Raw genomic sequence first — 57,067 nt, forward strand, 5'->3', positions numbered from 1 at the left:
CGGGGATGAGCGGGAGCGCGTACGTCCTCGAGGTGCCGATCGGAGGCGGGGCCGGAGCTGTTGCCGCCCAGCCGGTGGACGAGTCCGCCGCGCTCGCCCTCGTCGACCCCGCTGCCCTCGACCCCGCTGCCCTCGACCCCGCTGCCCTCGACGCCGCTGAGCAGAACTCCGGCGGGGGGCGGCGCCGGGCGCGGCGGGCCACCACCGATGCCTTCCTGGACGGAGACGTTCCGGGTGGTGAGGGCGACGGAGCCGGTACTCCCGGAGTCGAGGGGGCCGGGACTCCCGGAGCCGACGGGGCCGTACCCACCGGGCGGCGCAGGCGGCGGGCCGCCGGGGAGCCGGCCGCTCTTCCGGCGCAGGCGTCCGGTGAGGACGCCGTGGCGGGCGGCGCGTCCGGCGGCACCGGGCGTCGGCGGCGCGCGGCCGAGGAAGCCGGTGCGGTCGGCGTCGGCAGTGCCGTCCAGGGCATCGCCGAGGGGGCCGTGGTGACGGCCGCCGAGCACGCGGCGGGGACCGCCGCCTCGAACACGGGTCTGGGCGGAACCGTGCCCCCGCAGGGCGTGCCCGCACCGTCCGGGCGACGGGCCCGGCGGGAGCCCGGTGAGCAGGCGGCGCTGCCGCCCGCCCTGCCCGCGCCGTCGTCCGGCGGTGACGCCGCCGATTCCGCCGATTCCGCCGATGCGGCTCAGGGGCAGGGCCGGCAGCCGACCGGGCGCCGACGTCGTGCGCTGGCCGCGGCCAACGAGCGGGCGGCCGCCGCGCAGGAGGCGGCCGGGCCGCGTCCGGTGTTCGCGCTGCCGCCGGCCGGGTCCGATCAGACTCCGCCCCCCGCCCAGCAGGAAGCCCCGGCCCAGGCCGACCAGGGGCAACAGGCCACCGGCGGTCCCGCCGGAACGCCGGGTACCGCACCGGATGTGGGGCCGGGTGTGGTGCCCGCCCAGGGGCAGGTGCCAGTACAGGGGCAGGTGCCGGCTCAGGGGCAGGTGCCGGCCCAGGGACAGGTGCCGGCTCAGGGGCAGGTGCCGGCCCAGGGACAGGTGCCAGTACAGGGACAGATGCCGGCCCAAGCACAGGTGCCGACCCAGGGGCAGCCCTCGGTCCAGGGCCAGCCGCAGCAGGCCGTAACGGGTCCCGGGGCGGCCGGCGTCGGTGACGGGGTGGCCGATGAGGGGCGGCACGACGCCGTTCCGCACGACCAGTCCGCCGATCACACTCCGCCGCAGCCGCATCCGACCAGTGCCCCGACCGGCCGTCGGCGCCGGGCCGTCGTGGCGCCGCGACCGGCCGAGGAGGCCGGAGCGCCGGTGCCGGGGGCTGCCGACCACGTGGGTCCTGTTCCGGCTGGTTCCGCACCCGGGGGTCCTGTACCGGCTGGTTCCGCACCCGGGGGTCCTGTACCCGCAGGTGCCGCGCCCGTGGGCCTCCCGGCGACAGGGCCCGTGCCTCCGGGTTTCATGCCTGCGGCTTCCGTGCCGACAGGGCCCGTGCCCGCCGGAGCCGCGCAGGGCGTTCCCGCCCAGCCGGACGCCACCGGCCAGGTCCCGCTGGGGCAGGCCGCGCCCGGCCACGGCGCGCCGGCGCAGGGCGGTGTCGCCGCCGCCCCCGTTGCGCCGGGTACGGCCGTCCCGCCGCAGGACGTGTCGCTGCCCGCACAGGGCAACACCGTTCATCCGCAGGCAAACGCCGCACCTCGACAGGTACCCGCCGTGCCGCCTCAAGGTGTGTCCGTACCCGCTCAGGGCGAGCTCGGGCAGAGTGTGCAGGCGGCCCTCCCGGGGCAGGTCCTGCAGCCTCAGGCCCCGGCCCAGCCCCTGCCGCAGCAGGGCGTCGCCGCACCGGGTCAGCAGCCCGCCGCCGGGCGGCCGCTCCCCGCGGAGGCCACTCCCGGGCAGGGTGTCCTGCCCCCGGGCGCGCCCGCTCAGGCGACTCCGCCTCAGGGCGCTCCGGCCCAGGGGGATCCGGCCCAGGGAGCTGCGGCCCAGGGAGCTGCGGCCCAGGGGACTCCGGCAAAGGGAGTTCCGGGCCCGGACGCCCACGGCACCCCGCCGCACGGCCGCACTCCGGCCGCCCAGCCCTGGCCCGCCGGCGACGACACCTCGAGGGCCGGTGCCGCGCACCCGGCGCCCGCGAACGGCACACCGGCCCGGGCCGCGCAGCAGCACACCCCCGCGCCGGGCACGCCGCTGCCGCCGGAGGGCGCGCCGCGGGCGGCTCAGCCGTTGCCCGCGGAGGCCGCGGCACCCGTCGATCCGAACTCGACGCAGGGACGGGCGATCAGCGTGCGGACGCTCGGCCAGGGTGTGCCGTTCACCCGGCAGGCGGCCCAGGTCCAGCAGCCGTCGGCCGCACCCGTCCCGCAGTCCGCCGCGCTGCAGTCGGCGACGCCTCCCCCGCACCAGCCGGGCGGATCGGGCCGCCGCCGCAAGCTCGGCACGCCGCCCGACCCGGCGGCGCGTACGGACCAGACGGCCCGCCCGGAGCAGGGGCAGCCGCATCCGGCGGGCCGGGGGTCCCGTCCGGAGCAGGCCGCGCGGCCGCATCCGGCGTCCGAGCACACGCCGCCGCCGGTCGCCGCACAGGCCCCCGCCCCGGCCGCAGCGCCCGTCCCGGCACAGCCGTCCCTCGCCGGTCAGTCACGCCTCGCGCAGATGACCGAGGGCGGCGGACGGTCGTACGCCATAGGCGCACCGGACGAGAACGCCGCCGAGGGGCCCGAGCCGCTGGACGGGCCCGGTGGAGCCGTCGAGGTGGCCGATCCGCCGCGGCCGCAGCCGATGGACGACGAGTTGCCGCCCGAGCCGCTGGACAACCCGCGGCGGCTGCTCGTGTGGCCGGCGCCGGACGTCAGCACCCAGCAGGCGCTGAGCGACCGCGGCTACCGGCCGGTGATCGTGAACTCGCGCGAGGAGGTCGACGCGCAGATCGCGGCGTTCCCGGCCGCGCTGTTCGTCGACCCGCTGACCGGGCCGATCACGCGCACGGCACTGCAGTCGTTGCGCCAGGCCGCCGTGGCCGCCGAGGTGCCCGTGCTGGTCACGGCCGGGCTCGGGCAGGCCTCGCGGGACGCGGCGTACGGTGCCGATCCGGCCGTGCTGCTGAAGGCACTGGCGCCGCGCGACACCGAGCAGCACCCGCCGCGGGTTCTGCTGATCGAGGAGCACGCGGAGATCGCGCTGGCGCTCACGGCGACCCTGGAGCGGCGCGGGATGCAGGTCGCGCGGGCCGCCAGTGACGCGGACGCGGTGACGCTGGCGGGACAGTTCCGGCCGAACCTGGTCGTGATGGACCTGCTGCAGGTGCAGCGGCGGCAGGAGGGGTACGCCGGGATCGTCGACTGGCTGCGGGCGAACGGGCAGCTCAACCGCACCCCGCTCGTCGTCTACACGGCCGCCGTCGACCAGGCCGACCTGCCGCGGCTGGCGTCCGGGGAGACGGTGCTCTTCCTCGCGGAGCGGTCCACCAGCAACGAGGTGCAGTCCCGGATCGTCGACCTGCTCAGCCGGATCGGGACCAACTAGGGCCTGACACTCGGGATCAGGTCGCAGACCCGGCGTCGACCGGCACCGCCGATTCCCTGCGACCTGATCCGAACGACAGTCCCGGCGGACCTCAGCGTGCCGTCAGCCGGCGCGCCGCCTCCTTCACCGACGCGCGCAGGCGGTCCCGGTCCGGCTCCCCCTCGCCGACCAGGATGCGCCGCATCTGCGGGACGACGGCGGTCCAGTTGGCCAGGGCGGTGAGCAGGAACAGCAGGTCGGCCGCCGGGATGGCGTCGGTGACGACGCCGCGGTCCTGGGCGTCCCGGAGGGCGGCGACCTTGCGGGTGTAGTGCTCCTGGCGGTCGGACTCGTGGGGCAGTTCGGAGCTGCCGTACTCCAGGCCCTCCCAGAAGAGCAGGCGCAGCAGCTCCGGGTGGGCGGCGTGGTAGTCCATCAGGCGGTCGATCCAGCTCTCGATGTCGTCCGGGTCGACGGGGACGTCCTCGGCGAGGTGCAGCATCTTCTTCTCGAGGACGATCGCGAACAGCTCCGCCTTGTTGCCGAAGTAGGCATAGATGAGCTGTTTGTTGGCCTTCGCCTCGGCGGCGATGCGGTCGATGCGGGCGCCGGCGATGCCGTGCCGGGCGAACTCGGCGACCGCCGCCTCGAAGATCCGAGCCTTGGTGGCCTCGGGGTCCCTTGCTGCCATGGGGGAGAGGGTAGCGCGCCGAGGTAACCAACTGTTTGGTTGACAGGGAAGGGCAGGGCGGCCCAGACTGTTGCCCCATCAGCCAACCAACCAGTTAGTTGTTAGAGTCGACTCCAAGGAGTCCACCTCCCATGCCGTCAGCGACCACCACCGCCGCCGCCCGGGCCACCGCCCGTGCGCGGCGGACCCGTGAGCCCGCCCCAGGGCTCTTCCTCGCCCTGCTCGCCGTGTGCAGCGCCGTCACCGCCGCCAACATCTATCTCGCCGCGCCACTGCTCCCGCTCATGGCCCGCGACTTCGGCTCGGCGCCCTCGGCCATCGCCTGGATCGCCTCGGTCGCCCAGCTCGGCTACGCGGTCGGCCTGCTGTTCTTCGCCCCACTCGGCGACAGTGCGAACCGGCGCCGGCTGGTCGCCGGACTCACGCTCGTCACGGCGCTCGCGCTGGGAGCCAGCGCGGTCGCTCCGGGGGCCGGGGCCCTCGCGGTCGCGATGTTCGTCGCCTCGGCGGCCACCGTCATCCCCCAACTGCTCGTGCCACTGGTCGCCGAGCGGGCCCCCGCCGAGCGGCGTGCCCTGCATGTCGCGACGGTCATCGCGGGGCTGTTCGTCGGCATCGTCGGGGCCCGTGTGCTGGGCGGGCTGGCCGGGCAGGCCTTCGGCTGGCGGTGGGTGTTCGCCGGTGCGGCCGTGCTCACCCTCGCCCTGGGGCTCGCGACGGCGGCCATCCTGCCGTCGCGGCGACGCCGGGAAGGCCCGCTGTTCGCCGGACTGGTCGCGCTGCCGTCGGTGCTGCGCGGCTCGCCGGAGCTGTGGCGGGCGTGTGTGCGGCAGGCCGGGATGTTCGGTGCGTGGAGCGCGCTGTGGACCTCGCTGACGCTGCTGCTGACCGGGCCGGCGTTCGGGCTGTCCACCGCGACCGCCGGGCTGTTCGGACTGTTCGGCCTGACGGCGAGTGCGGTGGCGCCGCTGGCCGGCGGGCTCGTGGACCGGTTCGGGGCGGCGCGGGTCGTGCGCTCGGCGTACCTGCTGGCCGCCGTGTCGGTACCGCTGTTCTGGCTGGGCGGGCAGGTGCTGGTCGCGCTGTCCGCCGCGGCGATCGTGATACACGCGGCGCTCGTCGCCTCCCACGTTGCCAACCAGACCCTCGCCCTGACGGCGACCTCCACGCCCGCCACGGCCAACACCGCGTACGTGGTCGCCGGTTTCGCGGGGGGCGCCGGCGCCTCGGCCCTGGCCGGGTACGCCTTCAGCCACTTCGGCTGGGGCGGGGTGTGCGCGGTGGCCGGAGTGTGGCTGGTGCTGGGGTGGGGGCTGACCTCGGTACGGCGGTGAGTTGACGTGCTCCCGGGTCCGAAGGCCAGGGATTCCGGCCTGGGTCGCCTGACCCGGTGCGGGCGCGCAGAGCCGCCTGGTGCTCCGGCATCCCGACGAACGCGGACCGTCCCGCGCCGGGCACGGACTTGGCCGGCCGGGGTCCGGCCGAGAGCGCACACCGAGTCAGGACCGGCCGTGTCGGCGCAGCAGCCCACGCAGACGGGCCAGCGGCGAGGGCCCGTCCCTGGCCGGGTGACGCGGGCCGCCCTGCACCCGCGGGTCATCCGCCACCTCGTACCGCTTGCCGTACTCATCGAGGAACGCCTGCAACGTGGCCACCGCCGGGATGGCGATGAGGGTGCCGGCCGCACCGAGCAGCGCGGCACCCGCGACCACGGACCCGAAGGCCACCGCCGGATGGATGTCCACGGTCTTGGACGTGAGCTTCGGCTGGATCAGGTAGTTCTCGACCTGCTGGTAGGCCACGACGAACGCCAGCACCCACACCGAGTACCAGGGATCTACGGTGAACGCGACCAACATGGGCACGGCTCCGGCCAGATAGGTGCCGATGACCGGGATGAACTGCGACACCACGCCCACCCACAAGGCGAGCGCCGGAGCGAACGGCACGCCCAGCACCGCCAGCATGATGTAGTGGGCGACCGCGGAGATCAGGGCCATCAGCCCCCGGGAGTACAGGTATCCGGCCGTCTTGTCGACGGCGATCTCGAAGGCCCTGAGTACCTTCGTCTGTTTGGCCGGTGGCAGCAGCGAGCACAGCCAGCGGCGCAGCCGGGGGCCGTCCGCGGCGAAGTAGAACGTGAACAGGAAGATCATCAGCAGCCGGAACAGACCGCCCAGCACGGAAGCCGAGAAGTCGAACACCCCGCCCGCGTGCTTCTGTACGTATGTCCGGAGCCAGTCGGAGCGCAGCAGTCGGCCCGGGTCGACCGACAGGTCCGTGTGGAACGTCCTGTTGATCCAGCCGATGAACGAGCCGAAGTACTCCGGGAACTGATCGACGACGTCGCTGATCTGACCGGCCAGCGCCGAACCGAACAGCACGAGGAACCCCGCCGCCACCAGGGCCACCGCGAGACACACCAGGAACGCGGCCAGGCCCCGGCGGACACCCCGGGCCGTCAACCGGTCGACGCCCGGCTCGATCCCCAGCGCCAGGAAGAACGCCATCAGAATGCTGAGCAGCAGCGTGGTGAGCCTGTGGAACGCCCAGGTGCCGAGCTGATAGACGGCCACCAGGGCGAGCGCGAGCGCCATGGCACGCGGCAGCCACCTCGGCATCCGGTCGGCACCCCCCGCTCCGCTGGGCGGGGTCTCGGACGGCCGTGGCTCCCGGCCAGGGTCCGGCTCAGTCATCGCCCGTCGTCACAGACCGGCGCGACGACCACTCGCCCGCCACAGGACCTCGGCTCATGGTTCAGGAGGAACCCTGACACCATCAGGTCTGTCGCTCTCCTGGTCGGCACGTGGATGGCCAACGTCTGAGGAATCGGGGGAAGACGCCATGTCGATTCCTCCTCCTGGGATGCCATCGCCGAAGAGTGAACCTCCATCATCGCCCGCCCGGCCGCGTTCCGCCCGGCGGGGACGGGGGCTCTTGCGATCACCCGAATGGCGAGCCCCTGCCCTGTGTGTTCCCCTGAATGAGGGGCCTCCAGTTCTTGTGAACCATCAGAAGGGCAGACCCATGACGGACACGCAGGACCGCATGACCCGACTGACGGATTGGGCGAAGCACGCCCAGGAGCAGGTGGAGAGCGCCGTCGCCAAGAATCGTGAGGAGCTGTCGGCAGCGGTCGAACAGGCTCAACGGCAGGCGGAAGAGCAGGCGGAGCAGCTCCACCGTGAGGCAGCCGAACAGAAGGCCGCAGCCGCTGCGTCACTTGACGAGGCGAGGAACAAGTGGCAGGAGCATGTGGCGACGGTCAAGAGCCACATTCAGGAGCGGAAAGCCGAGCAGGACGTGAAGCGTGCCGAGCACAACGCGGACGACGCGGAGCGCTACGCGGAATACGCGATCGACTACGCCGCTGCCACGATCCTGGAGGCGGAATACGCCTCACTGGACGCGTTGCTGGCGCGTACGGAGGCCGAAGCTCTGGCCAACAGGTGACCGAGCTCGGTACGACGTCGGGGTCACTCCTCACTGGAGGACCAATGGCATGCGCGAGCCCCTGGCGGTACCGCCAGGGGCTCTCTGCCGCTCGGGTCAGCCGAGCCGGGTGATGTCCAGCTCCCCCTGCGCGTACTGCCTGCGCAGCACCTTCTTGTCGAACTTGCCGACGCTCGTCTTCGGGACCGCCTCGATGACCGTCCAGCGTTCCGGGAGCTGCCACTTGGCGATGTGGCCCTCGTCGGCGAGGAAGACGCGCAGAGTCTCGAAGGTGGCGGTGGAGCCCTCCCTGAGGACGACCGTGGCCAGGGGGCGCTCGCCCCACTTCTCGTCGGGGACGGCGACGACCGCCGCCTCGGCGACGTCGGGGTGGGACATCAGCGCGTTCTCCAGCTCCACCGACGAGATCCACTCGCCGCCGGACTTGATGACGTCCTTGGCCCGGTCGGTGAGGGTGAGATAGCCGTCGGGGGAGATGGTGCCGACGTCGCCCGTCTTGAGCCAGCCGTCCTCGCTGAACTTGTCGGCCGGGCGCAGCGGTTCGCCGTCGTGGCCGTTGTAGTAGGCGCCCGCGATCCAGGGGCCGCGCACCTCCAGCTCACCGGCCGACTCCCCGTCCCAGGGGAGGCGTTCGCCGCCGGGGCCGGACAGGCGGGCCTCGACGCCGGCCGGGAAGCGGCCCTGGGTGAGGCGGTAGGCGAACTCCTCCTCCGCGCCGGCCACACCGGCCGGCGGACGGGCGATCGTGCCGAGCGGGGACGTCTCCGTCATGCCCCAGGCGTGGCAGACCCGCATGCCCAGCTTGTCGAAGGCCTCCATCAGCGAGGGCGGACAGGCCGAGCCGCCGATGGTGACCTGGCCGAGTGAGGAGACGTCCCGGGGGTTCGCCGTCAGCTCGGCGAGCAGGCCCTGCCAGATGGTGGGGACGGCGGCCGCGTGCGTGGGCTTCTCGCTCTCGATCATCGCGGCGAGGGGGGCCGGCTGGAGGAAGCGGTCCGGCATCAGCATGTTGACGCCGGTCATGAACGTGGCGTGCGGCAGGCCCCAGGCGTTCACGTGGAACTGGGGCACCACGACCAGCGAGGTGTCCTGGTCGGTCAGGCCCATCGACTGGGCCATGTTGACCTGCATGGAGTGCAGGTAGATGGAGCGGTGGCTGTAGACCACGCCCTTGGGGTCGCCGGTGGTGCCGGAGGTGTAGCACATGGCGGCGGCCTGGCGTTCGTCCAGCTCGGGCCAGTCGTAGGAGGTCGGCTTGCCGGCGATCAGGTCCTCGTACTCGTGGACGCGGACGCTCGCGTCGGCGAGGAGGGAGCGGTCTCCCGGCCCGGTCACGACCACGTGCTCGACCGGCTTCAGGTGCGGCAGCAGCGGGGCGAGCAGGGGGAGCAGCGAACCGTTGGCGATGATCACGCGGTCGGCGGCGTGGTTGACGATCCAGGCCAGCTGCTCGGGCGGGAGGCGGAGGTTCAGGGTGTGGAGGACCGCGCCCATGGACGGGATCGCGAAGTACGCCTCGACATGTTCCGCGTTGTTCCAGGCGAGCGTCGCCACGCGCTCGTCGCCGGTGACGCCGAGGTCGTCCCGCAGCGCGTGGGCCAGCTGGGCCGCGCGGGCGCCGATCTCGGCGAAGGAGCGGCGGTGCGGCTCGTCCTCACCGGTCCAGGTGGTCACCTGCGATGTCCCGTGGATCGTCGACCCGTGGGTCAGGATCCTCGAGATCAGCAGCGGTACGTCCTGCATGGTGCTCAGCACGGCGTCCTCCCGTGGCGACATTGCCTACGCGGTGGTAAAGGTTGCGCTGATTCTGCGCACATACCGCGTGGTATGTCACTAGGAGCGGGTGATCGATCAGATCACGCCATGTCGGAGGGACAGCTCACAAGAGGCCGGAACAGCGCCTCACTGGTGGACAAGTCCCAGCTCAGCGTCCTCGCGGAGCTTGCCGAGCGCCCGGGAGACGGCCGACTTCACCGTGCCCACCGAGACGCCGAGCACCTCGGCCGTCTGGACCTCGCTGAGGTCCTCGTAGTACCTGAGGACCACCATCGCCCGCTGCCGGTCGGGCAGCCGCATGATCGCCCGCCACATCGCGTCGTGCAGCGCCTGCTGCTCGGCCGGGTCGTCACGGCCGGGCACCGGGTCCGGCTCGGGCAGCTCGTCGCAGGCGAACTCGTCGACCTTGCGCTTGCGCCACTGCGAGGTCCGGGTGTTCAGCAGCGCCCGGCGCACATAGCCGTCGAGGGCCCGGTGGTCCTCGATGCGCTCCCAGGCGACGTACGTCTTGGTGAGCGCGGTCTGCAGCAGGTCCTCCGCGTCGCTCGGGTTGCCGGTGAGCGAGCGGGCGGTACGCAGCAGCACCGGCTGGCGGGCCCTGACGTACGACGAGAACGACGGGTACGGAAGGGTCTGCGCCGCTGGTCCGGCCGCCTTCGAAGCGCTCGTGCAGACGAGTGTGGTCATGGCTCAACGCTATGAGCGGGGGCACGGCGAGCGGATCGGCCGCAGGTCCCGAAGCGGGGTCCCCCTCAGGTTGTACGGGTAGGGCCTGCTGCACCTCCTGTAGGTGGAGCGGAGGGCCCGCGGTACTGCGGGTTCACCCCTGGGGGTCCGCGGTCAGGACGAGTCCCGACGTCGGCACACCCGTCCCGGCCGTCACCAGGACCCGCTCCGCTCCCGGCACCGGGTTCGCCGCCGTGCCCCTGATCTGCCGGACGGCCTCCGCGATGCCGTTCATGCCGTGCAGGTACGCCTCTCCGAGCTGCCCGCCGTGCGTGTTGAGGGGCAGGCGCTCCTCGGCCACGAAGTCCGCCGCCTCACCGGGGCCGCAGAAGCCGAACTCCTCCAGCTGCGTCAGCACGAACGGCGTGAAGTGGTCGTAGAGGATCCCCACGTCGATGTCGGCGGGGGCCAGCCCCGAGGTGCGCCACAGCTGCCGGGCGACGACCGCCGCCTCGGGCAGGCCGGTCAGGTCGTCGCGGTAGTAGCTGGTCATCTGCTCCTGGGCGCGTCCGGCGCCCTGGGCGGCCGCGGCGATCACGGCGGGCGGGTGGGGCAGGTCGCGGGCGCGTGCGGCGGAGGTGACGACGAGGGCCTGCCCGCCGTCCGTCTCCTGGCAGCAGTCCAGCAACCGCAGCGGTTCGACGATCCAGCGCGAGGCGGCGTGGTCGGCCAGGGTGATGGGCCGGCCGTGGAAGTGGGCCGCCGGGTTGGTCGCCGCGTACTTCCGTCCGACGACCGCCACGTGCCCGAAGGCCTCCGGGGTCAGCCCGTAGGTGTGGAGGTAGCGCCGGGCCGCCATCGCCACCCACGAGGCCGGGGTGAGCAGGCCGAACGGCAGCGACCAGCCGAGGGCCGCGCCCTCCGCCGAGGGTTCCCGGTGCCGCACCCCGGAGCCGAAGCGGCGGCCCGAGCGCTCGTTGAACGCCCGGTAGCAGACGACCACGTCGGCCACGCCCGCGGCGATCGCCAGGGCGGCCTGCTGGACGGTGGCGCAGGCCGCGCCGCCGCCGTAGTGGACCCGGGAGAAGAAGGAGAGCTCCCCGATGCCCGCCGCCTGGGCGACGGTGATCTCGGGGCTGGTGTCCATGGTGAAGGTGACCATCCCGTCGACGTCGGCCGGAGTCAGCCCGGCGTCCGCCAGGGCCGCCCGCACCGCCTCGACGGCGAGGCGCAGTTCGCTGCGGCCCGAGTCCTTGGAGAACTCGGTGGCCCCCACACCGACGACGGCCGCGCACCCACCGAGACCGCCCCGCCCTCGCCCACTCATGCCTGGACCGCCCGCCCTCTCCGGCTCATACCGGGACTGCCCGTCCGGTTCCCGCTCATACCGGCACCGTCCGTCCCGCTCCGGCTCACACCTGAACCGTCCATCCCGCTCCGGCTCACACCGGAACCGTCCGTCCGGCTCCCCCTCATACCGGCACCGTCCGTCCCGCTCCCGCTCACACCGAGACCGCCCCGCCCTCTCCCACTCACGACGAGACGCCCTCTCCCGCTCCTGCCGGGACCCTGACCGTCACCGTGCCCGTGACGTGCTTGCCGAGGCCGTTCGCGCCGACGATCCGGACCGTCGCGGTGTCGCCGTCGACCTCCTCGACCGTGCCGGTCAACACCATCGTGTCGCCGGGACGGTTGGGCGCGCCGAGCCGGATGGCGACCCGGCGCAGCCGCGCACGCGGGCCGAAGTGGTCCGTGATGTAGCGGCCGACCAGGCCGTTGGTCGTCAGGATGTTCATGAAGATGTCGGGGGAGCCCTTCTGCCGGGCGAGCTCCGGGTCGTGGTGGACGTCCTGGTAGTCGCGGGAGGCGATCGCCCCGGCGACGATCAGGGTGCGGGTGATCGGGATCTCCAGCGGCGGGAGCCGGTCCCCGGCCCTCACGACGTCACCCCCTGGAAGACGGGCAGCACCAGCTCGTCGTCGTACCGCCGGAACTCCAGCCGCACCGGCATGCCGATCCGCACCTTGTCGTACGGCACCCCGACCACGTTGCTGACGATCCGCACGCCCTCGGCGAGCTCGATCAGGCCGACCGCGTAGGGAGGCTCGAAGGCCGGGAAGGGCGGGTGGTGCATGACGACGTACGAGTAGACCGTGCCCTCACCGCTCGCCCCGACGGTGTCCCAGTCAGGGGAGCCGCACGTGTTGCAGCCCGGCAGCCAGGGGAAACGCAGGGTGTCACAGGCCGTACAGCGCTGGATGAGGAGCTCGTTGCGGACCACGCCTTCCCAGAAGCCGGCGTTGTCGCGGTTGACGACGGGGCGGGGGCGGCGTTCCGCCGGTGTCGAAGACCGGTGTGCCGGGGCGTATTTGAGGATGCGGAAGCGGTGGATTCCGGCCATTTCACCGCCCACGCGGACGTCCGTGCGGGTCGTGACGAAGTAACCCGCCCCCAGCTTCGTGGTCTTGCGGCCGGACACCGACTCGATCACCGAGTCGAAGGTGATCTCGTCGCCCGGGCGCAACGGGCGCAGATACTCCTGTTCGCAGTCGGTGGCGACGACCGCGTCGTGGCCCGACGCGTCGAGCAGGGCGAGGAGTTCGTCGTAGGCGGCCGTGCGTTCCGGGCGGCGGGTGAGGCCGGCCATGGTCCAGGCCTGGAGCATGGTGGGCGGAGCGATGGCCTCCGGGCCCGTGTACGCGGGGTTGGTGTCCCCCATGGCCTCGCACCAGTGCCTGATCATCGGCTCGTTGACGGGGTCGCGGCCGACTCCGGTGGCGGCGGCCGGCAGGCCCTCGTAGGCCTTCAGGCACGCCTCGAACTCCTCGCGGACCTCCGGCTCACCATTCACGATTTCTGACTGTCCGTCAGATCTCCCGCTCCGTCAAGGCCCCGTCACGGCCCCGCCAGGACCGACGCCGGCTCGATGACGCCGAGCACCTGGCCCTCCACCACGATGGGCAGCAGCAACAGCGCGGACGGCACCACCTGGCCGCCCAGGTGCCTCCACCACGATGGGCAGCAGCACCAGCGCGGGCGGCACCACCTGGCCGCCCAGGCCAGGAACAGACCGCGGGGCCGCCGGTAGATCTCGCGGAAGCGCCGACAGGCCCCGTGGACCCGAAAACGCCTGCGCGGCAGTACCGGAGCACCGCCGCTCAGACGTTTGCGACCCCACGAAGCACACCCCCACAGCACCCGGGCCGGTGCCGGCGCACCGGCCCGCTCAGCTCACCACCACAGCGGGGAGAAGCTGACGGCGGTGTTGGCGTTGCCCTGGTTGACGGTTGTGGGCTCGGTGCCGTTGACCTGGGCGGTGTTGCTCTGGTTGGACGTGCCGTCGCCGAGGGCCTGCTGCTGGGTGGTGGCCACGTTGCCGAAGTTGTCGCCGCCGACGCCGCTGCCGAGGATGTCCTGCTCGGTCTCGGTGACGGATGCGATGGATCCGTTGTCCGCGAAGGCGCCGTTGTCCGCCGTCGCGACACCGGTGAAGAGGGCGGCTGCGAGCGGAAGGGCGGAGACGGCCGCGATGACGCGGGCGGTACGGATGCTTGCCATGTTTCTTGTCCCTCCAGGACTGATCGAACCGAGGACGCACCGGCTCGTGACCGTCCGGTGCGTGAACCACTGCTGTCACCAGGGAAGTTGGCCGACCGCCCCGGTGCGGTGCTCGACGTCGCGAGTCCAGAGTTGCCCACCGAATCCCCGGCGAACCACCCCGGAAGCCGCCTTTCGCACGCAAGCGTGAGAACAAGTCGATAAACCCCCATGTGTCACTTCCGTACCGGAGGGGAGCGGAAGAGGGCGTTCGAACCCGGGCGCCGCAAGGGACGAAGCGTTCCGGCACTTTTTCCGGCCGCCACCCGGCCCGGCGCGTCACACCCGTTCCCCCTTTCCTTTTTCGAACGTACGTACGAAACTAGAGGCATGGCCACCACCGACCGGCAGGCCACGACGCTGGCCCTCGCACACGCCCTGTCAGCCGCCGAACGCGGACTGGCCGTCATCCCCCTGTCCCGCTCCAAGCTCCCGGCACTGCGCTCCCCGCACCGCGACGACCCCGCGGCCTCCCCCTGTCACGGCGGGTGCGGCAGGCCCGGGCACGGGGTCTACGACGCATCCAGCGACCCGGACCGCATCCGCGAGCTGTTCGCCGCCGCGCCCTGGGCGACCGGCTACGGCATCGCGTGCGGGCTGCCTCCGCATCATCTGATCGGCCTCGACCTGGACGTGAAGACCGGCACGGACTCCTCGGCCGCCCTGCGCGAGCTGGCGCTGCGGCACCTGTTCACGATCCCGCCGACCGTGGTCGTCGTGACCCCGTCCGGCGGGCGGCATCTGTGGCTGACCGGCCCGCCCGAGGCGGTCGTCCCCAACTCGGCGGGCCGGCTCGCCCCCGGCATCGACATCCGGGGCGCGGGCGGCTACCTGGTCGGCCCCGGCTCCCGGACGGCCCAGGGTGTGTACGCCGCCGCCCCGGGCACCGCGCACCTGGCCCCCGCCCCCTGCCCGCGCTCCCTGCTGCGGCTGCTGATCCCGCCGCCCCGCCCCCACCACCCCGCCCTCGCTGCGACCGGCGGGCACGGTCAGGGCCTGGTCCAGTTCGTCCTGGCCGCGCATGAGGGCCAGCGCAACACCCGCCTGTTCTGGGCGGCCTGCCGGGCCTACGAGGACGGCATCGGTCCGGCGCTGGTGGGACCCCTGGTCGACGCGGCCCTGAACACCGGCCTGGCCGAGCGGGAGGCCAGGGCGACGATCGCCTCGGCGGCACGGATGACGGGGCACCGGCCGTGAGCACGGCCCCGCCCATGACCACCACCGGAAGACCTGGATGCAACACCACGCAAAGACGCCGGCCCTGGCGCTCGCCCGCCTCGTCCTGGCCTCCGGCCGCTCGGTGGACCTCGCCGAGCTGCGGTTCTCGTCGACGTACGGCGACCTGCAGGACGGCTACCCCTGCAAGCCGCTGAACGACCTGCGGATCCGCAGCCTCCTGCACACCGCCGAGCGGTCCCGCCCGGGCACGCCGGTGCACCTCGTCCCGCCGCGGCGCGAGTACCCCGACCAGTACGCGGGCGGTTTCGGGCCGGTCGAGGTGCTGCCCGCGGTGGCCTGCCTCGGCACGTTCCACTCCACGGCCCTGGACCCGGCCCACGACCCGGTCGCCTACCGCTCGCGCCTGACCGTCGTCTGGTTCCAGCCCACGCCGCGCCTGCCCTCCGACCACGACGCCGAACCGGCGCTGCGGGACCTCGACTGGGCGGTACTGGCCCGGGACGCCCCCGCTCCCCCCTAGAGTCGTCCGATGAGCGCTTCCCGCATCGAACTGCCGCGCTGGCAGTTCGAGTTCACCTGGTCACTGTTCGAGTACCACCTGGAGCGGCTGGAGCCGGAGGACTTCCTCTGGGAGCCCGCCGCGCACTGCTGGACGATGCACCGGGCCCCCGACGGCACCTGGGTCCCGGACTGGGAGGACACCGAACCCGACCCGGTCCCCGTCCCCACCCTCGGCTGGGTGAGCTGGCACATCGGCTGGTGGTGGAGCGTCGCCCTCGACCACCTGCAGGGCCGCCCGCCCCGCGACCGCAAGGACATCGTCTGGCCCGGCGAGGGCGCCCCGACGGTCGAGTGGCTGCGGGACCTGCGCACCCAGTGGCTCAAGGTCCTGGACGGCCTCACCGAGCAGGACCTGGACGCCACGGCCCCGTTCCCCTGGCCGAACGATCCCGAGCACACCGTCGAGCACATGGTGGCCTGGGTGAACTCGGAGCTGATGAAGAACGTGAGCGAGATCGGTCAACTGCGGCTGCTGCGGGCGGCGTCCGCCTAGAACGCGGGTCCCGGCGTTCCACCATGGCGTGTTCCCGGCCTGCGGGCGCGCCCGCCCGGTGCGTGGCATCGTGGGGGTATGAGCATCGACGTGCGCCCGGCCGGGGACTTCGAGGGCGTCCGTGCCGTGCTCGGGCCGAAGTCACCCGGGGCGAACGTCTGCTGGTGCCTGAGCTACCGCATCCCCTCCAAGCTCAACAAGGAACTGCGCGGCCCGGCCCGCGGCGAGTACGTCGCCGAGCTGTGCCGCGCGCAGCCGCCTCCGGGCGTGCTCGCCTACGACGGTGACGAACCGGTCGGCTGGGCCGCCGTCGCCCCGCGCGCGGACACCTCCTTCGCCCGCAACCGCAAGATCCCCCACCTCGACGACCTGCCCGTGTGGTCGCTCTGGTGCGTCCGGGTCCGCCCGGGGCATCGCGGGCAGGGCATCTCGCACTCCCTCATCGCCGGCGCGGTCGCGTTCGCCCGGGACCGGGGCGCACCGGTGATCGAGGCGTACCCGCTGGACAACGGCGACGCCAAGGTCGACCTGACGATGGCGTACGCGGGTCTGCGGAAGAACTTCGAACGGGCCGGCTTCGTTCAGGCGGCGGACACGACCTCGGTCCTGGCCGGTCATCCCCGGATTCTGATGCGCCTCGACCTGCGCTGAAAAAGGCTCGACCGCTGGCGACGGGGGATGCACCAGCGGTCGAGCTATGGCCAAGGGTAACAAGCGCTTGCCCACCGCGAGCCGACCGGTCACCCGGAAAGCCCGGTTGTGACTCGTCTCACTCAACTGTCGTGACCGCCGGGCCTGTTGTCCGGAACGGTCGCGTCAGTCGTCGCACGGCGGGTCATAGGAGAGGCGGGGCAGGTATTCCCGCCAGGTGTCCTGCGTCAGCACGCCCCGGGTCATCGAGCAGATGCGGCGGACGGCCGTGTCGACGTCGAGATTCCAGAGCCGGATGGTGTCGGCGCCGCTCGACACCCCCAGCGTGTGGCTGTTCGGGCTGAACGCGAGGAAGGTGCCGGTCGTGGAGTTGGGGCTCATCGACTGGCCGATCGCGGTGGCGTGCGAGGGGTCGGTCACGTTCCACAGCCGGACGGTGCTGTCGTTGCCGCCGCTGGCCAGAGTGCGGCCGTCGCGGCTGAACGTCAGCGACACGACCGCCTCCGTGTGGCCCGTCAGCAGCGCCTCCTCGGAGGCCTCGGCGGGGTCCGCGATGTCCCAGAGCCGGACGGAGTTGTCGTCGCCGGCGCTGGCCAGCGTGTGGCCGTCGCGGCTGTAGGCGAGCGTGTTGACCGCTCCGAGGTGGCCCCGCAGAGGCGCCCCGATCAGCGTCGCCCGGCCGGGGTCGGTCACGTTCCACAGCCGGATCGTGCCGTCCGCGCTGCCGCTGGCGAGCGTCCGGCCGTCCGGGCTGAACACGAGGTGGTTGACGTAGCCCTTGTGGGCGGTGAGGGGGCTGCCGAGCGGGCGCGGCCGGGCCGGGTCGCCGATGTTCCACAGCCGGATGGTGCGGTCGTCGTAGGCGGTGGCCAGGACCTTCCCGTCCGGGCTGAACGCCAGGGGGTCGGCGTACCGGATGCGCAGGGGGGCGGGAGAGCCGTGGCGGACGGGGTGTTCGGGGTCGCCGAGGTTCCACAGCTCCACCACCCTCTCGCCCGTCACGACCGCGAGGGTGCGGCCGTCCGGGGAGAACTCCAGGGAGCGCACGTCGCCCTTGCCCGGGCGGAACGGTTCGCCGATCCGCACGGGCCTGCCGGGCGTCCGCACGTCCCACAGCCGGATCCGCCCGTCCCGCGCCGCCGTCGCGAGCAGCCGCCCGTCCGGCCGGAACACCCCGGCCCGGCCGGTCATGTCCGACGTCGGCAGCGACCACAGACGGACCTTGTTGTCGCCCGCCCCGGTCGCCAGGGTGCGGCCGTCGGGGCTGAAGCCGAGCGCGTACATCTCCCCGCTGCTGCCCGCGAGGGGCCCGCCGACCTGCGAGGGGTACTGCGGATCGCTGACCTTCCACAGACTCGCGGTGCTGTCCGCGCTGGCCGCGGCGAGCATGTTCCCGTCGGGGCTGAAGGCCACGGACCAGACCGGCCCCGTGTGGCCGGTGAGCGGCGCGCCGATCGGGGCCGGGCGGCCCGGGCCGGCCATGTTCCACAGGCGTACGGTGCCGTCCGCGCTGCCGCTGGCGAGCGTGCGGCCGTCGGGGCTGAAGGCCACGGAGTGCACGGTGGTGGTGTGGCCGGTCAGCGGCGTCCCGGCCGGTTCCGGGCGCGCGGGGTCGGACACGTCCCACAGCCGGATCGTGCCGTCGTCGCCCCCCGCGGCCAGTGTCCGGCCGTCCGGGCCGAACGCCACCGAGCGCACGGCGGCCTTGTGCCCGGTCAGGGGCTTGCCCAGGGCGCGCGGCCGGCGCCGGTCGGCCATGTTCCACAGCCGGACGGTGTGGTCGTCGCCCGCGGACGCCAGCGTGCGCCCGTCCGGGCTGAAGGCGATCAGGTAGATCGTGCCGTCATGGCCGGTCAGGGGCCGGCCGAGCGGCTTCGGGCGCGCGGGATCGGTCACGTCCCACAGCCGAACCGTGCCGTCGTCGGAGGCGCTGGCGAGCGTCCGGCCGTCCGGGCTGAACACCGCGCTGCTCACCCAGCTCGTGTGCCCGGTCAGGGGCTTGCCCAGGGGCTTGGGACGCTTGGGGTCGGCGACGTCCCACAGCCGTACGGTCCGGTCGTAGCTGGCGGTGGCCAGGACCTGTCCGTCCGGGCTGAAGGTCGTGAGGTAGACGGCGCCCGTGTGGCCGGTGAGGGGCCTGGAGAGCGGGGCGTTCACGATGGAGATCAGGCGGCTGTTCGCGCCCTTGTCGTCCGGCCGCAGCCCGTGCGCCACCAGGTCGAGCTGCGCGGACAGCGACGGATCGGTGTCCTGGAGGCGGTCGGACTGGGCGAGCACCTGCTCGAAGACGGCCTCGTCCCGCTGTTTCCAGGCGACCACGGCCGACCCGACGGCCAGCATCGCCAGGACGACCAGCGTCGCCACCGCGCCCCGGCTGATCCACATGATCCGCCTGCGCAGCCGGACCGACGCGGCCAGGAACTCCACCGCGCTGCGGGGCAGGAGCGTGTCCCCGGCGGATCTCGCCCAGCCGTCGGCCTGCTCCAGCCGGGAGCCCCGGTAGAGCAGGGACGTGTCGCGGTTCGACTCCTCCCAGGCCCGGCCGTCCTCCTCCAGACGCTGGCGCAGCAGATTGCCCTGCCGGTCCTCGTCGATCCAGTCGCGCAACCGGGGCCAGGCGTGCAGCAGCGCCTCGTGGGTGATCTCCACGGTCTCCGCGTCGAGCGTCACCAGCCGGGCGCGGACCAGCGCCTCGAGGGACTCCTCGGTCTTGCCGGGGTCGGCCGACTCCTCCGCCAGCTGACGCCGGGTTCCGCGGCGGCGGGTGGCCTGGGTGTCCTCGCCCAGCCGTACCAGGCGCAGCAGCAGCAGCCGGGCGGCGGTGCGCGCGGCCGGGTCGAGGCCGGTCCAGGCCCGTTCGGCGGTCGCCGCGACCGCTCCCTGGATGCCGCCGGCCGCGCGGTAGCCGGCCAGGGTGAGCCGGCCCGCCTTCCGGCGTTGCCAGGTGGCGAGCAGGGCGTGCGAGAGGAGCGGCAGCACACCGGCGTCGTGCGCCCCGCCCGGGCCGTCGGCACTGACCTCCCGGACGATCAGCTCCGCCAGCCCCGGATCCAGCTCCAGGCCGACGGCCTTGGCCGGTCCGTTCACCGCCTCACGCAGCTCCGCGGTGGTCAGCGGCCCGAGCACCATGTGCCGGTGCTGGAGCGCGTCGGCGAGCTCCGGGTACCTCAGGCAGCGGTCGTAGAAGTCGGCGCGTATGCCCAGCACCACGACCGCCGGGGCCGGCCGGCCCGGGCCGGCCGGCGAACAGGCGGCGTGCAGGACCTCGATGAAGGTGCGCCGGTCCGCCTCGTCGGGGCAGAGGGTGAACGTCTCCTCGAACTGGTCCACGATGACGACCGGACGGGCCCCGGAGGGTGCTTCGCGCCGGGCCCAGGCGCCGACGGCGGCACGGACGGCGTCGGGGAAGGGCGCGGTGCCGGGTAACGGGGCTCCCGGTGCGGTCGAGACCGGGACGACGGAGGCCAGCTCGGGGATGCACCGGATCAGCTCCGCCAGCGGATCGCCTCCCGGTACGAGCTGTACGACCTCTCGCGGCCGGCCGCTCCCGTCAGGCCGGCCGCTCCCGTCAGGTCGGCCGCTCCCGTCAGGCCGGCTGCTCCCGTCAGGCCGGCCGCTCCCGTCACCGCCGTCACGACTGTCACCGCCGTCACCGCCGTCACCGCCGTCACCGCCGTCACCGCGCAGCGCGCCGTCCCGCAGGGCCGGCACCAGGCCGGCGTTCAGCAGGGAGGACTTCCCCGCTCCCGACGCGCCGACGAGCATGACCAGGCCACCCGTGCCCGCGACGGCCCCGAGCTGCGTGACGAGCGCCTCCGTGCTCCGCTCCCGGCCGAAGAACCACCGGGCGTCCTCCCGGCGGTAGGAGGCCAGCCCCCGGTACGGGCACACCCCGCCCGGGGTGGACGCGGACTCGTCCGCGGACCGCTCCTCGGCCGCGGAGGGCGCCGGGCGCTCACCGACCGGGTCGGCCACCGCGCGTTCCCACAGCCGCTGCCACTGGCCGAGGTCGTACAGACCGGGGGAGACCGGCGTGGGTCGCGAGCGCCGCGCGTCGGGGATCAGCACGTGCAGCACCGCAGCGAGTGCGGGGAACTGGGCCGGGACGTTCCGGGCCCGCCGCCAGTCGCTGATGCGCTGCGCGGACACCCGTACGGGCCGCCCGCGTTCGTCGACCCGCTGGAGCCGGACGACCGCCTCGGACACCCGCTTGAGAGGAGGGTTGCCGGCTTCCTTGTACAGCAGTGCGAGGCGTTCCGCGAAGGCGGTGCGTGCCCCCGAGTCGGAACTCAAGGTCTCAGCTCCTTACTTCCCACGCCTGGACGTCCGGACCGGAAAACTCACTCTATATGGCTGACCTGCGGCGATGCCGTCCGCTGAGCACCGGAACCTCCCCCTCCATGGCCGGAAATGGCAGGATCCGGACGCAGTGGCGCACCCAATCGGCCGGCTTCCGTCCCCAGCGGACGATGAGGCTCCACCGTTCGGTACCGGTCCCCACGAGGGGAGGGACCGGTGCCGGACGATGTGGTGATCCTCCCCAGCGCTCCCCGCCCAGCAACCCCGGGGGATCGTGTCCCGGACAGCAGTGGACAGCGCCCTCGGCCCTTGACCCTTGACGGACCGTCTCTTCGGACGGTCCCGGCGGACTGACGACCCTGGAAAACTGACGATCCGTCAGCTATGGTCGCCCTGCCGTACCGCTCCCGGAGCGACGGACGAGGTGGACGAGCACGGACGAGCGCGTGGACGAGCACGGACGAGCACGGACGAGCGCGTGGACGAGCACGGACGAGTACGGACGAGCGCGTGGACGAGCACGGACGAGTACGGACGAGCGAGGCGCAAGCAGAGGCCGGGCGACGCATCAGCGACGTACAGGGGTGAGCGCAGTGGAGTCACGTCCCGAGAGCCCACGACCGCAGGGTGCTCCGCGCTGGGTCGCGCAGTTCTTCCGGCCGGCCGAGGGATCCTGGCGGACGGCCGCCCAGTCACCCCACCGCGCGCCCGTGCTGTACGCGCTCGGCGAGATGACCCAGACGCTGCGCGCCCGGGGCGACGAGGTGGCCGTCGCCCTGTGGGGGCCGAAGGACGGCGCGTGGCACCGATTCGACACCCCGCTGAAGCAGACCGCCGTTCCGCGGCCGGATCCCGAGCCCTCCCCCGGCGAACCGGCCACGCTGGCGGAACGGATGACCGGCCGCCGCCACCAGGTCCTCATGGCAGGCCTGACCAAGGCGGGGCTGTACGACCTCTCCCCCGAGGACGACACGACCGTCCAGGCGTTGGTGGAACACCTCGACGAGGCCGCCGTACGTCGGGTCGCCCACTGGCTGGCAGCCGCCGGGAGCGCGCGCTAGCCGGGCCGGTTCAGCCGATGCCCCGCTGGGCAGTCAACTCCGGACGGCCGCGAACCTCGATGCCGTCCGGAGGGGGAGACAGAGGCATGAAGGTCTTCGTGGACCGCGATCTCTGCTACGGATCCGCCGAGTGTGCCCACCGGGCCCCGGCGGTCTTCGAGTTCGTCGACGGCTTCGGGGTCGTCCGACCGGGCCGTGAGGAGAGGGGCGAGGATCCCGAGGTCCTGGAGGCGGTGGAGAAGTGCCCGAGCCAGGCGATCGGCATCACCGGGGCGCCGCAGTCGGCGCCGGACCGGCCGTAGCGAGAGCGGATGCCGGTACCGAGCCTGCTCGCGGTCTTCGCCCATCCCGATGACGAGTCCCTCGTGGCGGGCGGCGTCCTCGCCCGCCACGCGGCCGCCGGCGCGCGCACAGCGGCCGTCACGGCGACCTGGTCGGCGGACACCCCGCGCGCCGCGGAACTGGCCGAGGCACTCCACATCCTGGGCGCCGGCCCGCCACGCATGCTGGGTCACGCCGACTCCCGCGTCCCGCACTCGGCCCCGGGCAGGCCGCGCTGGTGCGACGTACCGCTGGACGTGGCGGTGGGAGAACTGGTCGCGCACCTCCGCGACTTCCGCCCGGAGGTCGTCGTCACCCACGACGCCTACGGCAATCTGACCGGCCACGAGGACCATGTGCACACCCACCGCGTGACCGCCCTCGCGGTCCACGCCGCCGGTTTGGAACGCCTCTACCCGGACGCCGGAGCGCCCTGGCAGCCGAGTGCCCTGTACCTGGCCACGCACCCGCACTCGGCCGCTCGGGCATGGGGCGGGCACCTGGCTCCTGTGGGCAAGGCGGTGCGCACGGTCCCCGACGAACGTGTCACCGCCACCGTCGACGTCACCCCCTGGCTGGACCGGAAGATCCCGGCGATCCTGGCCCACCGCACGGAGGTGGCACGGGGAGCAGCGCCGGGCCTGATCGCCGCCCTCTCCGCAGCCGAGCGGCAACGGCTGCTCGGCACGGAGTGGTACATCCGTCACGACCTGGCGCCGACGGCCCCCGCGCAGACCGAGCTGCTCTCATAGCGCGCTCGGCGCACCCCACTGGAGCCGGGACAAGGCCCTGGCCCTGGCCTCCACGACGGCCATCCGCACCTCGCGCTCGGCCCGGTCGGTATGGGCCGCCTGCCCGGTCACCTGCCCGTCCCACTTCCGGTACAGCAGGCCGACCTCCCGCGAGAACCACCCCCGGCTCACCGCGTTCAACGCCAGCAACAGCCCCGTGTCCTCCGAGGCCGGGAGCGCCATCCATCCGCCCAGGGCGAGCAGCAACTCCCGCCGCACGCACAGCGAGGCGGGATGCACCTGCGCGAGGAAGCCGTTGGCCTTCCAGTGGTCCAGCACGGACCCGCGCTCGATCGGCCCCTGGTCGGGATCGCCCGGAAAGCCGACGGTCGACCCGTCGGGCATGAGGTCGAGCACCCGCGAGGTGGCCCACCCGAGGTCCGGGTCCCCCTCCAGCACGGCGAGATCCCGTGCGAGGGCGCCCGGCGTCAGCCGGTCGTCGGCGTCGAGGACTTTCACGTACGCCCCGTCCCCGTGTGCCAGCGCCATGGTCCTGGCGACGCCGGGCCCCCCGGCCCGCCCCTGCCGGAACGTCACCCGGGCGTCCCCGGGCACATACGGTCCGACGCTCTCGCTCTGCCCGTCCTCCTGCACGACCCAGTGCCACTCCCAGCCCTCGGGAAGCCGCTGCGCGCACAGCGACGCGTAGGCCTCCGGCAGAAACCGGGCGTGGGGGCCGTGCACGGCGGTGACGACGACGATGCGCCGACTCACGGCGGCGTTCACCCACCCTTCTCCGACCGGCACACCCTGGTGATCGTAATGCTCACCGCGTACCCGGCTCACCGCCCAGTTCGAGAACGAGGTGATAGCCACCGGCCAAATCGATGCCGGTCCGCTCGCGGAGCAGCTTGACCGCGGCGATCTGCTGACCGTCGTCGAGCAGCGCGCTCAACTCCGCGACCAGCGCGGCATCGAGCCGGCGCAGGGCGTCCAGCGCCTGGGCGTTGCTCGTGGGCAGCGCATGCCCGCCGGCCAGCATCTCCACGGCCTCCCGGGCCGGGCCCCGCTTGAGCCAAGAGCCCCTGCGCAACCTCCGGACGGCCTTGCCCGTACGGCCGTCCGCCGCCAGCGCCCGCGCCTCGTCCTGGGCTTCCTGCCCGACGGGGGTGATCAGCGCTGCGGTACGGGCCTTGGTGTTCGTCATGGCACTCCTGCGTCGTGGGATCCCGATACCGAAGACGAGGGAGAGCCGGTTGCCGTTGCCCCTCACTCAAGGTCACGCGGAAGGGGTGCAGCTCCGCAGAGCTGCACCCCTTCTGACCTGCTAAGTTTCAGGCCGCTGCCGACGAAGCCGGGGGAACCGACCTGTCAACCCTGGTCCAGAATCACGACGTCGTCGTCGTCCACGTCAGTGTTGTTCAGGACGCTGGGGTTGTTCAGAACGCTCGGGTTGTTCAGAGTGCTCGGGTTGTTCAGAACGCTCGGGTTGTTCAGAACGCTCGGGTTGTTCAGAGCGCTGGTGGTGTTGTCCACTTTAATGGGAATCAGAGCGAAGACGTTATCGTCGGCGATTGCCGGGGTTCCGAGGGCAGCGACAAGAACCCCTGATGCGATCAGCACACTGACACTACGACGCATTTCTGTCTCCTTGACGTGAGTGGACGCCGATGGAATCGGTGAAGGCATGGCAGTCTCATGCTTCCCGCGCCGGGGAGGATTATCGTCCTTATCACCCGAACATCCGAACAAAATCGTGCGGCCATATCGGCCGAAAGGTGGAGTGGCCCCCGTCTGGCCCGCTCAGGACCGCACACCGACAGGGTCGAAGAAGCAGTCCGGAGCAGCCCTGCGGGTCTGCGTGCCGCCGTTGCCGTCCCGAATGAGCGGTCAGTCTCGGCTGCCCTGAAGAAGGCTTCGAGGATTGACGTTCTGCCCCTGTCGATGCCCACGCCCCCAGAAGTGCCTACGGCGCGCGACGGAATCGATGACGATCCGCCGCGCGCCGTTTGTTCCACTGACTGCTGCTCTCTACGCCAGAAGCCAGGCAATCACTACCAGGCACATGGCCAGGTCAGCTAATGCCCAGACCATGACGGGACGTCTGCCCAGCCATGACTGTCGTGCTCGTCGTGCTTCTTGCCCTCGTCGTGCTTCTTGCCCTCGTCGTGCTTCTTGCCTTCGTCGTGGTGACCGTGCCCATCGCCCTTCTTGCCCTCGTCGTGGTGACCGTGCTCGTCGTGCTTCTTGCCCTCGTCGTGGTGACCGTGCTCGTCGTGCTTCTTACCGTCGTCGTGCTTCTTACCGTCGTCGTGGTGACCGCCGTCGTCGTGGTGACCGCCGTCCGTGGGAGTCCCGGTGGGAGTCCCCGTCGGAACACCAGTGGGAGTCCCGGTGGGAGTCCCCGTCGGAACACCGGTAGGAGTCCCGGTGGGAGTCCCCGTCGGAACACCGGTAGGAGTCCCGGTGGGAGTCCCCGTCGGAGTACCCGTGGGAGTCCCGGTGGGAGTCCCCGTCGGAGTACCCGTCGGAGTACCCGTGGGAGTACCGGTGGGCGTCCCCGTCGGAGTGCCCGTGGGAGTCCCGGTGGGGCTGGTCCCGCACTCACCCTGGAAGATCGTGTTGGAGTCCAGCGACACGGCTCCGTTGCGGGCCAGCAGCCGGCCGTTGACAGTCGTGTTGGTGTTGGCAGTGATCGAGGTCAGGGCCAGGACGTTACCCACGAACCTGGTGCCGGTACCGAGAGTGGCCGAGCTGCCGATCTGCCAGTACACGTTGCACGGGTTGGCGCCATTGGTGAAACTCACCGCGCTTGCGGACGCCGTCGTCAGCGTCGAGCCGACCTGGAACACCCAGACGGCGTTGGGGTTGCCCTGGCCGTTCAGGGTGAGGGTGCCGGTGATCTGGGCGCTGACGGGCACCTTGTAGACGCCCGGAACCAGCGTCTGACCGCCGAGCTCAACCGGGTCTCCGGTGTACGTGACGTCCGGCGCCTGCCCGGCGGCCTGGTTGTACGCCGTGGTCAGGTCGTTCTGGGCCTGGAGAGCGACGGCGTCAGCAGCGTGGATGGTTCCGGGCGGCAGCACTGCGCCGGGCGGGAACCCCACGATCGCCGTACCCGGACTCACCCCGACGTTACGCTCGACCGTCGTCGGGCCGGTGTTGGTGACTGTCGAACCCGCCAGCACTCCGAAATTGCCTGCCGTACCCAGAGGCACGGGCGTGGCAACGGCTTCAGCGCGTGTCGGCGACATCGCGATCACAGCAGCGGCGATCACCGCGGTTACTACCGCAGTGATCCAAAGCGACATGGAGCGCCATCGTGACGCACCAAGGAGATTCAGTGTCATCGAGGGGCCAATTCCTGTGAGGGGTGATGCCTGCATCGGCGGTTCTGACGTCGGCATATTATTCGCGGAAGCGATCGATTCACCGCCGCCTCAAGGACCTTCGCTGGAATTGACCAACCAATCGCGAAATGCTCAATAATGCTTAATGGGCCGGATGGCGCTGACTGCTCTACTCCGGTCGGGGGGCGCCGGGAAACGTCACGGAGTGGCAATTTCCCGGCGTGGACTTACACGGGGGCGGATCTGCTTCACGACCTAGGACTCTGCGAAAAGGGGTTGGCAGCCGTTTTCACCTATTTGGAGGGGAGCCTCGCCAGGTGCCGCCTGCAACACCGATAGGTCACCTGAACACAGCGCACAGTGGCAGCCCGCGGCTGCCCACACTGCTCGGTGGCGGAGACAAGGAGCGGCGGCCACGGGCCACCGACGAGGTACAGCGGATGCAGCGGACCCTGTCGCTCGCCGGTGCCGAGACGCTGCATGTCGCTGCCGGGCTGTGCTCGTCGGACCAGTGATACTGGCAGGGCGTAGCGGTCCAGGGCCTGCTCCCCCCATGCAGGCCGGGCCGCGCTTCTCTCCGGTCGAGGCTGACTGGTGACCGGCGGCCTCGGGATCGCGTCATTCGGGGCCCCGAGGCCGTGGGTCAGCCGGCGTCGGCGCCTCTCGCCCGGGCCTTGGTCCGAGCCGGGCAGTGGGAGCCGGTTCTGGTGGCCAGGGATGTGCCCCACGGGCAGCCCACCCACATCGCTCGGTCTCCCTGCGTCCGGCAATCAGCTGCGCCGGTCACCTGCGAGTCACGGCCGATGCCAGGCGGCTGCACGCGCGGATTCTTGATCCACGCCCGGTCCACACGCTCTGATCAACCATGCGGCACAGCCGGATCAGGGTGAGAGAGACCCCACGTAGAAGGGGCGGGCTTGGAGGCTGACGACGGCGAACAGATCCGGCGGCGCTCCGACCACAGGCGCCAACCTCGCCCCTTACCGGGGAGAGGATGGCGCCTTCTCGGCGTCCTGGGTACGGTCCACGATTCGAAACGACCCAGGGCTGTCCGGCGGATCTTGACTGATGGTCGCCAGCAGGCTTGTGACCAGGGGATTATGGTCGTTCTCGCGCCAGGCGACGGCCACTCGTGTGCGGGCGGTGCCGGGCTCGATCCTGCGGAAGGCGACGCCTTTGAGGCGGATGCGTCGGATGCTCGCCGGGGCCAAGGAGACGCCCAGACCGGTTCCCACGAGGGCGCACACGGTTTGCCACTCCACCGCGTGCTGGACTACCTGCGGTGTGAACCCTGCTGCGGTGCACAGGCCGATGATCTGATCATGCAGTGTCGGGCCGACTGTGCGGGGCAACAGCACGAAGGGCGAGTCCGCCAACCGTCCAAGCTGGACGGTCCGTTGGGCGGCCAGAGGATGGGTGGACGGCAGCACGGCCACGAAGGGCTCGCTGAGTACCGTCCTGAAGCCGAGCTGTGTCTCGTCGGTAGGGGGCTCGCGCAGTAGACCGATGTCGATGGTCTTGTCATGCAGGGCGGCGATCTGCGGAGCGGTGGTCATCTCGTGGATGTCCAGGTGCACGCCAGGAGACTGGTGACGGAAGGTGCGCAGCAGGCCGGGCAGGATCGTCAGAGCGAGGGAGGCGGCGAAGCCGATCCGTAGGCAGCCGGCCCGGCCACTGCCGACGGCCCGGGCTGCGGCCAGACCGTCCGCGACGTCGGTGAGTACCCGCCTGGCGGCGGGCAGCAGTTCGCTGCCCGCCGGGGTCAGCGTGACACGCCCTGGGGCACGGGTGAACAGCGCGTGGCCGACCTTCTCCTCCAAGCGGCGGATCTGCTGGCTCAGCGGCGGCTGGGCGATGCCCAGTCGGGCGGCCGCGTGGCCGAAGTGGAGTTCCTCAGCGAGCACGACGAAGGCGTGAAGCTGCGGTAGGGGGAGTTCGGGGCGCTCCATACGCCCAGAGATATCAGACCACGCATGTTGCCGTATTAGACGTATTAATGCTGGTCATTTAGCGTCGGCGCATGACAGAGCGACGCGCGATCCTCAGCGGCTCGACCTTTGAGGAACAGATCGGCTATGCCCGTGCGGTGGTCGACGGCGACTGGGTGCATGTGTCCGGGACGACCGGGTTTGACTACGCCACCATGACGATCTCCGACGACGTGGTGGAGCAGGCCGAGCAGTGCCTGCGCAACATCGAGGCCGCACTGGCCGAGGCGAAGTGCACCTTCGCCGACGTGGTGCGCGTGCGCTACCTACTGCCCGACCGCGAAGACTTCGAGCCCTGCTGGCCGGTCCTGCGCCGCTACTTCGGCGAGGTTCGGCCGGCCGCCACGATGTCCATGTGCGGCCTCTCCGACCCCCGCATGAAGATCGAGATCGAGGTGGACGCGCGGCGGCGCACCCTGCCTCAGGATGGCGCCATGAGCGATCGCTCGGAAGCGCCCGTCGTGCCTGTCGGGGCCTTTGAACCCCCCTACTACGTGGCTGTCTTCACTGCGGTGCGAACCCGGGACCAGAGTGGCTACAGCGAGACCGCCGCACGCATGGAAGACCTGGTGAAGGACGTCCCCGGGTTTCTGGGGACGGACTACGCGCAGACTCCTGGTGGGCTGGCCATCACCGTCGGGTACTTCCGCGACGCCGACGCCCTCACCCAGTGGCGGTGCAACGCCGAGCACCGCGCGGCGCAAATGCGCGGGCGAGCCGAGTGGTACCAGAGCTACACGCTGCACGTGGCGAAAGTGGAACGGAGCAACGGGTTCGCGCGAGCGGAGGACCCGCAGAGCCCCAAAGCCACATGACCAACCGAAGCCACCTCAGCGACCGTCTCGCCGTCCGAGTGGCAGAACGAGTACGCGTCCGCCCGTCCGCGACTCCGGACCACGCGGTGAGCACCTGCACGCGTTCTTCGGCTGCCTGTACTACGCGGCCATGCGGCCCGGTCAGATCGTCGCCCTGAAGGCGTCGGACTGCACCTTGCCGCCGAACTCCCCAGAGTCGGTCAAGGAGTGGGGTGAGCTGCTTCTCGGGGAGAGCCGCCCGGGGGTCGGCGGTGGCTTGACCGCCAGCACACGCCGACCGTGACGGCCGTCATGCGACTCCATGCCCAGCCGAGTGTCCGCGCTGGGTGGAGGGAAGGCCATCGCCCCCGGCCACCCTGTTCCGTCTGTTCTCTCGCACCTCTACGGCGTTTTCGCTGCTCTCGGCACCTGCTCCGGGGCGGCGCCCCTGTGCGCCTGAGGTCACCGGGTACGTCAGGGTCGTATGGGCGTCGGCGGCACGGCCGCCGACCGCATGCGCGCGAACCGCTCCTCATCCTGGCCCACAGATGGCCCATACGCACTGGTCAGCGTTGGGATACGTGCGAGAAAGGATGAGACACGGTCATACAGAAGGGGTGCCGCTCCGGAGAGCTGCACCCCTTTTGACCTGCTAGGTCTCTGACCTCTGCGGAGGCGGTGGGATTTGAACCCACGGTGACATCGCTGCCACGACGGTTTTCAAGACCGTTCCCTTCGGCCGCTCGGGCACGCCTCCCCGCGCCGACCGTGATCGGCGGCGCGGGGACAAGGGTAACGGGTCGGTGCGGGCGGGTGGGGGTCAGTTGTCGCCGACGCGGGAACCGAGTGTGACGTCGACCGTGTGCTGCTTGCCGCCGCGCTCGTAGGTGATCGTGACCTTGTCGCCGGGCTGGTGGGTCCAGATCTCGCCGATCAGGGTGGGGCCGGAGTCGATCACCCGGTCGTCGAGCTTGGTGATGACGTCGCCCGGCTTGAGACCCGCCTTGGCCGCCGGGCCGCCCGGCTCGACCGGGGCCGCGCCGCCCGCGCCCTGGTCGGTGATCTGCGCGCCGTCGGAGCTGTCGTCCAGGGAGACGGACGCGCCGATCTTCGCGTACACCGGCTTGCCGTTCTTGATCAGCTCCTGGGCGACGTACTTGGCCTGGTTGATCGGGATGGCGAAGCCCAGGCCGATCGAGCCCGACTGCCCGGTGCCGAAGCCGCCGTTGCCGGTGGACTGGATCGCGGAGTTGATGCCGATGACATTGCCCTGAGCGTCCAGCAGCGGACCGCCGGAGTTGCCCGGGTTGATCGAGGCGTCGGTCTGCAGGGCGCTCATGTACGACGCCTGGCTGCCGCTGCCGTCGCTGGAGGCCACCGGGCGGTTCTTGGCGCTGATGATGCCCGTCGTCACCGTGTCGGACAGGCCGAAGGGGGCACCGATCGCGATGGTCGAGTCGCCGACGGCCACCTTGTCCGAGTCGCCGAGGGTGAGCGGCTTCAGGTCGGACGGGGCGTCCTTGAGCTTGATGACCGCCACGTCGTAGCCCTGCGCGTGACCGACCACCTCGGCGTTGTACTTCTTGCCGCTCGGGAAGGTCGCCGTGAGCTTGCCGCCGTCCACCGCGTCCGCCACCACGTGGTTGTTGGTGACGATGTGGCCCTGCTTGTCGAAGACGAAGCCCGTGCCGGTGCCGCCCTCGCCGCTGGTGCTCTCGGCCTCGATCGTGACCGTGCTCGGCAGCGCCTTTGCGGCGACTCCCGCGGTCGTGCCCGGATCGCGCTTGACGTCGCCGCCGTTCGAGGAGGCCGAGACCGTCGTCGAACCGGTGCTCTCGTCGTTGTCCTTCGCCAGTACGTACCCGAGCCCGCCGCCCACGCCGCCCGCGACCAGCGCGGCCACCAGGACCGCGGCGACCAGACCGCCGCGCCTGCGACCGGCAGCCGGCGCCGGCTGTTGGTACGTCGAACCCCAGCCGCCCGAGCCGGACCCGGAACCGCCGTCCCCGTACGGGGCGGTCGGCGGCGGGGGCGGGGGCCAGGACGGGTCGGGAGCGGAAGAGGAGACGCCGGGGTGGCCGGCGCCGCCCTGTCCCTGGGGGACCTGTCCCTGGGGGACCTGTCCCTGGGAGGCCTGCCCTTGGGGGGCCTGTCCCTGGGGGGCCTCTCCCTGGGGGACCTGTCCCTGGGCGTCCTGTCCGTACGGCCCCTGGTGGGCCTGTCCCTGGGGCGCCGGAGCAGCGGGAGCGTCCACCGGCACGGGGGGTGCGGACGGGGCGGGGGGTACCGCGGTGCCCTCGTTCTCGGTGCTCACAGCTTCTCTCCTAGATCCACGGCCGTTTCCGGGTCGCATGCGTTCACGCCTTTTCACGCCGGTCGACGGGTCCGGCGCGATACAGCTGAGCTTGTCCCTTTGTATGCCGTCAGCTTTTCCCATAGGCCGTCAGGGCACCATAAGCGGTGGCTGTGCGTCCGAGGCCATTCTTTATATAGGTCATTACCGGCGAAAAGGATGCAATCCCAATGCCTCCGTCCGGACCTGCGTCTCCGTCGAGCCCGTCCGACCGGACGCGTACCCACACTCGGTGGCACCATGACGCGGTGACCCACGCACGACAGCACGTGATTCAAGTCGTCGCCCACCGCGGAGCCTCCGAGGACGCCCCGGAGCACACCCTGGCCGCGTACACCAAGGCGATCGAGGACGGCGCGGACGCCCTCGAATGCGATGTGCGCCTGACCGCCGACGGACACCTGGTGTGCGTACACGACCGCCGGATCAACCGTACGTCCAACGGCCGCGGCGCGGTCTCCGCGCTGGAGCTGGCCGACCTCGCCGCCCTGGACTTCGGCTCCTGGAAGACGGGCGAGGCCTGGAAGGGACGCGACGAGGAACCCGACTGGGAGCACCGCCCGGAGGACCGCGAGGCGACATCCGTACTCACCCTGGAGCGGCTGCTGGAACTCGTCGCCGACGCCGGGCGCCGCGTAGAGCTGGCCATCGAGACCAAGCACCCCACACGCTGGGCCGGGCAGGTCGAGGAGCGGCTGCTGGACCTGCTGAAGCGGTTCGGCCTCGACACCCCGGCCTCCGCGGCGGAGTCACAGGTGCGTGTCATGAGCTTCTCGGCCCGCTCGCTGCACCGCGTGCGCGCCGCCTCGCCCACGCTTCCGACGGTCTACCTGACGCAGTTCCTCTCACCCCGGCTGCGTGACGGACGGCTGCCCCCGGGCGTGCGGATCGCGGGCCCCTCCCTCCGCATCGTGCGCAATCACCCCACGTACATCGAGCGACTGAAGCAGGCCGGCCACCAGGTGCACGTGTGGACCGTGAACGAGCCCGGGGACGTGGACCACTGCGTCGAGCTGGGCGTCGACGCCATCATCACCAACCGCCCACGCGCGGTGCTGGACCAGCTCGGCCGCTGACGTCCGCCCCCGGATGCGACCAACCTCTCAAGTCCCACCAGGCCCACGCACACCTCTTGACCTCGCACCATGCCGGACGGGATCCTCCCCTCTCGGCCACACCGATGATTTCCGGCCAGCAATCACAGGGAGTGCTCCGGCGCGTTCGATGCGTATTCGGTCGTGGTGAATGCGTCACCGGACGTGGATTGGCCGGTTTCCGGTACAGGCCAATGGGGCATCCACACCGTGGCGTGGGGCGAAGGAGGTCTCGGGGGTGGCGTTGGTGGTGGCACAGGAGGTGCCCACGTCGTCGAGCATGGCCGTTCCCCATGGCCCTGCGGGCGTGGGGGAAGCGAGACACCGGATGCGTACGCAGTTGCGCAGAGGTGGAGTCGCGGAATCGGTCATCGACGACGCCGTACTGATCCTTTCCGAGCTCTTGAGCAATGCGTGCAAGCACGGCAGGCCCCTGGGCGACGCGCTGTCCGGTGACGGTGACGTCCGGGCCGCGTGGCGCGTGGAGCCGGCCGGCCGGCTCGTCGTGGAGGTCACGGACGGCGGCGGCCCGACCCGCCCCGCCCCCGCGACCCCGTCGGTCACGGCGCACGGCGGCCGCGGGCTGAACATCATCACCGCCCTCGCCGACGACTGGGGCGTACGGGACGACATCCGCGGCGAGGTCACCGTGTGGGTCATCGTCCACGACGACGTGCACGATCCGGACGCCGGCCACCGCCGCGACGACTTCGCGACGCGCATCGCCGCCCCCGCGGTCTCCCAGATACCCGGGCTGGACTTCGCGGACGCCTTCGAGGACATGGACTGAGCCCACGGGGACCGAGCCCGACGGGGACAGGAACCGGCCGGGACAGAAAACCGGCCGGGACCGAGCCCGACGGGGACAGAAACCGGCCGGGGCAGAAACCGGCGGGGCAGGAACCAGCGGGGACAGAAACCGAGGGAGATCGAGCGCGTACGCCGCACGGGTCGGGTGTTGTCCACAGGACCCCGTGGCCCGGGGCACGAACGGCTAGGCTCGCGACCGTACGAGACGAGCCGTAACCGGGAGACCCATCGATGGCCAAGAAGCGACCCCAGACCAAGGCCAAGCGCCCGCAGACCACGGGCGGGGCCCGCACCGCAGGTGCTGAGGGAGACGTCCCGGTCGTCGGCGCTCGTGAGCCCTGCCCCTGCGGCAGCGGCCGCCGCTACAAGGCCTGTCACGGCCGGGCCGCCTCGCACGCCGCGACCGAGCTGGTGCACCGCCCCTTCGAGGGCCTGCCCGGCGAGTGCGACTGGGTGGCCCTGCGCGAGCTGGTCCCGGCGGCCACGGTCGAGCTGACCCTCAAGGGCGGCCTGCCCGAGGGTGTCCCGGCGGTCACCCTGGCCACGGTCCTGCCCATGGCCTGGCCGGCTCTGCGCCGCGACGACGGCTCGGTCCTGATCGGCCTGCAGAACGACACCTCGTCCGGCGACATCAGCCGCGACCTCGCCGACACCCTCCAGCGCGCCCTCGAAGCCCAGCCCGGCACGCCCGTCCAGGGCCGCCGCGCCCCGGCCGACAGCCCGCGGCTGCAGGATCTGCTCGACCCCGAGGGCGCCTTCGAGCCAGAAGTGCACAGTGGCTTCGAGTTCTGGGTGCCGGACCCGGAGAACGCCACGCCCGACGTGACCGCCTCCCTGGAGCGGGCCAACGCCGCGGCCATCCCGACCGTCAAGCTCCAGGGCGTGGACGCCGCGTACTGGTGCGAGACGCCGGAGAAGAACCATCTGCGGTGGGTCATGCCGCACGCCGAGGAGCTGCTTCTGGACGCCCTCGCCCGGCTGCACGCCGCGGGCCGTTCCAGCCTCGGCGAAGGCACCCGCCTGGTGGGCTCCTTCCGCGCTCACGGGCTCACGGTGCCGGTGTGGGACCTGCCCAGCGGGGTCACCGCCGAGGACGTGGAGAAGCCCGCTGCGGAGTTCGCCGAGCGCCTCGCCGCCGCTCTGGCGACGGACGCGCCGCTCACCGCGGACGAGCGCCGCGCCCGTGGTGGCCTCACCAACCGGCAGGTCACGCTCAGCTGAAGCCCGCCCCGGCGTCCGGCCGGCCGGTCCACCGGCCGGCCCGCTTCCGGCACCCCGCCGAGTCACAACTCCCGTCGGGGACAAGCCAGTCGGTGACTGGAAAGGCGAGTTCGAATTTGCGAACCGCCGATCTCTTGTTACCGTTCCTGTAGCCCGGTTGCTGGTGCATCCCCCGTCGCCAGCAACCGGGTCTTTGCGTCTCCGCTTCCGTTCATGGAACGCAGCAGCTCGGCAACTACCTTTTCTCGCAGACTAGTTGCTTCCCGAGCGCAGCAGCAGCGGTCCTTGCCCGCCCCGCTCGGCGAACTCCGCGACGGCCGTGTACGCCGCCGGGTTCCCGCGTGCGGGCTCCCGGGGCGTCTCGCACGTCCCCGGCTCGTCCTCCACTTCCAGGGCACACGTCATCCGCACCGTGCGGTCGCCTGGACCCATCAGGCTCAGTGCGGCGTCCAGCGCCTCGCCCGTCGTATTGCGGTAGTAGGTCCGCGCCCAGGTCTCCGCCCCCTGCGTCACCACACAGGTCTGCGCCTCGACGCCGTCGGGTGAGGAGAGTTCGGGACCGCAGCGCAGGGCGGTCGACAGCCCCTGGCCGAGCGCCGGAAGGCCGGGGGCGTCGGAGGGCGCCCCGGGTGCCTTGTCGTCGGAACGCGGGGAAGACCGTACGGCAGCGGAGCCGGACGCGCGGGAGTCGGCACCGGAGCCGGACGCACGGGAGTCGGCACCGGCACCGGCACCGGACGCGCGGGCGCCCGCGCCCACCGAAACCGCGGCCCGCTCGGCCCCTGCCGACTCCACCGGCCCCGCGGACGCCACCGCCAGCGGCAGTGCGATCGCGCACGCCGCCACGACGCCTGCGAGGGCGAGCAGTCTGGTCTTTCGAGGGTCCCGGGAGCGGCCCCGGGCGTGACGCCGCATGGTTCCGGAACTTAACGCGCCGGGGCGGGCGCCGGGCTCGGCGCGCCCGACAGCCCTAGAACTCGGGCGCGCTCACACCCGTACGAGTGAGGGCTTCGACCACGGCGTCCACCACGGCCTCGACATCGGGCACCCACGGTGAGGCCGAGCCGTGCAGCGGCGCGCGCTCCCAGCGGATCTCGCCCTGGCCCGTCTCGGACGGCGGCAGGGCCAGGTAGCCGCCCTCGCCGTGGAAGCGGAGCGAGCCGGGCACGAAGTCCTTGGCGTAGAGCAGTTCCCCGAGCTGCGCCATGGAGTACGGCTTGACGAGGATCGCCCAGCGGGTGGATGAGGCGACGACCGGGCCGAGCCGCATGCCCATCTGGTCGAGCGCCTCGAGGGCGCGGGCGGCCGGCTGGGCCGGCAGCGAGACCGCGCAGGGCGCGTGCCCGCCGGTGGCCAGCACGATCGGCGCCGTGGGCCGGTTGGCCCACCACCAGCGCACCATGCGTCCGTCGGTGGTGGCCGCGAGGAGGCCGGGGTCGAAGGGGTGCGCGCCGGGCACCGTGCAGTCGGGGTCGGGGCAGCTGCAGCGGGAGTGCCCTTGCGGGTCCGCCGCCACGCCCGGGATTACGGGCCACTGCCACTGCGTCGCGTAGGTCAGGGCCGCGTCGATCAGCTCAGGCTTCCCGTCGCTGCGCTGAGACAAGAGCCTGCGTCGCCTTCCGAGGATCTCGCGCATGAGCGCTCGTTCCTTTCCGTTGCACGCCTGGCAACACCGTGGTCCACATCACATCATGTGTCGATCACTTCACTGTGCGTACCTGTTGGCGCATCACACCCCTGCTTGAAGCAAGGGGAACCCCTATGGGTCGAGCTCTGGGCTGCCTCCGCGGCTGTCCCGCCCATACTGCGTCTGTCGAAAGCACGGGCGTGGCGTAGGGGTGGCGAAGTATGGCGTTTGCCGTCGCGCGTATTTCTCTCCGCCTCCGCCACGGGAGGATGGGGCACGGTCGTCGGTGGATAGGACGCCCGGTTCCGTCACCAGGTTCCGGGTGGTTCCCAACCACCCCTGGCCTTCACCGAGTAGGTACCCATCACGACCGTTGTGACGCTCCGTCGAGCAAGCCCAGTCGACCGCAATAAGCCGTCCCCTGAGGCAGTTTTAAGCCAACTTTGCATTTCCGCAAGAGGAAGGGGAGTTGTTCTCTCGCACCACACGGACACCAGGAATCCCGGCAGGACAATGCTGGACATCTCCTTACGAGTGCGTGTACATGTGGAGACACTGCTAGCGACGCAGAATGACATGGGGGTTTGCGATGCTTTTGAGCAGTACGTACCGGTTGGAAGGCCGGACGCCATGAACGCTCCGCACCCTCCGAAAGTGGCTGGAATCGATTCAACGGTTCCTGCACCCGCACACACTGTCGCGCCCGTGGCGGCGGGCGCGTCCCCGGCCGTACCCGCGAACCCCCCGGCCCCCGCCGGTGCCGTGCTCCAGGACCGTCTCGCCGGGTGGGTCTCCGACCTCACCACCCTGCACGAGCTCACCGAGCGCCTGACCCGCACCACCACACTCGACGAGGCGCTCCAGGAGGTACTGCGGGCCGGCGCCGCCCTGGTGGGTGCCCGGCGCGGCCTCGTCGTCATGGAACCCGGCGACGGACTCGGCCCCGACACCACCATCGGCCTGGGCCTCGCCCGTGCCGATCTCGGCCACATCGAGACCGTGCCGCGCAGCGCCCTGTCCTACGGCCGGATCCTCGACGGGTCGCCGGGCGACCAGGGCGGCATCGCCGACCCCGACCTCTTCGCCCAGGAGGGGTTCGACCCCCGCCACCGCGAGGTCGCGGCCCGCCTCGGTTACGCCGCCAGCTACGCCCTCCCCCTGACCGCCGACCCCGCCGTCCGCATCGGCGCCGCCGTCTGGCTCTACGACGAGCCCGCCGAACCGGGCGAACGGCAGCGCCATCTCGCCGGCCTCTACGTGCGGTACGCCGCCGAGCACTTGGCCCGCCTCCTCGAACTGGAACGCACCCGCACGTCCATGGCCACCATGTCGGACGAACTGCTGCCCACGCGGCTGCCCCGTGTCGGCGGCGTCCAGCTCGCAGCCCGGCACCGCACAGGACCGCGCGGCGGCGGCGACTGGTACGACGCGCTGCCGCTGCCCGACGCAGCCCTCGGTCTGGCCGTCGGATCCGTCACCGGCTCGGGGGCCAGTGCCGTCGCCGCGATGGGGCGGCTGCGGGCGTCGCTGCGCGCATACGCCGTGATGGAGGGGGAGGACCCGGTCGCCGTCCTGTCCGACCTGGAGCTGCTGCTGCGGCTGACCGAACCGGCCCGCTCGGCCACCGCGCTGTTCGGCTACTGCGAACCGGCCGCCCGCAAGATCACGCTGGCCGGAGCCGGGCACAGCCCACCGCTGCTGATCGGACAGCGCCGCACCGAGTTCGTCGAGACCTCCGTCTCCGCCCCGCTGGGCATGCTCGCCTGCTGGGAGGCACCCAGCGTGGAGATCCTCGCCGAGCCCGGAGAGACGGTTCTGCTCTACACCGACGGGTTGCTGCACCGCACCGGCGAGGCCACCGACCGCGCCTTCGCCCGGCTGCACGCGGCGGCGGCCTCAGTGCCGCGGGCCCTGCGCGGCGACCCCGGCGCCATCGGCGACCACGTTCTGCGGAGCGTGCTGCCGGACGGGCTGGACGCGGCCGACGGTGCCGAGGACGTCGTCCTGCTGGCGGTCCGGTTCGAGTAACGCCCCTCGTCATCGCCCTGGGCCCCCTTCCCCGCCGCCGTACAGTGGACGGTGGTCCAGTGGCGTATCGAGGAGGATGACCGTGGCCGAGGAGCTCACACCGGCGACCCCGGACGAGAGCGAAGAGCCGATCAAGCAGCGGAAGAACGGACTGTACCCGGGCGTGTCCGACGAGCTGGCCGAGAACATGAAGAGCGGCTGGGCCGACACCGAGCTGCGCGACCTCGAGCCCATCCCCCAGGCCGCCGAGACCGCCGCCCGCCGGGCCGCTCTCTCCGCGCGCTTCCCGGGTGAGCGTCTGGTGATCCCCGCGGGCAACCTGAAGACCCGCTCGAACGACACCGAGTACGCCTTCCGCGCCTCCGTCGAGTACACCTACCTCACCGGTAACCAGACCGAGGACGGCGTCCTGGTCCTGGAGCCCACCGCCGAGGGCCACGAGGCGACGATCTACCTCCTGCCGCGCTCCGACCGCGAGAACGGCGAGTTCTGGCTGGACGGCCAGGGCGAGCTGTGGGTCGGCCGTCGGCACTCCCTCACCGAGGCCGGGACGCTGTACGGCATCCCCGCCTCCGACGTCCGCGAGCTGGCCGGCGCCCTGCGGGAGGCCACCGGCCCGGTGCGGGTCGTGCGCGGGTACGACGCCGGCATCGAGGCGGCCCTCACCGACAAGGTCACCGCCGAGCACGACGAGGAGCTGCGGGTCTTCCTCTCCGAGGCGCGCCTGCTCAAGGACGAGTTCGAGATCGGCGAGCTGCAGAAGGCGGTCGACTCGACCGTGCGCGGCTTCGAGGACGTGGTGAAGGTCCTCGACAAGGCCGAGGCGACCTCCGAGCGGTACATCGAGGGCACGTTCTTCCTCCGCGCCCGAGTCGAAGGCAACGACGTCGGCTACGGCACGATCGCCGCGGCCGGGCCGCACGCCTGCACACTGCACTGGGTGCGCAACGACGGAGCCGTGCGCTCGGGCGAGCTGCTGCTGCTCGACGCGGGTGTGGAGACGCACACGTACTACACGGCCGATGTCACGCGCACGCTGCCGGTCAACGGCCGCTTCAGCGACATCCAGCGCAAGATCTACGACGCCGTGTACGAGGCCCAGGAAGCCGGGATCGCGGCGGTGAAGCCGGGCGCGAAGTACCGCGACTTCCACGACGCCGCCCAGCGGGTGCTGGCCGAGCGGCTCGTCGAGTGGGGGCTCGTCGAAGGGCCCGTGGAGCGGGTGCTGGAGCTGGGGCTGCAGCGGCGGTGGACGCTGCACGGCACCGGGCACATGCTCGGCATGGACGTGCACGACTGCGCCGCCGCGCGGGTCGAGACCTACGTCGACGGCACGCTGGAGCCGGGGATGTGCCTCACCGTCGAACCCGGTCTGTATTTCCAGGCCGACGACCTGACCGTGCCGGAGGAGTACCGGGGCATCGGGGTGCGGATCGAGGACGACATCCTGGTGACGGAGGACGGGAACCGGAATTTGAGTGCGGCGCTGCCTCGGCGTTCGGATGAAGTCGAGGCGTGGATGGCGTCGCTCAAGGGCTGAGGTTCGGGTGCGGGTGACCTGTGGCTCGTCGCGCGTGCCACCCATCAGACGGATGGGTCCCGGCTGTGGGCCCCCTTTGCATCGCCCCCTGGGGGCCCGCGGGAAACTGCGCGACCAGCCATAGAGGACCCGCTCCCGCCCACGGCGATCCAGTGGCACCCACCCCCGCGCCCGTCCCCCCACGCGTCCGACCGGTCGGTCAAGAAACAGCAGGTCAGCGATAGTTGACGTATGAGATCATGGCCGACCTTGCCGGTCCGACTCGGGGAACAGGCGCGATCATCATGAAGAACGTATCGACGGCGCTGACCATGCAGGACGCCATCCTCACCCTGCAGAAGTACTGGAGCGACAACGGCTGCATGATCACGCAGCCGCTGAACACCGAGGTCGGAGCCGGTACGGCCAACCCGGCCACGGCACTGCGGGTGCTCGGTCCCGAGCCGTGGAGCGTCGCCTACGTGGAGCCGAGCGTGCGGCCGGACGACTCGCGTTACGGCGAGAACCCCAACCGGCTCCAGACCCACACCCAGTTCCAGGTGATCCTCAAGCCCGACCCGGGCAACCCGCAGGAGCTCTACCTGGGCAGCCTCCGCGCTCTGGGCGTCGACCTGAACGCGCACGACGTGCGGTTCGTCGAGGACAACTGGGCCTCACCCGCCCTCGGTGCCTGGGGGCTGGGCTGGGAGGTCTGGCTGGACGGCATGGAAATCACCCAGTTCACCTACTTCCAGCAGGTCGGCGGCGTCGCCCTGGACCCGGTGTCGGTGGAGATCACTTACGGCCTCGAACGCATCCTGATGAACCTTCAGGGCGTGTCCCACTTCAAGGACATCGCGTACGCGCCGGGCATCACCTACGGCGAGGTGTTCGGGCAGAACGAGTACGAGATGAGCCGCTACTACCTCGACGACGCCGACATCGACACCAACCACCGGCTGTTCGAGTCCTACGCGGCCGAGGCCCGGCGCCTGCTGGACCTGGAGCTTCCGGTCCCGGCGTACACGTACGTGCTGAAGTGCAGCCACACCTTCAACGTGCTCGACGCGCGTGGGGCGATCAGCACCACCGAGCGGGCCAAGGCGTTCTCGCTGATGCGCGGGCTGACGCACGAGACGGCGAAGCTGTGGGAGCGGCGGCGCGCCGCGCTGGAGCATCCGCTCGGGCTGGCGCCCGCGCCGGTTCCGGCCGAGCGGGGCCCGTTGCCCAAGGTGCCCGGGGCCGAGACGCTGCTGTTCGAGATCGGCGTGGAGGAGCTGCCGTACGCCGATGTCCCCGCCACCACCGAAGCGGTGCGCGAGTCGGTCACCGCCAAGCTCGCCGGGACCCGGCTGGGGCACGGCGCGATCAACGTGCTGGCCACACCGCGCCGGATCGTGATCACGGTCGACGGTGTGCAGCCGCGCGAGCGCGACACCATGCGGACCGTGCGCGGGCCCAAGGTCGCCGCCGCCTACAAGGACGGTGCCCCCACACCCGCGCTGCTGGGCTTCGCCCGCAGCCAGGGCGCCGAACCGGCCGATGTGCGGGTCGTCGAGGCCAACGGGGTCGAGTACGTGGCGGTCACCCGTCACGAAGAGGGGCGTCCGGCCGTCGAGGTGCTCAGCGAGCTGCTGGCCGAGGTCGTCTCCGGGCTGCGGGCCGGGCGCAACATGCGCTGGAGCGACCCGGGGCTGTCGTTCTCGCGTCCCGTGCGCTGGCTGCTCGCGCTGCTGGGGCGCACTCCGCTGCCCGTCGTGGTCTCCTCCCTGTCGTCCGGCGACACGACACGGGTGCAGCGGCAGGCCCCCTACCCGGAGGTCCGGGTGACCTCCGCCGAGGGCTATCCGCACTTCCTGCACATGCACGGCATCCTGCTCGACCGCGATGCCCGGCGCGGCGCGGTCGTGCGTGGCGCCCTGGAGGCGGCGGCCGAGGTGGGCGGACGCATCGACGTGGAGGACCAGGCCGGACTGATCGACGAGATCACCGACATCCTGGAGTTCCCGTACGCCGTGCGGGGCTCGTTCGACGAGCGCTACCTCGAACTGCCCGCGAGTGTCCTGACCACCGTGATGCGCAAGCACCAGCGCTATCTGCCGGTGCTGGACGGCGACCGGCTCATGCCGCACTTCGTGACGTTCGCCAACGCCCTGTGCGACGACGACGTGGTGCGGGCGGGCAACGAGGCGGTGCTGCGGGCCCGTTACGAGGACGCCGCGTTCTTCTGGCGGGCGGACCTGAAGGTGGCGCCGGAGGAGTTCCGCCGCCGGCTGGACAAGCTGACCTTCGAGGACCGGCTGGGGACGGTCGCCGACCGCGCCGTCCGGCTCGCCTCCCTCGCCCAGGACCTGGCCGGACGGGCGGGGCTCCCGGAGGAGTCGGTGGAGGTCGTGCGGAGGGCCGGCGCGCTGGCCAAGTTCGACCTGGCCTCGCAGATGGTGATCGAGTTCTCCGGTCTGGCCGGGGTCATGGCCGAGGAATACGCCCGCCGGGCCGGGGAGACCGCCGAGGTCGCCCGCGCGCTGGCCGAGATGGAACTGCCGCGCTCCGCCGGTGGCGCCCTGCCGACCGGGGACGCGGGGGCCGTGCTGTCCCTCGCCGACCGGTTCGACCTGGTGACGGGCATGTTCCTGATCGGCGCCGCTCCGACCGGTAGCTCCGACCCCTATGGGGTGCGCCGGGCCGCGATCGGGCTGCTCAACGTGTTGCGGAGCGTGCCCGCCGTGGCCGGAGTGCGGGTGAGCGAGGGCCTGCGCGCGGCGGCCGTCCGGTATGCCGCGCAGGGCGTCGAGGTGCCCGCCGAGCGGGTCGCCGAAGCCGCCGAGCTCATCACCCGGCGCTACGAGCAGCAGCTCACGGACGCCGGGCACGAGCACCGGCTCGTCCAGGCCGTACTGGTGTGGGCCGACCGGCCCGCCCATGGCGATCGCACGCTCGCCACGCTGGAACGGCATATCGGCAGCGAGGCCTTCGAGGCTCTCGCCGCCGCTTTCCAGCGGGTGGTGCGCATCCTGCCCGAGGGCGGCGTCGCGGCGGCCGACGGATCCCTGCTGACCGCGCCCGCCGAACTGGCTCTCGCCGAGAAGGCGCAGGCCGTGCGTCAGGCGCTGCAGGGGCACGAGGACGATCTGGGCGCGCTGATCGAGGCTTCCGCCCCGCTGGTCGAGGCGATCGGCACCTTCTTCGACGAGGTCTTGGTCATGGACCCCGACCCGGCGCTCCGGGCGGCGCGGCTGGCGCTGCTGACGGATGTGGCGGGGCTGGCGCGTACGACGCTGGACTGGGGAGCGCTGTAGGGCTGCCGGTCACGAGCGCTGTTTCACGTGAATCACGGCTGTTTCACGTGAAACGCCGCTCCGCCGCGGGAGGTCAGACCGCCATCAGCGGGGCGTCGGAACGCCACTTCAGGACCTTGTCGAAGCTCACCACGGCTCCGCCCCGGCCCGACTTGTTGCCGATGTGGACGTGGTCGGCGAGCTCCTCGATGAGACACAGTCCCCTGCCGTTCTCCGCGTCGCAGTGCGCGGGACGGATCGGCGGGCGGGACAGGCCGGTGGAGGCCGCGGGGAAGCCCGGGCCCGCGTCGGCGACCTCGATCCGGCACTTCTCGCCGTCGAGGTATGCGGTGACCCGGTACGCCTCCGAGCCGGGGCCGCGCCCTGTGTCCCCGCCGTGCTCCACGGCGTTCGCGCACGCCTCGCTGAGGGCGACGGAGAGGTCGTAGGAGATGTCCGGGTCGACGCCCGCGGTCTCCATCGTGCCGAGCAGCAGGCGGCGGGCGAGCGGCACGCTGGCAGCTTCGCGCCGCAGATGGAGTGACCACCAGATGCTCATGCTCCAGCCTCCTGGCTGCGGCTCGACATACCGTTACGTATTGCCCTGAGTCCCCCTGTGTAAGCGTGAAGCTGACGTGAGGCCGCCCATACGGCGGATGCGCGCTGGTCCTGACCGGTGTATGTGGGGGAAGGTATCGGCGCATCCGGGGGCGCGCGGGGCCAGAGCGTGAGGTTCCGGTCGTACGGCATCTTGTGGACCTGCCGCACGAGGCCTGCGGGGCCAGTGCGATGATGAGCCCGCCATGACTGCCCCCCACGCGCGCGCGACGCGCTCCGGACACACGCTCCGGATCCTGCGGGCCGCGGTGTTCGCCGCGGTCTGCGTCGTGCTGGCCGGGGCAGGTCACGCGCTCGCCTCCTGCGACGGCATCCCGCTGTGGACGCTGAGCGCCGGATTCCTCGGAGTGGCCGCGGTGGCGGCTCCGCTCGCCGGGCGGGTGCGCTCGCTGGCGGCGATCACGGCGTTGCTCGCGATCGGCCAGACGGTGCTGCACACACTGTTCGGTCTCGGCCAGCACGGTACGGCCGCCGTCACGTCCTCGGCGCCGACGGGTGGGAGTGACGCCGCGCTGGTCCAGCAGGCCGCGCGGTTCGTGTGCGGCACGACGGCGGCGGCGATCAGCCCGGCGCAGGCCCACAGGATCCTCACCGACGCCCGGATCCAGCCGCCCACGGGTGCGCACCCGCACCTGGCCGCGGACACCGTGTCCGGGTCGTCGGCGTCGCTGTGGCCGTCCCTGCCGATGCTGCTCGGCCACCTCCTCGCGGCACTGGCCGCCGGCTGGCTGCTGCGTCACGGCGACCTGGCTCTGCTGCGACTCACCGAGTTGTCGGCACAGGGAGTCGCCGAGGGGGCGCTCATGCGCTCCCTGCGGGCTGCTCTCGCTCTGGTTCGCGCCCTGCGCGCCGGGCTTCCGGGAGCCCCGGACATTGGCCCGCGCCCGGCGCACACCACTCGGTCCGCGCCCCCGATGCCTCGCACGGCGGCGCTCCAGCACACGGTGATCCGGCGCGGCCCGCCGACCGCCGCGGCTTCCGCAGCCGCACTCGCCCTCGCCGCCTGACGCGACGCGACCACCACCACTCCGCTCCCGCGGAGGAGGGGCCGCCGTCGTGCGGCACGCGCGTGTGCGATCCCTCCTTCCACACCCAGACCGACTCACAGCGGAGTGCCCCTTCCATGAAGGCTTCCCGTATCGTCGCGGCCGGTGCCGCCGCCGGTATCACCGTTCTCGCTCTGTCCGCCCCCGCCTTCGCGCACGTCACCGTGCAGCCCGAGGGCACGGCCGCCAAGGGCGGCTACGCGGTCATCGACTTCAAGGTCCCCAACGAGCGCGACGATGCCTCGACCACCAAGCTCGAGGTCAACTTCCCGACCGATCACCCGCTGGCCTCCGTCATGCCGGAGCCCATGCCGGGCTGGAAGATCGACGTCACCAAGTCCAAGCTGGACAAGCCGCTGGAGAGGCACGGCGAGAAGATCACCGAGGCCGTCACCAAGGTCACCTGGACCGCCGAGGGCAAGGGGATCGAGGCCGGCTACTTCGAGAAGTTCCCGCTCTCCGTCGGCCAACTGCCCGAGGACACCGACCAGCTGGCCTTCAAGGCCCTCCAGACGTACTCCAACAAGGAGGTCGTCCGCTGGATCGAGGTGCCCCAGAAGGGCCAGGAGGAGCCCGACAACCCGGCCCCGGTGCTGGAGCTGTCCGCGGCCTCCGAGGACGGGCACCACGGCGCGTCGGCCGACGAGGACTCCGACGCCGAGTCGGCCGAGAAGGCCTCCGCCCACACCGCCGCCTCCGACTCCGCCTCCTCCGACGGCACCGACACCACCGCTCGCGTCCTGGGCATCGTCGGCATCGTGGTCGGCGCGGCGGGCGTCGCCTACGGCGTGCTCGCCGGGCGCCGGCGGTCCGACGCCTGAGGCTTGCTTCCGTTGACGGCGCGCGCCGGACCCCCGCCCCCCGGGCGGGGACACCCCGGGGCGCGCCGGGTCACCGACATCTGGGACATTTTTCTATGCGCACCAAAACCTTCGCCGCGGCCGCGCTGCTCGCCGCCGCCTCCCTGACCCTGACCGCCTGCGGCAGCGGCGACGACAGCGGCAAGCCCGTCTCCGTCGTGTCCGAGGAGGCCGGATCCGACAAGGCCGCCACCGTCCTCGACAAGCCGTTCGAGAAGCCCGACCTGGTCCTCACCGACACGCACGGCAAGAAGTACGACCTCCGCAAGGAGACCGCGGGCAAGCCCACGCTGATCTACTTCGGCTACACCCACTGCCCCGACGTCTGCCCGCTGACGATGAACAACATCGCCGTCGCCAAGAAGCAGCTGCCCAAGGCCGAGCAGGACGAGCTGCGCGTGGTGTTCGTCACCACCGACCCCAAGCGCGACACCTCGGCCGAGCTCGGCAAGTGGCTCAAGGGCATCGACAGCCAGTTCGTCGGTCTGACCGGCGACTTCGCGACCATCCAGGCCGGTGCCCGCACCCTCGGCATCTCGATCGAACCGACGCACAAGGACAAGAACGGCAAGCTCGTCTCCGAGCACGGCACCCAGGTCATCGCGTTCTCCCCGAAGACCGACGGCGGCTACGTGCTCTACGGCGAGGACGCCGACGTCGACGACTACACCAAGGACCTTCCCAAGATCGTCAAGGGGGAGAACCCGTGAGGCGGCGGCTCGGCCCGGCGGCCCTGGTCATAGCCGGAGCGCTGGCCCTGGCGGGCTGCGGCGGCCCGGACTCGGGCGACTCCGGCGACAGCGGCTCCGGGAAGGCGGAACTCTCCGCCGGCTCCGCGTACATGCCGCAGCCGGTGTCCGACGAGATGGCGGCCGGCTTCCTCACCGTCACCAACAAGGGCGGTGCCGCCGACGAGCTCACCTCGGTCACCAGTGACATCGCCGGGCAGGTCACCGTGCACGAGACCATCGACGGGGCGATGCAGGAGGTCAAGAGCCTCAAGGTCCCCGCAGGCGGCCGGCTGGAGCTGAAGAGCGGCGGCGACCACCTGATGTTCGAGCAGCTGAAGAGCAAGCCGAAGGAAGGCCAGACGGTCTCCGTCGAACTGCACTTCGCGCACTCCGGCCCCGTGAAGGTCGAGATGCCGGTGAAGCCCGCGACCTACACGCCGAAGACCGGACACTAAAGGGAGGGACCCCTGTGACGCAGACCATCGCCCCCCGCGTCCGGACACTGGTGCTGCTGCTCCTGGCCGCGGCCTGCGCACTCCTCGCCGGAGCCGGCCCGGCCTCCGCGCACGCCGCGGTGACCGGCAGCGACCCCCGGCAGGGGGCGGTGGTCGACAAGGCCCCGGCCCGGATCTCGCTCACCTTCTCCGAGCAGGTCGCGCTGTCCGACGACTCGCTGCGCGTGCTCGACCCCGAGGGCAAGCGCGTCGACACGGCCAAGCCGGCCAACGTCAGCGGCACGACGTACGCCGTGCCGCTCCACTCGGGGCTGCCCGACGGCACGTACACGGTGGCCTACCAGGTCGTCTCGGCGGACAGCCATCCCGTCGCCGGCGCCTACACCTTCTCCATCGGCGCCCCCTCCAAGACCTCGGTCTCGGTCTCCGGGCAGTCGACGGACGACGGGGTCGTGGGCTGGCTGTACGGCTTCGGGCGGTACGTGTCCTACGCCGGGTTCATCGTGATGGCCGGCGGCGCCGCCTTCGTGCTCGCCTGCTGGCGGCGCGGTTCCGGGGTGCGGCCGGTCCAGCGGTACGTCGTCTCCGGATGGGTCGTGCTCACCGCGGCGACCCTCGCGCTGCTGCTCCTGCGCGGCTCCTTCACGGGCTCCGGGAAGGTCGCCGACGTCTTCGACCTGTCCCTGCTCGGGCAGGTGCTGCAGACCAAGACCGGCGCGGCCCTGGTGTCCCGGCTGCTGCTGCTCGCCGCGGCGGCCCTGTTCATCGCGGTGCTGTTCGGCGCGTACGACAAGCGGGAAGACGCCCAGGAGAAGCGGGACCTGACCTTCGGGCTCGCGATCGGCGGCGTCGTCGTGGCGGCCGGGCTCGCGGCGAGCTGGGCGATGTCCGAGCACGCCTCCGTCGGTCTCCAGGCCGGCATCGCCATGCCGGTCGACGTGCTCCATCTGCTGGCCGTCGCCGCCTGGCTCGGCGGACTCGGCGCGCTGCTGGTCGCCCTGTACCGCGCGCCCGCCGAGACGCCCGTCGACGCAGCGGCCGTACGCCGCTTCTCCCAGGTCGCCTTCGGCAGCGTCCTCGCCCTGATCGCGACCGGGACGTACCAGTCCTGGCGCCAGCTCGGCTCGTGGTCGGCCTTCACCGACACCCGCTACGGCCGGCTCCTCCTCGCCAAGATCGCCCTCGTGGTCGTCCTGGTCGGCGTCGCGTGGATCTCGCGCCGGTGGACGGGGCGGCTGGCGGAGCCGGCATCGGTGGAGGTGCCGGAGGTACGGGAGAAGGAACGGGTCGGCGCGCGGGCGGACGGCGCGGACGGTACCGGGAGCGTGGAGGCCGCAGCCGCCGGCAACGGGGACGCCTCCGGCAAGGGCAGCGGGGACGCCCCCGGCGAGGGGGACGACGAGGCCGCCCCCGGCCTCGACACCGACGAGCAGCCCGGCACCGAGCCCGCCGGCCCCAAGTCCCCCGGCACCGAGCCCGCCGGCCTCAAGCCCGCCGGCCCCAAGCCCCCCGGCACCGAACGTGCCGCGCAGCTCGCCCGGCAGCAGGCCGCCCGGGACGCCGCACGGCGGAAGCGGATGCGGGACGCGGATCCGAACCGCTTCGGGCTGCGCCGCTCCGTGCTGACCGAGGCGGGCATCGCGGTCGTGCTGCTCGCCGTCACCACCGTGCTGACGCAGACCGAGCCGGGACGCACCGAGCAGGAGGCCAAGGCGGCCACCTCGTCCTCCGCCTCCGCCGACGCGGGCGCCTCCGGGGCGCTGACCCTGAACATGCCGTTCGACACCGGCGGCGAGGACGGCAAGGGCATCGTCACGATCGACCTCGACCCCGCCCGGGTGGGCGACAACGAGATGCACGTCTACGTGGAGCGTCCCAACGGCCGGGCCTTCGACATCCCCGAGGTCAAGGTCGAGTTCACCCTGAAAGCCAAGGACATCGGGCCCCTGCCCGTCGTCCCCGACCACCTCGCGACCGGACACTGGTCAGCGAACGGAGTGCAGATCCCCATGGCCGGCGACTGGCAGGTCGACGTGACCGTGCGGACCTCCGACATCGACGAGGTGACCGTCTCCAAGAACGCGCAGATCGGCTGAACGACCATGCCTGACCAGTCCCTTCCGAAGGCCCGCACCCCCGAGGCCGGCCCTGGGGAGAGCGAAACCACCCCCGCCCACGAGGGCATCTCACGGCGGCGGCTGCTCGGTACCGCCGGTGCCACCGGACTCGTCCTCGGCACGGCGGGCGCCGCCGTGGGCTACGCCGCCGCCCCCTCCGAAGCGGCCGCTCCGCTCACCTCGCTCGGCACGGACCGGGCGATGTTTCACGGGAAACATCAGCCCGGCATCACCGACGGCCTCCAGGCGCGCGGCCACCTCGTCGCCTTCGACCTCGCGGCGGGCGCCGGCCGCAAGGAGGCCGCCGCCCTGCTCCGCCGCTGGTCGGAGACGGCCCGGCGGCTGATGGCGGGTGAGCCGAGCTCCCACGAGGACACGGACGTCGCCCGCGACGCCGGGCCCTCGTCGCTGACCATCACCTTCGGCTTCGGCCACAGCTTCTTCGCGAGGACCGGCCTGGAGAAGCAGCGTCCGACCGCCCTGGACCCGCTGCCCGAGTTCTCCTCCGACCGCCTCGACAAGAAGCGCAGCAACGGCGACCTGTGGGTGCAGATCGGCGCCAACGACGCCCTGGTCGCCTTCCACGCCCTGCGCGCGATCCAGAAGGACGCGGGCCGGGCCGCGAAGGTCCGCTGGCAGATGAACGGCTTCAACCGCTCACCGGGCGCCACCTCCCACCCCATGACGGCCCGCAACCTGATGGGCCAGATCGACGGCACCCGCAACCCCAAGCCGACCGAGTCCGACTTCGACCAGCGCATCTTCGTGCCGGAGACGGGCGACCCGGCCTGGATGGCGAACGGCTCCTACGCCGTCGTCCGCCGGATCCGCATGCTCCTCGACGACTGGGAGCAGCTCTCCGTCAAGGCGCAGGAGGAGGTGATCGGGCGCCGCAAGTCCGACGGGGCGGCCCTGTCCGGGGGAAGCGAGACGACGGCGATGGACCTGGAGAAGACGGACGCCAAGGGCAACCTGGTCGTCCCGATCAACGCCCACGCCCGCATCACCCGGCCCGACCAGAACGGCGGCGCGGCGATGCTCCGCCGCCCCTTCTCCTTCCACGACGGCATCGACACCGACGGGGTGCCCGACGCGGGTCTGCTCTTCATCTGCTGGCAGGCCGACCCTGTGCGCGGCTTCGTGCCGGTGCAGCGCAAGCTCGACCGCGGCGACGCCCTGTCGCAGTTCATCCGGCACGAGTCGAGCGGACTGTTCGCCGTGCCGGGCGGGGCCGCGGAGGGAGAGTACGTGGGGCAGAAGTTGCTGGAGGGGTGAGAGTTCACCCCTGTGCGTGCTTGTGGGGGATAGCGCTTCCGCAAGGCCATTAGGGTGAGGTCATGCCAGCGAGCTATGCGTATCTCGGCCCTGAGGGCACCTTCACCGAAGTCGCCCTGCGCACGCTTCCCGAGGCCGCCACCCGGGAGCTCATCCCGTACGTGTCCGTCCAGTCCGCGCTCGACGCGGTACGCGCCGGCGAGGCCGAGGCCGCGTTCGTGCCGATCGAGAACTCCGTCGAGGGCGGCATCACCACCACCCTCGACGAGCTGGTCGCCGGCGCGCCGTTGATGATCTACCGCGAGGTGCTGCTGTCGATCACCTTCGCGCTGCTGGTCCGCCCGGGCACGAAGCTGTCGGACATCAAGACCGTCTCGGCCCACCCGGCCGCGCAGCCGCAGGTGCGCAACTGGCTGAAGAAGCACCTCCCGGACGCGCACTGGGAGTCGGCCGCCTCGAACGCGGACGCCGCACGACTGGTCCAGGAGGGCCAGTACGACGCCGCCTTCGCGGGGGAGTTCGCGGCCGCCCGCTACGGTCTGGAGGCCCTGGAGACCCAGATCCACGACGCGGAGAACGCCCAGACGCGGTTCGTGCTGGTGGGCCGGCCCGCCCGGCCCGCGGCGCCGACCGGCGCGGACAAGACCTCGATCGTGCTGTGGCAGCGCGACGACCACCCCGGCGGGCTGCGTGACCTGCTGGGCGAATTCGCCACCCGCGGCATCAACCTCATGCTGCTCCAGTCCCGGCCCACCGGCGCCGGCATCGGCAACTACTGCTTCTGCATCGACGCCGAGGGCCACATCTCCGACCGCCGGGTGGCCGACGCCCTGATGGGTCTGAAGCGGATCTGCCTCCAGGTGCGCTACCTGGGCTCCTACCCGCGCGCGGACGTGCAGCCAGGGGATGTGCAGCCGCCGCGGCTGGGGACGTCCGACGAGGAGTTCTCGGGTGCGGCGGACTGGGTCGCGCGGTGCCAGGACGGGCGTTTCTAGTCCGGGTTCCCGCCCGTGCCGAGCTGGTCGTACCTGCTGATCGCCGTTATCCACAGAAGTTATCCACAGGTCCGCTTCTCGACCTGGGGACAAGTCGACAACGAAGCGCAACTCAGTCGACAAATCGCCCTGTAGGCCCCTGATGCGCCTATCGCCGGGCAGGTCACCCTTCGTCCACTGTTTTCCCTTGCGTAACCCTTCGAGGTGACCCACTTCCACTCGAAAGTGAGAGTGGAGGGGGTTTGTCATGGGAGTTCATGGGACGGTCCGACCATTCGGAGTGATCAATTCCGTAGTCCACAGATCTTCCACACAGCCTGTGGATAACTCTTGCCCGGGTGTGGATCGCTGTGGACAACCGAGGCCCAAGTCCCTTTCGGTCCAAGGGATTAGAGTCAAGATGGCGCCCGTCGGATGCCACGTTCCGGGGAGAGACGTCTTCTATATTGACACTGCGCGCAATTCGCTCATAACGGTACGTAAGGCGCGAGCGCAATAGTGAGTCGTGGGCGGTCATCCCGCACCGGTAGCCTTGGGCGCGTGATTGACCTTCGCCTGCTCCGTGAGGACCCCGACCGTGTGCGCGCGTCGCAGCGCGCCCGTGGAGAGGACGTCGCGCTCGTCGACGCCCTCCTGTCTGCCGACGAGCGGCGCAGGTCCTCCGGCGTCCGCTTCGACGAGCTCCGCGCCGAACAGAAGGCGCTCGGCAAGCTCATCCCCAAGGCGGTCGGCGACGAGAAGGCCGAGCTGCTGAAGAAGGCGGGCCAGCTCGCCGCCGACGTCAAGGCCGCCGACGCCGATCGCGACGCGGCCGCGACCGAGACCCAGGAACTGCTCCAGCGGCTCGGCAACCTCGTGCACCCGGACGTGCCCGTGGGCGGCGAGGAGGACTTCGTCACCCTCGAGACGCACGGCACGATCCGCGACTTCGACGCCGAGGGCTTCGAGCCCAAGGACCACCTGGCGCTCGGCCAGCTCCTCGGCGCGATCGACGTCGAGCGCGGCGCCAAGGTCTCCGGCTCGCGCTTCTACTTCCTGACCGGCGTGGGCGCGCTCCTGGAGCTCGCCCTCGTGAACGCGGCGATGGCGCAGGCCACCGCGGCCGGCTTCACCCCGATGCTGACCCCGGCGCTGGTCCGCCCCCAGTCCATGGCGGGCACGGGCTTCCTCGGCCAGGCCGCACAGGACGTCTACCACCTCGCCGACGACGACCTCTACCTGGTCGGCACCTCCGAGGTGCCGCTCGCCGCGTACCACATGGACGAGATCCTCGACGCCGACCGCCTCCCCCTGCGCTACGCGGGCTTCTCGCCCTGCTTCCGCCGCGAGGCCGGTTCGCACGGCAAGGACACCCGGGGCATCTTCCGCGTGCACCAGTTCGACAAGGTCGAGATGTTCTCCTACGTCGCTCCCGAGGACTCGCAGGCCGAGCACCAGCGCCTGCTGGAGTGGGAGAAGCAGTGGCTGACCTCGCTGGAGCTGCCGTACCGCGTGATCGACGTGGCGAGCGCCGACCTGGGTGCCTCGGCCTCCCGCAAGTTCGACTGCGAGGCGTGGATCCCGACCCAGGGCAAGTACCGAGAGCTGACCTCGACCTCGGACTGCACCGAGTTCCAGTCCCGCCGCCTGTCGATCCGCGTCCGTGAGGGCAAGCAGGTCCGCCCGCTGGCCACGCTCAACGGCACGCTGTGCGCCGTCCCGCGCACGATCGTGGCGATCCTGGAGAACCACCAGCAGGCCGACGGTTCGGTGCGCGTGCCCGAGGTGCTGCGTCCGTACCTGGGCGGCCGGGAGGTCCTGGAGCCGGTGGCGAAGTGAGCGACACGGCTTCCCCGGACGCCTTCCCGTACCGGCTCGTCGCCACCGATCTCGACGGGACGCTGCTGCGCTCCGACGACACCGTGTCGCAGCGCACCCGTGACGCGCTCGCCGCGGCCACCGCGGCGGGCGCCGCGCACATCGTCGTCACCGGCCGCGCCGTTCCGTGGACCCGGCACATCCTCGACGACCTCGGCTACCAGGGTCTTGCCGTCTGCGGTCAGGGCGCGCAGGTCTACGACGCCGGCGCGCACCGCCTGCTGACGTCGGTGACGCTGGACCGGCAGCTGGCCGGGGTGGCGCTGGCCAAGATCGAGGCGGAGGTGGGCCCCCTCCACCTGGCGGCGAGCCGCGACGGCCTCGACGGCGAGGTGCTGGTGGGCCCGGGCTACGCGGTGCAGGGCACCCTGCCCGCCACGCCCTTCACGGACGCGTCGGACCTGTGGACCGCGCCCCTGAACAAGCTGTACATCCAGCACCCGACGCTTTCCGACGACGAGCTCTGCGAGGCGGCCACGCGCACCGCCGGCGGTTTCGTCACCGTCACGATGGCGGGCGCGGGCATCGTCGAGCTTCTCCCCCTCGGCCTGTCCAAGGCGACGGGGCTGTCCCTGGCCGCCCGTCGGCTCGGTCTGAAGGCGGCCGACACGATCGCCTTCGGCGACATGCCCAACGACATACCGATGTTCGCCTGGGCCTCCTACGGCGTCGCCATGGCGGACGCCCACGAGGAACTGAAGGCGGTGGCCGACGAGGTGACGTCCTCCCACGACGAGGACGGCATCGCGGTGGTGCTGGAGCGGTTGCTGGGCTGAGCGTCCGGCGTGTCGCCCCGTGCCGAGGGCGTTGCCCGGGGCTGGACGGTGCCAGGCGTGCCCGGTCGTGCTCATGCTCATGCTCATGCTCATGCTCGGCGGAGGATGCACGAATCGAACGTGCGCGGGCTTTCAGGCCCGACCTTGGCTTAGCAAGCCAGTGCCTTACCGCTCGGCCAATCCTCCGGGTGGGCGGCCCACGCGATGTGCGATTCGCGTGCTCGAAGCGGCCGCCCCGGGCAGCTCCCCGTACGAGGCGGGTTCCACGGAGGGGTGGTGACTACTCCGGATCCCGCCTCGGGCTGCCCTGAAGGGAGCTGGACGTACTGCCGTGCATGGACACCGTCCCGCTCCTCTCCCAGAACGTGGCGCCGGGCTCCCCGCCCGGCCGTGATGACAACCACTGTGCCCGCCGGGCGAATTGGACGCCACTGATTAAAACGACGGCCGGATCGGCAGAGCGACCGTCTACTTCCTGCGCCACCTGCGCCGCCGGACCTTGCTGAAGAACCAGCCCGCCGGCGGCTCGTCGGACCGCCAGGGCTGTGGCTCCGGTTCCTCGCGGCGCCACTTCGCCGCGAGCATCCGGGCACGGGCGGACGGCTCGGAGGTCCCGGCGGAGCGTATGAAGTCCTCGTCCAGTACGACATCGTCGAAGTCGTCCTTCTCGCCCGCCATTCCCGTCCTCCCAGCCGTCCAACTCCCGTTGTGCTTCCCCTACATCCCGTTCGCCCAGTGTGCCCCGGCAGAGGTGAAGCCTCCGTCAAGGCCGGGCCACGTCACTCCTCGCCCGCGAGCGTCAAGGAGCGCAGCTTCTGTCCGGCGTACCAGGTGGCCAGCACCGTGACGGCGATCAGCAGCACCGTCGCCGTGGTCAGGCCCACGTCGGAGGAGACCAGGTCCCCGCCGGACACCTTCTGTGCCACCGCCAGCGACCACTGCTGGACACTCAGCGTGCGCGCACCCGGCACCAGGGAGCCGAACAGGGCCTCCCAGACCAGCGCGTAGACGAGGCCGAACACCACCGCGTGCCGGGAGACCGTGCCCAGCAGCAGGAACAGGGCCGCGTAGGCGATGGACGCGACCAGCGCGGCCACCGTGTAGGCGACGGCGACCTGCTGGCCGTTGCCGTTCAGGATGAAGCCGGCGATGAGCGTCGGCACCGCGGAGAACACCATGGTCACGGCGATCGCGACGATCAGCTTGGTGAAGATGATCGTCGGCCGTTTGATCGGCTTGGACAGCAGGTACACCACCGAACCGTCGTCGATCTCCGGTCCGATCGCGCCCGTCCCGGCGATGACGCCGATGATCGGCACCATCGTGGCGAGCGCGAGTCCGCCCAGCAGGTCGGACGCCGTCTGGTCGTCCGCCCCTGCCAGTGCGCGCACCGCCACGGCGATCACGATCAGCAGCATCGGCAGGGCACCGAGGATGAGGGCCCGGCGTCGGCCGAGCAGGGCCCGGTACGTGAGCCGGGCGACTGTGGGGTCGTACATCAGGGCCTCCTACGCCGCGACGAGGTACGAGAAGACGGACTCGAGGGACTCGTCGGACGGCGAGACCGTGAGCAGCCGGATGCCGTGGTCCCTGGCCACGCGCGGCAGCAGGGCCGTGAAGCGGCCGAAGTCGACGGCCTGGATGCGCAGCGCGCCCTCGGCGAGGTCGACCTCGATGCCGGCCGTCGACGGGTCGGCGATCAGCGCGGCCGCGAGCGCACGGTCGTCGCTGGAACGCACCAGGTAGCGGTGGGGCCGGTCGGTCATCAGGCGGCGGATCTTGCGGAAGTCACCGCTGGCGGCGTGCCGGCCGGCGACGACGACCTCGATGTGCCAGGCGAGTTGCTCGACCTCTTCGAGGATGTGGGAGGAGAACAGGACCGTGCGGCCCTCGTCGCCCATGCGACGCAGCAGGTCCATCAGCTGCATGCGCTGGCGCGGGTCCATGCCGTTGAACGGCTCGTCCAGCAGCAGCAGGGAGGGGTCGTGGACCAGGGCGGAGGCCATCTTCACGCGCTGGCGCATGCCCTTGGAGTACGTCTGGATCTTGCGGTCCTGTGCGTACTCCATCTCGACCGTGGCGAGCGCCTTCTGGGCTGCCTTGGCGCCCAGGCCGTGCAGCTCGGCGTTGGCCAGCACGAACTCCTTGCCGGTGAGGAAGTCGTACATCGCCTCCCGCTCGGGCACGACACCGATGTGCTTGTAGATCTGCTCGTTGCGCCACACGGCCTGGCCGTCGAGGGTGACCGTGCCGGTGGAGGGGGCCAGGAAGCCGCCCATCATGTTGATGAGGGTGGACTTTCCGGCGCCGTTGGGGCCGAGCAGGCCGGTGACCCCGGGGCCGATGGTCATGGTGATGTCGTTGACGGCGACCACGTTGCCGAACCAGCGGGAGACGTGGTCGATGGAGAGCGTGGTCACAGTCCCACCTTCTTGTAGCGGCGCATCAGGAGGCCGTAGCTCGCCGCGATCAGGCCCAGGGCGACGACGACGTAGACGATGCCCTCGGCGGTGCTCGGGCCCACCCCGCCAGGGGAGGCGGACGTCGCGCCCAGGAACGCGGACTGCACACCGTCGACGATCGTGATCGGCGAGAACAGCCCGATCCACGGCACGGCGTCGCCGCTGCCCTGGGCGTCGGCGATGGCCTGGAGGGTGGAGACCGCGCCGTAGGTGATGGTCAGCACGGCGATCACGGCCGCGATTCCGAAGCCGCGGCGCGGGGTGAAGGACGCGATGACCAGGCCGATTCCGGCGAACAGCAGTGAGAGCAGTGCCACGGAGACGAGTCCCTGAGCGAATCCCTTGGTCTGGTCGGCGAAGTCGAGCTTGGCCAGCAGGGCGCCCACGTAGAGCACGAGCAGGGGCGCCGCGGTGAGGATGAACAGCGCCGAGGCCAGTGCCGCGAACTTGGCCCGGACGTAGTCGGCGGTCTCGATGGGCCGCGAGAAGTACAGCGGCACGGTCTTGAAGCGCAGGTCCCGCGAAACGCTCTGGGGTGCCTGTGAGGCGACGTAGAGGCTGATGACCGCCTGCATGACGATCGCGTTGCGCGTGTAGTCCAGGGGCAGGGCGTTGGCCTTGGTGGCGACCGCGACGGCGACCATGATGGCGGCGGGCACGCACATCACCACGAAGAGCAGCATCGGCAGCACCTTGGACTTCACCGAGCGGCCGAGGCCGTAGGAGCCGCGCAGGGACTGCGAGTACAGGGAGCGGCGGGCGTAGGCGCGGCCGAGGCGCGGGCCGTCGTAGTTGCGGTAGCCGATGTTGTGGATGCGGGTCTGGTCACCCGGT

The 57,067-nt window shown here is 71.6% G+C and carries 48 protein-coding genes, 2 tRNA genes and 1 pseudogene (2 of these 51 only partly in view); 27 read left to right on the forward strand and 24 right to left on the reverse strand.

Translation table 11 applies throughout. The features are described from left to right. Positions 1-3,521 carry the 3' portion of a PAS domain-containing protein gene (locus ACZ7EG_RS10700; protein WP_471075241.1) on the forward strand. It extends 1,609 nt beyond the left edge of the window, so the window shows 3,521 of its 5,130 coding nt (coding positions 1,610-5,130); the start codon falls outside the window, past its left edge; its stop codon occupies positions 3,519-3,521. A gap of 91 nt (positions 3,522-3,612) precedes the next feature. Here ACZ7EG_RS10700 and ACZ7EG_RS10705 read toward each other — a convergent pair whose 3' ends face one another. After that, positions 3,613-4,191: a TetR/AcrR family transcriptional regulator gene (locus ACZ7EG_RS10705; protein ID WP_471075244.1), complete on the reverse strand. Its 579-nt coding sequence runs from the start codon at positions 4,189-4,191 to the stop codon at positions 3,613-3,615. 131 nt (positions 4,192-4,322) lie between these two features. Here ACZ7EG_RS10705 and ACZ7EG_RS10710 point away from each other — a divergent pair, with 131 nt between their 5' ends. Further along, positions 4,323-5,525: an MFS transporter gene (locus ACZ7EG_RS10710; RefSeq protein WP_471075247.1), complete on the forward strand. Its 1,203-nt coding sequence runs from the start codon at positions 4,323-4,325 to the stop codon at positions 5,523-5,525. A 165-nt stretch (positions 5,526-5,690) separates the two neighbouring features. Here the strand turns inward: ACZ7EG_RS10710 and ACZ7EG_RS10715 are convergent, their stop codons facing one another. After that, on the reverse strand, positions 5,691-6,812 hold the full coding sequence (locus ACZ7EG_RS10715; protein ID WP_471075250.1) for an AI-2E family transporter: 1,122 nt from the start codon (positions 6,810-6,812) through the stop codon (positions 5,691-5,693). A 406-nt stretch (positions 6,813-7,218) separates the two neighbouring features. On the opposite strand from ACZ7EG_RS10715, the gene ACZ7EG_RS10720 reads away from it, so the two are divergent. Beyond that, on the forward strand, positions 7,219-7,644 hold the full coding sequence (locus ACZ7EG_RS10720) for a hypothetical protein (protein WP_471075252.1): 426 nt from the start codon (positions 7,219-7,221) through the stop codon (positions 7,642-7,644). Positions 7,645-7,740: 96 nt separating this feature from the next. Here ACZ7EG_RS10720 and ACZ7EG_RS10725 read toward each other — a convergent pair whose 3' ends face one another. The 6 genes from ACZ7EG_RS10725 to ACZ7EG_RS10750 all read right to left on the reverse strand — a co-directional run bounded on the left by ACZ7EG_RS10725 (position 7,741) and on the right by ACZ7EG_RS10750 (position 13,644). Then, positions 7,741-9,420: a long-chain fatty acid--CoA ligase gene (locus ACZ7EG_RS10725; protein WP_471075254.1), complete on the reverse strand. Its 1,680-nt coding sequence runs from the start codon at positions 9,418-9,420 to the stop codon at positions 7,741-7,743. A 126-nt stretch (positions 9,421-9,546) separates the two neighbouring features. Next, entirely contained in the window at positions 9,547-10,107 is a 561-nt protein-coding gene (locus ACZ7EG_RS10730) for a SigE family RNA polymerase sigma factor (protein ID WP_471075257.1), read from the reverse strand. Between the two features lie 133 nt (positions 10,108-10,240). Next, the gene (locus ACZ7EG_RS10735) at positions 10,241-11,413 is read right to left on the reverse strand and encodes a lipid-transfer protein (RefSeq protein ID WP_471075260.1); all 1,173 of its coding nucleotides are present in this window, start codon (positions 11,411-11,413) and stop codon (positions 10,241-10,243) included. Between the two features lie 205 nt (positions 11,414-11,618). After that, positions 11,619-12,026, reverse strand: coding sequence for a MaoC family dehydratase (locus tag ACZ7EG_RS10740; protein ID WP_471075263.1), 408 nt, complete (start codon positions 12,024-12,026; stop codon positions 11,619-11,621). Continuing rightward, positions 12,023-12,937, reverse strand: coding sequence for a bifunctional MaoC family dehydratase N-terminal/OB-fold nucleic acid binding domain-containing protein (locus ACZ7EG_RS10745; protein WP_471075266.1), 915 nt, complete (start codon positions 12,935-12,937; stop codon positions 12,023-12,025). The genes ACZ7EG_RS10740 and ACZ7EG_RS10745 overlap by 4 nt, the downstream gene beginning before the upstream one ends. A gap of 380 nt (positions 12,938-13,317) precedes the next feature. After that, positions 13,318-13,644, reverse strand: coding sequence for a hypothetical protein (locus tag ACZ7EG_RS10750; RefSeq protein WP_471075269.1), 327 nt, complete (start codon positions 13,642-13,644; stop codon positions 13,318-13,320). 369 nt (positions 13,645-14,013) lie between these two features. Here ACZ7EG_RS10750 and ACZ7EG_RS10755 point away from each other — a divergent pair, with 369 nt between their 5' ends. The 4 genes from ACZ7EG_RS10755 to ACZ7EG_RS10770 all read left to right on the forward strand — a co-directional run bounded on the left by ACZ7EG_RS10755 (position 14,014) and on the right by ACZ7EG_RS10770 (position 16,567). Next, the gene (locus ACZ7EG_RS10755) at positions 14,014-14,880 is read left to right on the forward strand and encodes a bifunctional DNA primase/polymerase (protein WP_471075272.1); all 867 of its coding nucleotides are present in this window, start codon (positions 14,014-14,016) and stop codon (positions 14,878-14,880) included. Positions 14,881-14,917: 37 nt separating this feature from the next. Beyond that, the gene (locus ACZ7EG_RS10760; RefSeq protein WP_471075274.1) at positions 14,918-15,382 is read left to right on the forward strand and encodes a hypothetical protein; all 465 of its coding nucleotides are present in this window, start codon (positions 14,918-14,920) and stop codon (positions 15,380-15,382) included. Positions 15,383-15,391: 9 nt separating this feature from the next. Next, positions 15,392-15,916: a DinB family protein gene (locus ACZ7EG_RS10765; protein ID WP_471075276.1), complete on the forward strand. Its 525-nt coding sequence runs from the start codon at positions 15,392-15,394 to the stop codon at positions 15,914-15,916. A 78-nt stretch (positions 15,917-15,994) separates the two neighbouring features. Beyond that, entirely contained in the window at positions 15,995-16,567 is a 573-nt protein-coding gene (locus tag ACZ7EG_RS10770; protein WP_471075279.1) for a GNAT family N-acetyltransferase, read from the forward strand. A 165-nt stretch (positions 16,568-16,732) separates the two neighbouring features. Here ACZ7EG_RS10770 and ACZ7EG_RS10775 read toward each other — a convergent pair whose 3' ends face one another. Further along, positions 16,733-20,860 carry an nSTAND1 domain-containing NTPase gene (locus ACZ7EG_RS10775; RefSeq protein ID WP_471075282.1) on the reverse strand — a complete coding sequence of 1,376 codons (4,128 nt, stop codon included), beginning with the start codon at positions 20,858-20,860 and terminating at the stop codon, positions 16,733-16,735. A gap of 599 nt (positions 20,861-21,459) precedes the next feature. Between ACZ7EG_RS10775 and ACZ7EG_RS10780 the strand changes: the two genes are divergently transcribed. The 3 genes from ACZ7EG_RS10780 (at position 21,460) to ACZ7EG_RS10790 (ending at position 23,000) form a co-directional block, all read left to right on the forward strand. Continuing rightward, positions 21,460-21,927, forward strand: a complete 468-nt coding sequence (locus ACZ7EG_RS10780; RefSeq protein WP_471075284.1) for a hypothetical protein — start codon at positions 21,460-21,462, stop codon at positions 21,925-21,927. Positions 21,928-22,013: 86 nt separating this feature from the next. Next, complete coding sequence (locus tag ACZ7EG_RS10785; RefSeq protein ID WP_471075286.1) at positions 22,014-22,229, forward strand: ferredoxin; 216 nt, start codon at positions 22,014-22,016, stop codon at positions 22,227-22,229. 9 nt (positions 22,230-22,238) lie between these two features. Then, on the forward strand, positions 22,239-23,000 hold the full coding sequence (locus ACZ7EG_RS10790; RefSeq protein WP_471075290.1) for a PIG-L deacetylase family protein: 762 nt from the start codon (positions 22,239-22,241) through the stop codon (positions 22,998-23,000). On the opposite strand, the gene ACZ7EG_RS10795 is transcribed toward ACZ7EG_RS10790, so the two are convergent. The 5 genes from ACZ7EG_RS10795 to ACZ7EG_RS10815 all read right to left on the reverse strand — a co-directional run bounded on the left by ACZ7EG_RS10795 (position 22,995) and on the right by ACZ7EG_RS10815 (position 28,278). Then, positions 22,995-23,765 (reverse strand): glycosyltransferase family 2 protein, encoded by a 771-nt coding sequence (locus ACZ7EG_RS10795; protein ID WP_471075292.1) that lies wholly within the window; start codon positions 23,763-23,765, stop codon positions 22,995-22,997. The genes ACZ7EG_RS10790 and ACZ7EG_RS10795 overlap by 6 nt on opposite strands. A 40-nt stretch (positions 23,766-23,805) precedes the next feature. Then, the gene (locus tag ACZ7EG_RS10800; RefSeq protein WP_471075295.1) at positions 23,806-24,186 is read right to left on the reverse strand and encodes a hypothetical protein; all 381 of its coding nucleotides are present in this window, start codon (positions 24,184-24,186) and stop codon (positions 23,806-23,808) included. A gap of 164 nt (positions 24,187-24,350) precedes the next feature. Then, on the reverse strand, positions 24,351-24,620 hold the full coding sequence (locus tag ACZ7EG_RS10805; RefSeq protein WP_471075298.1) for a hypothetical protein: 270 nt from the start codon (positions 24,618-24,620) through the stop codon (positions 24,351-24,353). A 437-nt stretch (positions 24,621-25,057) separates the two neighbouring features. Further along, a complete protein-coding gene (locus ACZ7EG_RS10810) occupies positions 25,058-26,386 on the reverse strand; it encodes an ice-binding family protein (RefSeq protein WP_471075302.1) in 1,329 nt (442 codons plus the stop codon). Positions 26,387-27,309: 923 nt separating this feature from the next. Beyond that, positions 27,310-28,278, reverse strand: a complete 969-nt coding sequence (locus ACZ7EG_RS10815; protein WP_471075305.1) for a LysR family transcriptional regulator — start codon at positions 28,276-28,278, stop codon at positions 27,310-27,312. Between the two features lie 71 nt (positions 28,279-28,349). Between ACZ7EG_RS10815 and ACZ7EG_RS10820 the strand changes: the two are divergent. After that, positions 28,350-28,661 (forward strand): annotated as a pseudogene (locus ACZ7EG_RS10820) (RidA family protein); the annotation flags it as partial. Between the two features lie 90 nt (positions 28,662-28,751). Beyond that, on the forward strand, positions 28,752-29,132 hold the full coding sequence (locus tag ACZ7EG_RS10825; protein WP_471077036.1) for an antibiotic biosynthesis monooxygenase family protein: 381 nt from the start codon (positions 28,752-28,754) through the stop codon (positions 29,130-29,132). A gap of 649 nt (positions 29,133-29,781) precedes the next feature. On the opposite strand, the gene ACZ7EG_RS10830 is transcribed toward ACZ7EG_RS10825, so the two are convergent. Together ACZ7EG_RS10830 and ACZ7EG_RS10835 are read right to left on the reverse strand one after the other, a co-directional pair. Continuing rightward, positions 29,782-29,868, reverse strand: a tRNA-Ser gene (locus ACZ7EG_RS10830). A 63-nt stretch (positions 29,869-29,931) separates the two neighbouring features. After that, positions 29,932-31,425: a S1C family serine protease gene (locus ACZ7EG_RS10835; protein WP_471075309.1), complete on the reverse strand. Its 1,494-nt coding sequence runs from the start codon at positions 31,423-31,425 to the stop codon at positions 29,932-29,934. A 287-nt stretch (positions 31,426-31,712) separates the two neighbouring features. Between ACZ7EG_RS10835 and ACZ7EG_RS10840 the strand changes: the two genes are divergently transcribed. From ACZ7EG_RS10840 to ACZ7EG_RS10850, 3 genes are all read left to right on the forward strand, one after another. Continuing rightward, positions 31,713-32,540 carry a glycerophosphodiester phosphodiesterase gene (locus tag ACZ7EG_RS10840; protein ID WP_471075312.1) on the forward strand — a complete coding sequence of 276 codons (828 nt, stop codon included), beginning with the start codon at positions 31,713-31,715 and terminating at the stop codon, positions 32,538-32,540. A gap of 169 nt (positions 32,541-32,709) precedes the next feature. Beyond that, positions 32,710-33,348, forward strand: a complete 639-nt coding sequence (locus ACZ7EG_RS10845; protein WP_471075315.1) for an ATP-binding protein — start codon at positions 32,710-32,712, stop codon at positions 33,346-33,348. A gap of 251 nt (positions 33,349-33,599) precedes the next feature. Beyond that, positions 33,600-34,589: a DUF5926 family protein gene (locus ACZ7EG_RS10850; RefSeq protein WP_471075318.1), complete on the forward strand. Its 990-nt coding sequence runs from the start codon at positions 33,600-33,602 to the stop codon at positions 34,587-34,589. A gap of 252 nt (positions 34,590-34,841) precedes the next feature. On the opposite strand, the gene ACZ7EG_RS10855 is transcribed toward ACZ7EG_RS10850, so the two are convergent. Together ACZ7EG_RS10855 and ACZ7EG_RS10860 are read right to left on the reverse strand one after the other, a co-directional pair. After that, a complete protein-coding gene (locus tag ACZ7EG_RS10855) occupies positions 34,842-35,504 on the reverse strand; it encodes a hypothetical protein (RefSeq protein ID WP_471075321.1) in 663 nt (220 codons plus the stop codon). A gap of 55 nt (positions 35,505-35,559) precedes the next feature. After that, positions 35,560-36,225 (reverse strand): bifunctional DNA primase/polymerase, encoded by a 666-nt coding sequence (locus tag ACZ7EG_RS10860; RefSeq protein WP_471075324.1) that lies wholly within the window; start codon positions 36,223-36,225, stop codon positions 35,560-35,562. Between the two features lie 504 nt (positions 36,226-36,729). Here ACZ7EG_RS10860 and ACZ7EG_RS10865 point away from each other — a divergent pair. The 3 genes from ACZ7EG_RS10865 to ACZ7EG_RS10875 all read left to right on the forward strand — a co-directional run bounded on the left by ACZ7EG_RS10865 (position 36,730) and on the right by ACZ7EG_RS10875 (position 43,062). Then, positions 36,730-38,244, forward strand: a complete 1,515-nt coding sequence (locus ACZ7EG_RS10865) for a PP2C family protein-serine/threonine phosphatase (protein WP_471075327.1) — start codon at positions 36,730-36,732, stop codon at positions 38,242-38,244. 76 nt (positions 38,245-38,320) lie between these two features. Next, positions 38,321-39,784: an aminopeptidase P family protein gene (locus ACZ7EG_RS10870; protein ID WP_471075330.1), complete on the forward strand. Its 1,464-nt coding sequence runs from the start codon at positions 38,321-38,323 to the stop codon at positions 39,782-39,784. 284 nt (positions 39,785-40,068) lie between these two features. After that, the gene (locus tag ACZ7EG_RS10875; protein ID WP_471075333.1) at positions 40,069-43,062 is read left to right on the forward strand and encodes a glycine--tRNA ligase; all 2,994 of its coding nucleotides are present in this window, start codon (positions 40,069-40,071) and stop codon (positions 43,060-43,062) included. A 73-nt stretch (positions 43,063-43,135) separates the two neighbouring features. Here the strand turns inward: ACZ7EG_RS10875 and ACZ7EG_RS10880 are convergent, their stop codons facing one another. Next, positions 43,136-43,600, reverse strand: a complete 465-nt coding sequence (locus tag ACZ7EG_RS10880; protein WP_471075336.1) for an ATP-binding protein — start codon at positions 43,598-43,600, stop codon at positions 43,136-43,138. 244 nt (positions 43,601-43,844) lie between these two features. Between ACZ7EG_RS10880 and ACZ7EG_RS10885 the strand changes: the two genes are divergently transcribed. The 9 genes from ACZ7EG_RS10885 to ACZ7EG_RS10925 all read left to right on the forward strand — a co-directional run bounded on the left by ACZ7EG_RS10885 (position 43,845) and on the right by ACZ7EG_RS10925 (position 53,771). After that, positions 43,845-44,666, forward strand: coding sequence for a hypothetical protein (locus tag ACZ7EG_RS10885; protein ID WP_471075339.1), 822 nt, complete (start codon positions 43,845-43,847; stop codon positions 44,664-44,666). A 116-nt stretch (positions 44,667-44,782) separates the two neighbouring features. After that, the gene (locus ACZ7EG_RS10890) at positions 44,783-45,526 is read left to right on the forward strand and encodes a YcnI family copper-binding membrane protein (RefSeq protein ID WP_471075342.1); all 744 of its coding nucleotides are present in this window, start codon (positions 44,783-44,785) and stop codon (positions 45,524-45,526) included. A 95-nt stretch (positions 45,527-45,621) separates the two neighbouring features. Then, positions 45,622-46,275, forward strand: a complete 654-nt coding sequence (locus tag ACZ7EG_RS10895) for an SCO family protein (protein ID WP_471075345.1) — start codon at positions 45,622-45,624, stop codon at positions 46,273-46,275. After that, the gene (locus ACZ7EG_RS10900; RefSeq protein WP_471075348.1) at positions 46,272-46,751 is read left to right on the forward strand and encodes a copper chaperone PCu(A)C; all 480 of its coding nucleotides are present in this window, start codon (positions 46,272-46,274) and stop codon (positions 46,749-46,751) included. Before ACZ7EG_RS10895 ends, ACZ7EG_RS10900 begins: the two co-directional genes overlap by 4 nt. Positions 46,752-46,765: 14 nt before the next feature. Next, positions 46,766-48,847 carry a copper resistance CopC/CopD family protein gene (locus ACZ7EG_RS10905; protein ID WP_471075351.1) on the forward strand — a complete coding sequence of 694 codons (2,082 nt, stop codon included), beginning with the start codon at positions 46,766-46,768 and terminating at the stop codon, positions 48,845-48,847. 6 nt (positions 48,848-48,853) lie between these two features. Continuing rightward, positions 48,854-50,143: an iron uptake transporter deferrochelatase/peroxidase subunit gene (gene efeB / locus ACZ7EG_RS10910; RefSeq protein WP_471075354.1), complete on the forward strand. Its 1,290-nt coding sequence runs from the start codon at positions 48,854-48,856 to the stop codon at positions 50,141-50,143. Between the two features lie 62 nt (positions 50,144-50,205). Continuing rightward, positions 50,206-51,138 carry a prephenate dehydratase gene (pheA, locus tag ACZ7EG_RS10915; protein WP_471075357.1) on the forward strand — a complete coding sequence of 311 codons (933 nt, stop codon included), beginning with the start codon at positions 50,206-50,208 and terminating at the stop codon, positions 51,136-51,138. A 540-nt stretch (positions 51,139-51,678) separates the two neighbouring features. Further along, the gene (serS, locus tag ACZ7EG_RS10920; protein ID WP_471075360.1) at positions 51,679-52,956 is read left to right on the forward strand and encodes a serine--tRNA ligase; all 1,278 of its coding nucleotides are present in this window, start codon (positions 51,679-51,681) and stop codon (positions 52,954-52,956) included. Further along, positions 52,953-53,771, forward strand: a complete 819-nt coding sequence (locus ACZ7EG_RS10925) for an HAD family hydrolase (protein WP_471075363.1) — start codon at positions 52,953-52,955, stop codon at positions 53,769-53,771. The genes serS and ACZ7EG_RS10925 overlap by 4 nt, the downstream gene beginning before the upstream one ends. Before the next feature lie 99 nt (positions 53,772-53,870). On the opposite strand, the gene ACZ7EG_RS10930 is transcribed toward ACZ7EG_RS10925, so the two are convergent. The 5 genes from ACZ7EG_RS10930 to ACZ7EG_RS10950 form a co-directional block, all read right to left on the reverse strand. Further along, a tRNA-Ser gene (locus tag ACZ7EG_RS10930) sits at positions 53,871-53,957 on the reverse strand. A 282-nt stretch (positions 53,958-54,239) separates the two neighbouring features. Next, the gene (locus ACZ7EG_RS10935) at positions 54,240-54,449 is read right to left on the reverse strand and encodes an SGM_3592 family protein (RefSeq protein WP_471075366.1); all 210 of its coding nucleotides are present in this window, start codon (positions 54,447-54,449) and stop codon (positions 54,240-54,242) included. Between the two features lie 101 nt (positions 54,450-54,550). Next, a complete protein-coding gene (locus ACZ7EG_RS10940; RefSeq protein ID WP_471075369.1) occupies positions 54,551-55,270 on the reverse strand; it encodes an ABC transporter permease in 720 nt (239 codons plus the stop codon). A 9-nt stretch (positions 55,271-55,279) separates the two neighbouring features. Then, positions 55,280-56,191 carry an ABC transporter ATP-binding protein gene (locus tag ACZ7EG_RS10945; RefSeq protein ID WP_362045795.1) on the reverse strand — a complete coding sequence of 304 codons (912 nt, stop codon included), beginning with the start codon at positions 56,189-56,191 and terminating at the stop codon, positions 55,280-55,282. Beyond that, positions 56,188-57,067, reverse strand: partial view of an ABC transporter permease gene (locus ACZ7EG_RS10950; protein ID WP_471075372.1) — the 3' portion only. The gene runs 38 nt beyond the window's last position; 880 of the gene's 918 nt are visible here — the last part of the coding sequence; the start codon falls outside the window, past its right edge; the stop codon is at positions 56,188-56,190. Before ACZ7EG_RS10950 ends, ACZ7EG_RS10945 begins: the two co-directional genes overlap by 4 nt.

Source organism: Streptomyces sp. NPDC037100 (assembly GCF_055606225.1).

Coding starts and splice junctions, on each gene's coding strand:
- ACZ7EG_RS10705 (WP_471075244.1), bottom strand. CDS start 4,191: ATGGCAGCAAGGGACCCCGAGGCCACCAAGGCTCGGATCTTCGAGGCG.
- ACZ7EG_RS10710 (WP_471075247.1), top strand. CDS start 4,323: ATGCCGTCAGCGACCACCACCGCCGCCGCCCGGGCCACCGCCCGTGCG.
- ACZ7EG_RS10715 (WP_471075250.1), bottom strand. CDS start 6,812: ATGCCGAGGTGGCTGCCGCGTGCCATGGCGCTCGCGCTCGCCCTGGTG.
- ACZ7EG_RS10720 (WP_471075252.1), top strand. CDS start 7,219: ATGACGGACACGCAGGACCGCATGACCCGACTGACGGATTGGGCGAAG.
- ACZ7EG_RS10725 (WP_471075254.1), bottom strand. CDS start 9,420: ATGTCGCCACGGGAGGACGCCGTGCTGAGCACCATGCAGGACGTACCG.
- ACZ7EG_RS10730 (WP_471075257.1), bottom strand. CDS start 10,107: ATGACCACACTCGTCTGCACGAGCGCTTCGAAGGCGGCCGGACCAGCG.
- ACZ7EG_RS10735 (WP_471075260.1), bottom strand. CDS start 11,413: ATGAGTGGGCGAGGGCGGGGCGGTCTCGGTGGGTGCGCGGCCGTCGTC.
- ACZ7EG_RS10750 (WP_471075269.1), bottom strand. CDS start 13,644: ATGGCAAGCATCCGTACCGCCCGCGTCATCGCGGCCGTCTCCGCCCTT.
- ACZ7EG_RS10755 (WP_471075272.1), top strand. CDS start 14,014: ATGGCCACCACCGACCGGCAGGCCACGACGCTGGCCCTCGCACACGCC.
- ACZ7EG_RS10760 (WP_471075274.1), top strand. CDS start 14,918: ATGCAACACCACGCAAAGACGCCGGCCCTGGCGCTCGCCCGCCTCGTC.
- ACZ7EG_RS10765 (WP_471075276.1), top strand. CDS start 15,392: ATGAGCGCTTCCCGCATCGAACTGCCGCGCTGGCAGTTCGAGTTCACC.
- ACZ7EG_RS10770 (WP_471075279.1), top strand. CDS start 15,995: ATGAGCATCGACGTGCGCCCGGCCGGGGACTTCGAGGGCGTCCGTGCC.
- ACZ7EG_RS10785 (WP_471075286.1), top strand. CDS start 22,014: ATGAAGGTCTTCGTGGACCGCGATCTCTGCTACGGATCCGCCGAGTGT.
- ACZ7EG_RS10790 (WP_471075290.1), top strand. CDS start 22,239: ATGCCGGTACCGAGCCTGCTCGCGGTCTTCGCCCATCCCGATGACGAG.
- ACZ7EG_RS10800 (WP_471075295.1), bottom strand. CDS start 24,186: ATGACGAACACCAAGGCCCGTACCGCAGCGCTGATCACCCCCGTCGGG.
- ACZ7EG_RS10805 (WP_471075298.1), bottom strand. CDS start 24,620: ATGCGTCGTAGTGTCAGTGTGCTGATCGCATCAGGGGTTCTTGTCGCT.
- ACZ7EG_RS10810 (WP_471075302.1), bottom strand. CDS start 26,386: ATGCCGACGTCAGAACCGCCGATGCAGGCATCACCCCTCACAGGAATT.
- ACZ7EG_RS10815 (WP_471075305.1), bottom strand. CDS start 28,278: ATGGAGCGCCCCGAACTCCCCCTACCGCAGCTTCACGCCTTCGTCGTG.
- ACZ7EG_RS10825 (WP_471077036.1), top strand. CDS start 28,752: ATGAGCGATCGCTCGGAAGCGCCCGTCGTGCCTGTCGGGGCCTTTGAA.
- ACZ7EG_RS10845 (WP_471075315.1), top strand. CDS start 32,710: ATGCGTCACCGGACGTGGATTGGCCGGTTTCCGGTACAGGCCAATGGG.
- ACZ7EG_RS10850 (WP_471075318.1), top strand. CDS start 33,600: ATGGCCAAGAAGCGACCCCAGACCAAGGCCAAGCGCCCGCAGACCACG.
- ACZ7EG_RS10855 (WP_471075321.1), bottom strand. CDS start 35,504: ATGCGGCGTCACGCCCGGGGCCGCTCCCGGGACCCTCGAAAGACCAGA.
- ACZ7EG_RS10860 (WP_471075324.1), bottom strand. CDS start 36,225: ATGCGCGAGATCCTCGGAAGGCGACGCAGGCTCTTGTCTCAGCGCAGC.
- ACZ7EG_RS10865 (WP_471075327.1), top strand. CDS start 36,730: ATGCTGGACATCTCCTTACGAGTGCGTGTACATGTGGAGACACTGCTA.
- ACZ7EG_RS10870 (WP_471075330.1), top strand. CDS start 38,321: ATGACCGTGGCCGAGGAGCTCACACCGGCGACCCCGGACGAGAGCGAA.
- ACZ7EG_RS10875 (WP_471075333.1), top strand. CDS start 40,069: ATGAAGAACGTATCGACGGCGCTGACCATGCAGGACGCCATCCTCACC.
- ACZ7EG_RS10880 (WP_471075336.1), bottom strand. CDS start 43,600: ATGAGCATCTGGTGGTCACTCCATCTGCGGCGCGAAGCTGCCAGCGTG.
- ACZ7EG_RS10885 (WP_471075339.1), top strand. CDS start 43,845: ATGACTGCCCCCCACGCGCGCGCGACGCGCTCCGGACACACGCTCCGG.
- ACZ7EG_RS10890 (WP_471075342.1), top strand. CDS start 44,783: ATGAAGGCTTCCCGTATCGTCGCGGCCGGTGCCGCCGCCGGTATCACC.
- ACZ7EG_RS10895 (WP_471075345.1), top strand. CDS start 45,622: ATGCGCACCAAAACCTTCGCCGCGGCCGCGCTGCTCGCCGCCGCCTCC.
- efeB (WP_471075354.1), top strand. CDS start 48,854: ATGCCTGACCAGTCCCTTCCGAAGGCCCGCACCCCCGAGGCCGGCCCT.
- pheA (WP_471075357.1), top strand. CDS start 50,206: ATGCCAGCGAGCTATGCGTATCTCGGCCCTGAGGGCACCTTCACCGAA.
- ACZ7EG_RS10935 (WP_471075366.1), bottom strand. CDS start 54,449: ATGGCGGGCGAGAAGGACGACTTCGACGATGTCGTACTGGACGAGGAC.
- ACZ7EG_RS10940 (WP_471075369.1), bottom strand. CDS start 55,270: ATGTACGACCCCACAGTCGCCCGGCTCACGTACCGGGCCCTGCTCGGC.